A 57671-nucleotide genomic window follows, 5' to 3' on the forward strand; every position below is an offset into this window, starting at 1 on the left:
GATCAGTTATTAATCATTCTCGGCTGCAAATGAGCGGTAATGGCGGTAACCTGCACGGTCTGCGAGACTTGCCGGGGACCTATGAGAAATCCGGGCTAAGCTATGATCCGGTTGTTTCCATGGCTCAGGCTGCCAGAGATATGGGTTGCCCGTAGTACACCTCATCGGGCGTTTGGTAATCAAGGGTTTGGTGGTATCGGGTCTGATTGTAATGCCGGAAGTACCGGTGGAGCGCCTGCTTCAAGTGTTGACCATCCTCGAAGGCAGTGAGGTAGACGCACTCGTGTTTGACGCTGCGCCAGAGCCGTTCCACGAAGATGTTGTCATGGTAGCAGCCCTTGCCGTCCATGCTGATCCGGATGCCATGCTCTTTGAGAACGCTTGTGAAGGCCTCGCTGGTGAACTGGACGCCCTGATCGGTGTTGAAGATTTCCGGCGTTCCATGGTGCTGTAGAGCCTCCTCCAGGGCATCGACGCAGAAGTCTGTGTCCATGGTGTTGGAGATCCGCCAGGACAGCACCTTGCGGCTGTACCAGTCGATGATGGCAACCAGATACATGAAGCCCCGCGCCAGCGGCACGTAGCTGATGTCAGTTGCCCAAACCTGATTGGGACGATCGATCTTCAAGCCCTTGAGCAGGTACGGGTACACCTTGTGCCCGTCGCCCGGAACACTGGTTCTTGGTCGCGGGTACACGGCCTGAATGCCCATGGTGCGCATCAGCCGCTGCACCCGCTTCCGGTTGATGCGGTAGCCCTGGTGCTGCAAGTGGAACCGCATCTTGCGAGAGCCATAATACGGCGTTTTCAGGTGCTGCTGATCAATCAGGTACATCAGATCCAGATCCTCCTGACATTGCTCACGAGGGACGTAGTACACCGATGAGCGGCTCAGCTTGAGCAGCTCGCACTGGCGCGAAAGACTGACTTGGGGATGACCACGCTCGATCATCGCCAACCGCTGTTGACGGCTTACTGATCGAGCTTGCGCGACAAAAAATCGCGTTCCACCGTCAGTCGACCGATCTCCCGGTAAAGCTCGTCTGTGCTGGGCTCATCGGATTGCTTGCCGGCCTTCCTCTTGCCTTCGAAGAGGTCGGGAGCGTTCTCCAGCAGCTCGCGCTTCCAGGTACTGACCATGGTGGGGTGAATCTGGAAACGGGCGGCAATTTCGGATGTGGTCTGGTCACCCTTGAGGGCGGCCAGAGCAACTTTGGACTTGAATGATGCGCTGTATTGCTTGCGTTTCTTGCTCATGATTCTCCTCCTCGTGGAGATGATGAATCAGAGCTTAGGCACCTGTCCAAAATTTGGGGTCCACTTCACCTGGGATAACAATGTGTACTCAAAAGCTTTGGGCTTGCTAAATCCTTCTTCAGTATTGGCAGTCGCAATTGCCCCCAAGGGGCCGGCAAATATTAACCCTACGAGAACCCGTTCTGACTTACTCTCATTTGGTTCAAGTATAACTTCTCTTATACCTTCTACTTTAGCTATGAAAAGGGGGCTAAAAATTATAGGGTGAGTTCTCTTAACATCCACACTGCTACACGACACAAGAGCAATCATACTCAACAATAAAGCCAGGAACTTCATATTCTATCTCTTTCAATTATTTCCAATACCCCACGAAAAATACTCTTTTCGAAATCATCTTCATCGGCACCGGTAACTTGGGTTCTCAATCTCTTTTTAGAATGAACAAATACGGTTGAGGTGGTGCTATCGTTCTTATTCACCAAAACTCTGCCCACCTCCCCCCAACTAAACGGCGATATAGTTTTTGTAAACGTAATGGAAAATCCATCAGAGGTTTGTCGGGTTTCCTTTATATTAATATTAAGGCTTTGCATGCTGGCAAGAACTGCAGCCTTCACCAACTCATGATCTTCCTCATAAACACGGGACACTCCCGCATCTTTGGGTGCACTTATTACCGAGTTCATGTTTGCACAAGATGCTAACATCTTTGAACATAAGAGCATCGCCATTAAATACACAATCGACTTCATAACGTTTCCTTGGATTTATGCGCATCAAAGATCATACCGATCCGGAATCACAAGCCCACGTTCGGGCATGCGTCAGAGAACCTTAAGGGAGCGGCTGGTCAGATGTCGTCCCACCATTCACTATGATTGGAGGCCCAATCATACTCCAGCCATAATATATTCGGCGACACTTCCGCAACGGAACAGCCTCGCTCCGTGACTTGTCGGACCACTTCGTCCTTGGGATAAATGTTACGCGATTCCCCAGGCGAGCGTGTCCCTGGGAATGGGTAAAAGCACTATCCGGCGTTGGTTTAATCAGCTGACCGAGGAGTGTGACGGTGTCACTCTGGATTTGTATGCCCGACGCGTCGTTGGTTTGGCAATGTCATCCAGCCCCGATGCCGATTTGGTGGTCAAAGCTCTGGATCACGCTTGGGAACAGCGTGGTCAGCCAGAGAAAGTCATGTTCCATTCGGATCAACGAAGTCAGTATGCCAGCCGCAGTTCCGCCAAAGGCCCTAGCGCTATCGAATGATACAAAGCATGAGCCAACTTGGAAAATGCTGGGACAACGCGCCGATGGAGAGGCTGTTCTGGAGCCTGAATGGATACCGGCCCTAGGATATCAAAGGTCTATCCACGATACTTTCATTTCCGTAGTCGTACTCAACCAGTCAAGCGCCGATATGTCCAAGGAGTTTGGGCAGAGGCATGCGAGGAGGCTGGGTACAAAGACCAATATCAAACAAGAGATTTACGTATTAAAGGTTTAACGGATGAATTTGTCTCGCAAGGAGAAAACAACAAGGGTGGTCACGAGACCGAAGCCAAGCGGAAACACTACCGATTGATTCGCCCACCAGAGCGCTCGAAATCGACATTAAAATCACTGAGAGATGCGGACCGAAAATGAAATTGATGTCGTCATTTTGACTCTATCAATAAGTGGATAAGACAGCAAAACGCTAAGCCACTGAAAAAATTACAAAAAATGGAGGCGCGGGTCGGAATCGAACCGGCGTACACGGAGTTGCAGTCCGCTGCATAACCACTCTGCCACCGCGCCGGATAAGCCTTTTTCGGCCTTGCTCTCAGGGGGCGTGAGAGACTTGGAATTGGAGCGGGAAACGAGATTCGAACTCGCGACCCCAACCTTGGCAAGGTTGTGCTCTACCAACTGAGCTATTCCCGCTCTTCGTTTAAGAGGCTTTGCCTCGTCAACGGATGCGTATTCTACGGATTACTTCGCCGGCGTCAACAACTTTTTTCAACCTTTTGTTTTTTAGCGTATTTTGGGTATTTTTTAGCCAAAGAAGACAATTCTTTGCCGCTCCTCTCCCCTGCGATGTCATTCACGCCATAGATCCACCCTGACTCATCCCCGAGAATCGCCGCCTATCGATATTCCGTTTCAATAAAGGCTTGTATTGACCATGCGACACTTCAGTTTTTCGACCCTGGCATTTCTAACACTTTCGCTATTCAGCGTAAGCCCTACCCTTGCCTCTGAGTGGGTCGTCAAGCAGCAGGGCGAAGAACGTTCCGACATTACAACTTACGTTCGTGATGCTGAAAATTCGCCGATTAAGCAGTTCCGTGGTGTGGTGGAAACTCAACACTCCATATTCTCAGCGATGTCCGTCATCAACGACATTTCCGTATGCCAGGAATGGATCTACAACTGCCAGGAGGCTCACTATCATTTCACCGAAGACGGCGAAAAGTTTCTATGGATGATGTTTGATGGCGTATGGCCAGCTTCCGACCGTGACCTGGTGATGAAGTCTGCATTTAAGCAAGAAGAAGTAGACGGGCCCGTCACCGTGCAATCTATTGGCTGGCCAAAAGGTGCACCGGAACAGGAAGACTATGTGCGCATTCCGATGCTGAACAACAGCTTTTACCTTGAGCCGCTGGCTGACGGCTGGACGCGCATCACGTTTACCACCCAGGTTGATCCGGGCGGGTTGGTTCCGGCATGGATTGCAAACATGGTTGCCACCGACGCACCCATCCGAACTCTGGAAGGACTTCAGAAGATGATGAAAAAGGAGCCTTTCAACAATTACGATGAAGAGAACGTGCCAACAGAATTAGTTGAGAAGCACAATTTGCGCTTCTCAACGCTGGGCTCTTAAACGAACTCGCCAACTTACGAGTTATTACCCTTCGCCGGAGTGGCTTCGGCCACTTGGGCGGGGGCATCGCAATTCAGGAAGCTGGAACTCTGCAGCCACTCCTGATCCGGGTAATAGGTAAACACCAACTGCCCACCCTTCAGATTATCCACCACAGAACGAATCACTTTTCGGTCAACCGCCGGGCAACCGTGACTACGGCCAATTCGCCCGTAATCTGCCACCCAATCCGGGCTTACGTAATCGGCACCATGAATCACAATGGCTCTCTGGCGGGCCAGGTCATTCACCCCAGGTTCCAATCCGTCCAGTCGCAACGCATAACCATGAGTGCCACTGTAGCTTTCGTTACCTTTGAACAAGCCAATGCTGGACTGGTGGCTGCCTTCAATGTTCGAGAAGGCGCGGGCTTCCAGGTTTCCGGAATTCTTTCCATGCGCTACCAAATCTCTGAGCAACAAATCGCCCTTGCTTAGATCGAAGATCCACATACGTTCTTCACTGGATGGCAGTGAAAAATCAATCACCGCCAGCCGCTCGGGCATGGCAACACCGTTGTTAACCGCACACTGGGTTGCTTTGTAGGCTGCACCCAACACTTCTGGGTTCAAATTCGGAGCAGCCCCAGACAGTCTATCGAGTAACGTTTGATCAATGGATGAGGCATTTCCTTGAACGGAAAAACAAGCAAGAAATGCCAGGCCCGATAACCATGTAAAAGGGCGTCGTTTGGTGTGCAAAGACATACGCACAAGACCTCAAAAGTAATAATCGTTGACTAGCTGACTAAAAATTGGCCCCATTCTAACAGCGAACTTTTAGACTTTCGTGTTTCCGTACATTTTTTAACCTTTACCCTACAAAGACCTCGAATTTGTCCTGCCTCAGCGGCATGATAGAATCGCTCTAACTCAACGGGGTGCCCTCGCTAAAGGGCTGAGACCACACCCGCGGAACCTGACACGGATAATGCCGACGAAGGAATTGAGTCACACTGAACACCTCAGTGTGTGCCGCGGCATGGTATCTCCCTCTCAAATAAGGATGCCGCACATGCTTTCTCGCTTATCCCTCTTGGTCTTGGCCGTTACCTTGCCTGTGATTGCACACGCGGCCGACCGGCCGGTATTGAACGTATATACCCACCCGTCCTTCGCCGCCGAATGGGGCCCCGGGCCCGGCGTTAAAGAGGCGTTTGAGAAGCAATGTGAGTGCACGCTCAATTACACCGTACTGAACAGCGGTGGTGATATTTTGCAGCGGCTTCGGTTGGAAGGCGCTTCAACCCCGGCCGATGTGGTGCTGGGGCTGGATACAGCCACTATGGAAACCGCGCTTCAAACCGGCCTGATTGCAGAGCACGACCGCTCGTTAGAGGCACTGGATTTACCCATCGACTGGAATGACGCCCATTTCATTCCTTACGACTGGGGCTACTTTGCCTTTGTGTATGACACCGAACAGCTGCCAGAGCCACCCACCAGTTTCGATGATCTGATCAACTCACCCGATGATCTGAAAATCATCATCCAAGACCCCCGAACCAGCACTCCGGGGCTCGGTCTGTTGCTGTGGATGCACTCGGTCTACGGCGAAGAAGCGCCGGCCAAGTGGGCGCAGCTGAATGACAAAATTCTGGCCACCACACAAAGCTGGAGTGACGGCTATTTCTCGCTGTTTATGAATGGCGAAGCGCCAATGATACTTTCCTACAGCACATCTCCTGCCTATCACATGGCCGTTGATAAAACCGACCGCTACCAGGCGGTTCAATTTGAGGAAGGTCACTACCTGCAAGTCGAAGTCGCCGCGCTGGTTAATTCCTCAAAGCAAAAACCGTTGGCCCGGCAATTTTTGGATTTCATGCTCACGCCTGAGTTTCAAACACACATCCCGCTCAAGAACGTCATGTACCCGGCCATTGATCTGGGCGACGATCTACCCGGCGTTTTCAACCGCCTGATTTCGCCGGAACATACTTTCTTCCTGCCCCCAGCGGAGGTTGCCGGGCAACGACGCCAGCTTGTAAACGACTGGCTGGATGCGATGACCCGATAGCGTTATGCGCTCCACGCCCACGAAAGCGCCTCTCAGCCACCCGGGATGGCAACTCATCCCGGGCCAACTCATTGGTTTGGCTTTATTGATACTGGTCGCCCTTGGTCTTGGCAGCATGCTGATAACCGCCGGCGGTCTGGATCTCTCAACGGTGCTTGGCAGCCGTTATTTGCGAGGCGTGGTGTGGTTTACCGTCTGGCAGGCGGTGCTATCCGTTTTATTCAGCCTGGCACTGGCACTTCCTGTTGCACTGGCCTTGGCACGATACCGTCACTTTCCGGGCCGGTCGGGGCTACTTCGAGTGATGGAGCTCAGCTTGGTGCTGCCTACCATTGTCGCGGTTTCAGGGATTATTGGCGTGTATGGCCGGCAAGGCTGGGCCACCGGTTTACTGACCGAATGGTTCCCCGGCCATGGCTGGAATCTGTATGGGATCAACGGCATTCTGCTGGCCCACGTGTTCTTTAACGCGCCTCTTGCCGCGCGTGTGATGCTGCAATCCCTGGAAGCCATTTCACCAGCGCGCCTCCGTATAGCTTCACAACTGGGTCTTCGCGGCTGGTGGCTCTGGCGCTCGGTTGAATGGCCAGCTCTACGCGCCGTTTTTCCGGGGCTAAGCGCCCTGGTCTTCACTTTATGCTTTACCAGTTTTGCCATCATCATGACGCTCGGTGGCGGGCCGGCGGCGACAACTCTGGAAGTAGCGATTTACCAAGCGCTGCGATTTGAATTCGACTTCCCGCAGGCGGCGGTTTTAGCCGTTATTCAATTATTGATTTGCGGCAGCTTATGGTGGCTGGTGTTCCGCCAACACCTGGAATCCTCTCTGCTTCCAAATCGACAGTTTGCCCATACCGTTCCGCTCAAGCCCTGGCGCGCCCAGTCTGCGCTGTCGGGTGCACTGTTACTGATGTTCAGCCTGTTTTTATTGCTGCCCTTATTAGCCATAGGCATTCGCGGATTGCCCGCGCTTTTGGCCCTCGATGCCAGCCCCACTCTCTATGACCGGCTATTACCCGCTACCGGGCGCAGCCTGCTGATTGCGCTGCCCGCGGGGTTTGGCTCAGTCGCCGCGTCATTATTGATTCTGGCCTCTGCCAACAGGGCCAAGAACTCTGTATTGAAGGCCATTCCAACAACCACCGGATACCTGCCATTGATCGTACCGCCGATTGTGCTTGGCACCGGGCTGTTTTTGTTGCTTCGCCCGGGGTTAGGCAACCATGCGCAAGGCTGGGTGCTGGTGGCCTTGATCAACGGTTTGATGGCACTGCCCTTTGTTATCCAGGTATTGCGTGGCCCACTGAGCAGCCTGGATAGCCATTCTCGCCGTGTGGCCGATCAGTTGGGCACATTGGGCTGGTATCGGTGGCGCTGGATCTATTGGCCGTTATTACGCCGGCCGATGGCTCTGGGGCTGGCCTATGGCATTGCGCTTTCAATGGGGGATTTCGGGGTTATTGCCTTGTTTGGAAGCCCCAGCCAGCCAACATTGCCGGTTCTGCTATACCAACAACTGGGCAGCTATCAGGTAGCCGCAGCCGCTGGCACCGGCTTATGGTTGCTGCTGTTGTTGGTGGTCATTTTCGGACTGCTGTCGGCCATTGGCCGTCCACCCGCCCACCAAGCCAGATCCCGCTTGCCTGAAACCACTCTGGAGCCCAAGCATGCTTGATGTCGAACACCTGTGTTTTCGCTACCCGGGGCAATCCGAGGGCTGGGAATACCACTTTTCTCTGGCACCCGGCCGGTGCGTGGCGGTTCATGGCGCCAGCGGAAGTGGCAAGACCACATTGCTGAATCTAATTGCTGGTTTTCTCGCACCGGATTCAGGCCAAATCCTTTGGAACGGCAGGCCGATTCAGCACCTTGAACCTTGGAACCGCCCGGTAACCAGCGTGTTCCAGGAACACAATTTGTTCGAGCATCTGGATGTAGCCACCAATATCGGCCTAGGGCTTCATCCGGGATTGAAACTGACTGCCCATCAGAAGCAAAGCATTAACGAAGGACTCGAACGCACCGGGCTTTCGGGGTTCGGCTCGAGAATGCCGGGCGATCTGTCTGGCGGACAACGCCAGCGAGTGGCTTTGGTGAGAGCGATTCTGCGGCGACAACCTTTATTGCTACTGGACGAACCACTAACCGGCTTGGACAACGAAGCAAAAGACAGCCTTCGAGCCATGCTGAAGGAAGAGAAGGCACGAGGCGTCGCCTTGATTCTCGCCAGCCACGACGAAGATGACCGAAAGTTATTGGCAGACTTCTATTGGAATCTCTAAGCTTGCAGTGAACGGCAGCAAGGACCTAATTTCGTAGTGGCAACTTCTCCCCGGCAATCTTCACGCTCACACCAACCGTCAGCCGGTAACGCAGAACTGAGCGATTCCGGTCTGACCTGCAGCGGCGATTGGATTCTGTCGAATTACACCGAACTGGCCCGATTGGTCGAGACGATACAAACGAGGGATGTTACAAGCGTCCCGCTCGATGTCTCTCATCTCGGCCGGGTGGATACCGCGGGCGCGTCATTACTGGTAAAACTCGTCGGGCCCTTGGCACTTATAGAATCTGTCGAAAGCAGCAATCTAGCCACCGAGCAGCAAGCGTTGATTGCTACAGTTGCGTCAGCGATGAAGGCAGAACCACGCCCAGCGCCGAGAACCAACCCTCTACTGGCATTTCTGGCAAGCACGGGCGAGAAAGTCACCGACGTTTCTCGTCTGGTCTGGCTATTGGCCGGCTTCATCGGTCAAACATTGGCGGCGTTGTTTTACATCCTTCCCCGCCCCACACGCTGGCGCATTACCTCGTTTGTAGCAGCCGTTCACGACACCGGGCTCAACGCCCTGCCTATTGTTGCCTTGCTCACCTTTCTTGTCGGTTCCGTCGTCGCCTTTTTGGGTGCCACCGTGTTGCAGGATTTTGGCGCCACCATATACACCGTGAACCTCGTGGCGTTTTCGTTCCTGCGGGAGTTTGGCGTTCTGCTGGCCGCCATTCTGTTGGCCGGTCGCACCGCCAGCTCTTTTACGGCACACATCGGCGCCATGAAGGTCAACGAAGAGCTGGATGCTATTCGCACTTTGGGTTTAAACCCGGTGGAGTTACTGGTGGTGCCCAGAGTACTGGCCATGATGGTAAGCCTGCCGGTTCTCACATTTGTCGGCATGATTTCGGGCATGATTGGCGGTGCGGTGGTCTGCGCCATTACGCTGGACATTCCACCCAGTCAGTATTTGGCGATTGTTGAGCGGGATATTGGCCTAACGCACTTTCTGGTGGGTATTGGCAAAGCTCCCGTATTCGCCTTCCTGATCGCCGTGATCGGCTGCCTCGAAGGCTTCAAGGTGGCTGGCAGCGCACAGTCCGTCGGTGAGCACACCACGTCCAGTGTTGTGCAGTCGATCTTCATGGTGATTCTGCTCGACTCCATCGCCGCGTTGTTTTTCATGGAAATGGGCTGGTAACGCATGGCCAACTCTCAAGCTCAACGCAAATGTCCGGGCGACGTCATTATTCAGGTACGAGGCTTAAGTACACGCTTTGGCAACCACATTGTGCACGAAGATCTTGATCTGGATTTGTATACCGGTGAGATACTCGGCGTAGTGGGCGGCTCCGGCACCGGAAAATCGGTACTGTTGCGAACCATTGTGGGCTTGAACACCCCAAGTGCGGGGCATATTCGGCTGTTCGATACCGACCTTACCGAACTGCCCGCAGAAGAACGCTCCCGCTATGAACAGCGATTCGGTGTCTTGTTCCAGGGCGGCGCTCTGTTTACTTCTCTGAATCTGGTGCAGAACATATCGGTACCACTGGTCGAACATACGGGGCTTGCTCGCGTTGATGCAGAAGAGATAGCCCGCATGAAACTGGCGTTGACCGGATTACCGCCGGAGGCGGCCTTGAAATACCCGGCCGAACTTTCAGGCGGCATGGTCAAGCGTGCGGCACTGGCCCGTGCGTTGGCGCTGGATCCTGAAATCCTGTTTCTGGACGAGCCAACCGCCGGTCTGGACCCTATCGGTGCGGCAGATTTCGATGAATTGATTGTCACGCTGAGCAAGGCCTTGGGTTTGACGGTTTTTCTGGTCACCCACGACCTCGACACGCTCTATTCCACCTGTGATCGGGTGGCGGTGCTGGCCCAACGTAAGGTATTGGTTGCCGATACCCTTGACCGCGTTGCCCAAACCGATGACGCTTGGATTCAAGAGTATTTCCATGGCCCTCGTGGCCGAGCTGCCATCGCTGCTGGAACAAAAGCCACTTAACAGGAGTTCCGTAAATGGAGCCGAAGGCCCATCACATCATCATAGGATTCTTCACGCTGGTTGCGGTAACGGCAGCGCTGCTGTTTGCGCTGTGGCTCGGAAAATCCTCGGCAGATCGGGAATGGGCCTATTACCAAATCGGCTTTGATCACCCCGTAAGCGGCTTGGCCAAGGGCAACCCGGTTCTGTACAGCGGCATTCAGGTGGGTGACGTTCTGGAACTGACGTTAGCTCCGGACAATCCTGCCCACGTTCGGGTGCTGGTGCGCGTTGAGCAGGACATTCCGGTGCGCACAGACACCAAAGCCGGATTGGTACTGGCCAACATCACCGGCAGCATGAGCATCCAGTTTACCGGGGGCACTCCTCAGAGCGAGAGGCTTCAGGGCGGCCGCAATAACCCACCGTTAATTCATGCAGAACCATCGGCTCTGAACAATCTGATGAATAACGGCGAAGCCATGCTTGCCCAGGCCGAGCAATTGCTGACAAATATGAACCGATTACTGGCTACCGAAAACATCGAAAACGTATCCGCTCTGCTCGACAACGCCCGGGAAGCGAGCGAATCCCTGTTAGCAAACCGCGAAGCACTCATTGCCCTGATGGAGCAATTCAACACCGCCGCTGTGCGCGCCGAGGAAGCAGCCATTAAGGTATCGAACGTGTCTGACAACACTCGGGCGGTGCTCAATGATCGGGTCGTGCCCGTGCTGAATGCCATGGATACCGCCATCGCGACCCTGCAACCATCCTTAGAGCGGGTTAACAGCCTCACCGCCGACAATGAGCATTCGCTGAACGCCGGGCTTCAAGGGCTATCTCAGCTAGGCCCTGCCCTGCGGCAATTGAAATCGACCTTGCGTAACCTGAACAGTTTCACGCGCCGGCTTGAACAAGATCCGGCAAGCACCCTGTGGGGGGGATCGACCATCAAGGAGTTTGAAAAATGAATAGTCGCCTCAAGGCAATGGCCGTCTTGTTGGCCGCACTATCAACCGCCGCCTGCACGGTTCTCCCGAGGCCAGAGCCACCCAGAGCCATGGATTTGGCGGTTGTGAGTGCACCGGTTGATTTCGAAAAACCGCTGCAAAGCAGCCTGCGCATCCATACGCCACTGGCTTCAGACCCGATGGACAGCTCCGCCATTCTGCTTAAGCCAACACCTTACGAGTTTCAGGCCTACCCAAAAGCTCGGTGGCGCGACAGTGCTCCCGTCGTGATTCGCGACTACCTTGCCCGGCATCTTCGCAACAGTCGAGGGTTTCGAAACGTAGTGATCGACACCAGTGCAGCCAACACCGAACACTCCCTGCTCACTGAACTGTCGGCGTTTCAGGTCGTGCAACACGGTAAGAGGCATCAGGTGGTTCTGGAACTGCATGCAGAAGTCATCAGCGAGCAAAGTGGCAGCAGTTTGTGTATTCGCAACTGGTCGATTCAAGAAATGGCCGCCAGCTCCGAACTGGAATCGGCGGTAGAGGCCTTTTCCCGGGCCAGCAATACGCTGGCAACCGAACTGACCGATTGGGCCTGGAGTTGTGTGCAGCGGGCGCAGTGAGCCGCGCCCGAAGAGAGCGGGTTTAGATTTCGCTCCGGTTTTCGTCAGTCACCGTCTCATCCGCCTTCGGAAACAAGTCATCCCAGGCGGCGTGCAAGTACAGATACATCGACCACAACGTTAGCACCGCAGCCAGATACAGCAGCCCAACGGCGATATCGGCCAGCAAATTCCCCGGCGGGAACGCCAGCAAGCCCACGATGGCGGCAATCTGAGCCGTGGTTTTAATCTTGCCAATGTAGGAAACCGCCACACTACCCCGGCTACCAATTTCAGCCATCCATTCGCGCAACGCGGAAATCACAATTTCACGCCCGATAATGATCGTCGCGGGAATGGTCAGCAGAACCGCAGAATACTCTTCGATCAGAACCGCCAGCGCGACTGCCACCATCAATTTGTCTGCGACCGGATCCAAAAACGCACCAAATGGCGTGCTTTGGTTCAGCCGCCGGGCCAGATAACCATCCAACCAATCCGTGATCCCTGCCAGCGCAAAAATCGCCGCACTCGCCATATAACTCCAGCTCGCCGGCAAATAAAACACCACCACGAACACCGGAATCATGACGATGCGGGACAGGGTAATCAGGTTCGGTAAATTCATTGTGTTCCTATTCGTTATGCAATGCTGCGTAAATGGTTTCGGCCAATGCTTTGCTGATGCCTTGAACCTTGGCAATTTCGTCAACTCCGGCTTTTCGGATACCCTGGATTCCACCGAAGTAACGTATCAACTCTCGCCTGCGCTTAGGCCCCACACCCTCAATACCTTCAAGGGTGGACTGTCGGCGTTTTTTGTCGCGCCGCGCCCGGTGGCCGGTAATGGCAAACCGGTGCGATTCATCCCGGATGTGCTGAATCAGGTGCAACGCCGGTGAATCGGCTGGCACTCTGAAGACGGCACCGGTCATGGCGTCGATCAATTGTTCCATGCCAGCCCGACGAGTAACACCCTTTGCCACACCAATTAGTGGAATATCTGAAATCTCAAGCTCGTCAAAGACTTCACGGGCAATGTTCAACTGGCCTTTACCACCATCGATAAAGACTAAATCCGGTTTCTTGCCTTCGCCATTCGCCAGTCTGCGGTAGCGGCGAGTCAGTACCTGGCGCATGGCCGCATAATCATCGCCGGCGGTCACGCCTTCAATATTATACAAGCGATAGTCGCTTTTCAGGGGGCCATTCTCGTCGAAAACCACGCAGGATGCGACGGTATTTTCCCCATGGCTGTGGCTGATATCAAAACACTCCATGCGGCTGGGTGTTTCTGTTAATTCTAATAAGTCACGAAGTGCCAACAACCGACGATACACCGTTTCCTTGCTGGCAAGGTGCGTCAGCAGTGTCTGTTGGGCGTTGGTCATGGCCAGTTCAAGCCAGCGTTTACGCTCACCACGCACATTGCCACGCACTCTTGTGTCACGGTTGGCGGCTTCCGTGAGGGCTGCTGCCAAAAGCTCCTGCCCCTCTACTTTCACCGGAACCAGAATGTCATTCGGGATTTCCCGGCGGGTATTGCCGCCAAAATAATACTGTCCAAGGAACGATGCCAATAACTCGCCTTCCGTCTGCTCCAGGGAAAACTTCGGAAAGTAATCCTTGGTGCCCAGCACCCGACCTCCTCGCACAATGATCACCACGATACACACCACGCCAGCTTCCTGGGCAATGGCGATCACATCGGCATCACCACCCTCGCCGTCCACCGACTGCTGCTCCTGCACATGGCGCAAGTGATTGACCTGATCACGATAAGAGGCGGCTTTCTCGAACTCGAGCTTTGCGGCGGCCTCTTCCATCGCGCTCATCAGATCGCGAATGATCGCCGGATTCTTGCCCTCCAGAAACATGGTGGCGCGACGAATGTCTTGCTGATACTCCTCGGGGCTTATGTACTCCACACAGGGTGCGGTACATCGATTGATTTGATACTGCAGACAAGGCCGATTCCTGTTTCTGAAATAGCTTTCATCACAAGACCTTATCTTGAAAACCTTCTGTAGAATATTAAGACTTTCTTTAACCGCCCCAGAGCTCGGGAAAGGTCCGAACCAGGTTCCGCCACCCTTTTTTGTACGGCCACGACGGAAAGTCAGCGACGGGTAATCGCTGTGCGAAGACAAATAGATATAGGGGTAGGATTTATCGTCCCGAAGCAGAATGTTGTACGGCGGCCTCAGGGATTTGATCAGGTTTTGCTCAAGCAGAAGCGCTTCGGTTTCACTGCCGGTAATGGTTACTTCGATGGAGTGAATCTTGCCGACCAAGGCTTCGGTTTTCGGGGCCAGCCCGGTTTTTCGAAAGTAACTGCTGACGCGATTTTTGAGGTTTCGAGCTTTACCGACGTACAGGATCTCGCCTGCACTATCGTACATACGATAGACACCGGCGCGTTCAGAGAGTTGTTTCAGGAAGTTCTTGCTGTCGAACTCCCCGGGAGTGTGATTGGGTTCAGACGGTGTCGGCATCCAGCAACCCAAGCCGTACTGCCATCAGCGCTAATTCTACGTCGCTGGAAATCTCGAGCTTTTCGAAGATCCGGTAGCGGTAACTGTTCACGGTTTTCGGGCTCAGACAGAGCTTGTCCGAAATATCCTGAACTTTCTGGCACTCCACCACCATCATGGCAATCTGCATTTCACGCTCCGACAAGCGATCGAACTTCGACAGCTCACCATCTTCGTCCCTGTCGCCGCCACCCAGTGAGTTCAGTGCCATCTTCTGGGCGATCTCGGGGCTAATGTAACGCTGGCCGGAATGGGCTTTGCGAATGGCACGCACCATTTCCTGAATGTCTGCGCCCTTGGTGATATAAGCCGCTGCTCCGCTTTGCATCACCCGCGCCGGATACGGGTCGTCTGCGCAGGCAGTCACCACGATAATCCGAATGGAGTCGTCCAGCCGGAGAATTCTCCGTGTGGCTTCAAGCCCGCCAATACCCGGCATCCGGATATCCATCAAAACAATATCCGGCCGCGCGTTGCGTACAAAATCAATTGCATCTTCACCAGAAGAGGCCTGACCAATCACATCAATGTCAGGATTGTCAGCCAACATGCGGGTAATGCCGGAGCGCACCAACTCGTGGTCATCTACAACCAGAACCCTGATCAAAGCTCACCTCACCAACAGAATATAAACAACGCTCAGCAATTGTACCCATTACCGGACTCACCGCATAGGTAACGTGCCCAAAACCTTGTCCTTCATCAACCTCTGCTGCCTTATCGTCCGGAACATCAGGCCGGAGAACCCAGGCTGGCGGTATTTTCGACCGGATCAAACCACACCACCAACTCGCCCTCTTGAATCGCGGCAAGCACCCGGCTGCGCTCTGCTAAGGGGTCCTCTGTGTCGTTCAGCCCGTGATAACGCGTGCAGTACTCTTCCGCCAGCCCTTCAAGCTGGTCTGTGGTCAGCAGGCAGGCATCCACCACAAACTTTTCCTGACGAGGATCCGACTCAGGTCCATTAGCATAATCGCTCATAATCATTCCTTTCCCGCTATCTTCAAAAGCCTCAAGCAATTCATTATCATCGTGCCTTTTACAAAGTTCGGATGCTAATGAACCAGAACGTCTTCAAGCTAACACTCCCTATCCTGTTTGGATACCTACCATTAGGGATGGCCTTCGGTGTGCTGTTTTCCACGCAATTGGATTACGCATGGTGGATAGCGCCGCTTATGGGCCTGGTGATCTATGCCGGTGCCGGGCAAATCTTGGCCGTTAGCCTGTTAGCCGCCAATGCCGGGTTGCTCGAAGTGGCGGTGGCGATGCTGGTTCTTAATGCCCGTCACCTGTTTTACGGCCTGTCACTCCTTGGCCAGTTTCGCGGTGCCGGCTGGCGCAAAGGTTACCTTATCTTCGGGCTTACCGACGAAACCTATTCGCTGCTAACCAGCCGAGCACGTTCCGGCGATTCACGCAGCGAGCAAGAAATCGATTTCCGCATTACCGCCTTCAATCAACTCTACTGGATTGCCGGATGCGCCTTGGGCGCGTTGCTTGGAGAGTGGGTCGCGTTTAACAGCACGGGCATCGAATTTGCCTTGGTCGCTTTATTCATTGTTTTGACCATCGAGCAATTCAAGGCTCTTGGCAACACCTTCCCCATCTGGGCCGGTGCATTCGCGGCAGGCATTGCTATGTTACTGATACCAGCCACCCATCAGTTGATTGCCGCCATTGCCATTGTTACTGCAGTGCTGCTGATTCAATACCGTTACCAGCGCGAGCCTGGTCTTGAGCCGGAGGCCACCCATGACTGAAGGCTATTATCTGGCGGCATTCATCGCCGTCACGGCGTTAGCAACTTTCGCCACGCGCGTAGTGCCCTTTCTGTTTTTCGAACGCCACACCGACCACCCGCTTATTAAACATTTGGGGCGTTTTTTGCCTGCAGCGGTCATGGCCTTGCTGGCGACGGTTTTTCTACAAAGGTCGGGCAATTGGGGTGCCGGGGCATTCGGGTTAGATGCCTTGATCCCCGGTTTGCTGGTGGTGGCGGTTCATCTTTGGCGAGGCAATGCTTTGCTGTCCATCGCGACTGGCACTATTGCCTATATGGCCATTCAGCAAACCGGAATGATGGTGGCGGGTGCCTGATTACACGCCACTCTCCACGTTAGCTACTAATCGGGAGTCTTCCAATGCGGCGGTCCTATGTTTGAGGACACCTTTGTAATCCGGGTCTTCAATCATAGTCAGGAAAGCATCGGTTGAAGGGTATCGAACCAGTAACACTTGGTCCCAAGTCTCTTCAGGAGGCGCAATAAGAGAGCCGACGCTTCGGCCAGACCAGATAACTTCAGCGCCAACCGCTTTGACACACGCAGCGGCTTCTTTCATATAACGTTTATAGGCGTCGCGCCCGGAACACGCTTCACTCGCGTCCTGATATTCCGCCCGGTCACGGAATCTCAGTAAATTGAGCATAACGACAGGTTGATCTTTCGGGGTTTCTTGCAAGATTTTCTTCAAGTCTTCCTGAGTTGGGGCCGCCATTGCGTATCCTTCTTATTCGTTATTGTGAGGAGCTACGTCGGGTAAAACCTTTTCATCCATCGACGACATTCTGAGAATACTTAACCTTGAGCGAATTACTAGCCACATTCAGCGACACACTGGAAACCACCCTGCCCGTCTTTGCCATGGTTTTTCTGGGTATGGGGCTGCGCCGACTCGGCTGGATTGACCAGAATTTCATTGCAACAGCATCGGCGCTAGTGTTCAAGGCTACGCTACCGACGCTTGTTTTTCTCGCCATCATTAAGGCCGACCTAAGCGCTACTCTGAACGCCAACATGATTTTTTTCTACTTGGCGGCCACCCTCGGTAGTTTTCTTGCCGCTTGGCTATGGGCCATTAACCGTGCGCCCAGAGACGACCGCGGAGTTTACGTTCAGGGTGCGTTTCGGGGCAACTGTGGCATTGTCGGATTGGCGCTCGCGGCTAATCTATACGGCGATTACGGCCTCTCGGCCGGGGGCCTGTTACTCGGCCTGGTTATCATTTCGTACAACGTTCTGTCAGTGGTTGTGTTGCTCGCCTACCAACCGGGCAAACAAATGAATGCGGCGACCACGCTACGGGATATTGTCCGAAACCCATTGATCATCGCCGTTGTCGTCGCCGTCCCCTTCGCCGGATTAAAGGTGGCGCTGCCGGACTGGATCATGACCAGCGGTAACTACTTTGCCTCGCTCACCTTGCCTCTCGCTTTGCTTTGCATTGGCGGCGCCGTATCGTTGAAAGCCATTCGCAATGACAGCGGGCCTGCGCTAGGGGCGGCCATGTGGAAGATGGTGACACTGCCAGTTGCCTGCACATTTGCAGCCTGGTTATTGGGATTCGAAGGCCGGGAGTTGGGGCTGATGTTCCTGTTCTTTGCAAGCCCCACCGCAGCGGCCAGCTTTGTCATGGTGAAGGCGCTCGGAGGCAACGACCGTATGGCGGCCAACATCATCGCCCTGACCACTTTGTTGGCGAGCGTGACGGTAACGATGGGCGTGTTCGTTTTACAAATAGCCGGCTTGGGTTGAACTAACCCAGTTTTGAAGACACAAACAAAAAACCCCAGCATTTCTGCTGGGGTTTAATTTGGCGGAGAGGGAGGGATTCGAACCCTCGATACGCTATTAACGTATACACACTTTCCAGGCGTGCGCCTTCAGCCACTCGGCCACCTCTCCAATAAACTGTTTCAAATCAGCGAACTCGCCGCTCATTTGAGGGCGCAAACTTTAATAGTTTTGGCGGCGTTTGGCAACCGTATCTGCACATTTCTCTGAAAATTTATTTCCGGGCCGACGATACCCCCTATTATCCCGCTATTTTCGCTATGCTTAATCACTAACGCCCACCCTTTCCGGAGAAAACACCATGATGATGAAAGCCGAGCAATCCACCCTGTTACTCATCGATGTACAGGAAAAGCTGATGCCGGCGATTAGTCAGGGCGCGGAAGTCATTGATCGTTGTACGACATTGGCAATTATCGCAGGCCTACTTGAAGTGCCCGTGATTGGCACCGAGCAGTTGCCGGAAAAACTGGGCACGAATGTCGAGTCCATTCGTGAGCTGTGCAACACCACTGTTGGCAAAACACATTTCGATGCTTGCCCGGACGGTCTTATTAAGGAGCTTCCAGAAGGCCGCCAGCACATTATTGTCGGAGGGTGTGAAACCCACGTGTGTATGCTGCAAACCGCGTTAAGCTTGCTCGATGCCGGGTACAAAGTCTGGGTAGTGGCAGATGCCACAGGTTCACGCAATGACCTGGATCGTGATGTGGCCCTCGATCGTTTGCATCAAAGCGGCGCACGAATTGTTACCACTGAAATGGTCGCCTTTGAATGGATGGGGCACTGTAAGCACCCCCACTTCCGCGACATTCAAGAGCTGATCAAATAACGTACAGAGAGCTTTGATACCGCCACTAGAATAATCGAACGGCAACCCGGAAGATCAAGCCGCTGCTATTTTTTCCGATACACGATGCCGGGCTGGCACTGCACCATCTCGTACAGCTCCGGCATGCCATTCAGGGACTCCGACGCCCCAAGAATCAAGTAGCCACCGGGGTTCAACGCTCCGTGCAGGCGCGTCAGGATGTCTTTTTTCGATTCTGCAGAAAAATAAATCAACACGTTACGACAAAGAATGATATCGAACTTACCAAACATATAGCGCTCGAGCAGGTTCAGCTCTTTAAACTCCACCATGCGCTTGATTTGATCGTTAATCTGCCAGCCACCGTTCGCAGACGGCCTGAAGTAGCGTTTCTGGCGCTCTGGCGACAACCCACGCCCAATCGCAATCATTTCATATTCGCCCTTACGGGCCACTTCGAGAACACTTTTCGAGATGTCAGTCGCCATGATACGAACGTCTCGAAGTTTACCTGGGCGGGCCTGACGGAACTCGTCTAGCACCATCGAAACCGAGTACGGCTCCTGCCCCGTTGAGCACGCGGCAGACCAGATCCGAAGCGGCTGCAACGATTGCCGCTCCGCAAACTCTGGTAACAGTTTATCCTGCAGAATACGAAACGGATGATTATCCCGGAACCAAAGCGTCTCGTTGGTAGTCATGGCGTCGATCACGATTTCACGCAACCCCATGCGCCCGGAGCGCCGGAGCCTTTCCAAAAGCTCACCAAGCGAGCTCAGCCCGTTATCTTCCAGAATTCTGCGTAATCGACTTTTGACCAGATACTGCTTGTTGTCGCCCAGCAGAATGCCGCAGGCATCCTGCAAGAACGTTTTAAATTCTTCGTATTCCCGGGGCGTTATTTCCGCGTTCATTGCATCTCTATCATGGGTAAAACCATTAAACGGGGCATCAATCCTGACCGACCAATTCCATAACACGCTCAGCCAGCTCATCCGGGCTAAATTTTGCCATAAAGTCATCGGCACCCACTTTCTTCACCATGGCAAGATTGAAAACGCCACTGAGCGATGTATGCAGCATGACAAAAATATCTTTCAACACAGGATCTTCTTTGATTCGAGTGACCAGCGTATAGCCATCCATTTCGGGCATTTCTACATCAGAGATGATCAAAGACAAATGATCTCGAATGGAAGAGCCATCCTGAGTGAGACTTTGCAAATAGTTCAACGCCTGCCTGCCATCATTATGGGTAACCACTTCCATTCCAATGGCGGTCAAGCATCGGCTGATCTGGCGCCGCGCCACAGAGGAATCGTCCACGACCAATACGGGCAGATGACGCTTGGCACCAGCCGAACTGCGGCTCACTATCTCTTCGTTAACGTCTTCACGAAGCGGAGAAACTTCTGAAAGAATCTTCTCTACATCTATGATTTCTACTAGTTTTTCGTCAACTTTAGTGACTGCGGTCAGGTAGACATCTTTGCCCGCCCCTTTCGGCGGCGGCATAATGTCTTCCCAGTTCATGTTCAGAATCCGCTCCACACCAGACACCAAAAAGCCCTGGGTCTTTCGGTTGTACTCGGTGATGATGACGAAGCTGGTCGCGAGCTCCTCCTGGGGGACACCGGGCAATCCAATTGCCATGCTCATATCAACAATTGGAATGGTTTCTCCCCGTATATGGGAAACTCCACGCACAACCGCGCGACTGTTAGGAATGGACGACAGCTTCGGGCACTGCAATACTTCTTTTACTTTGAAAACGTTAATGCCATACACCTGTCGGCCGCGAAGCCGAAACAGCAAAAGCTCGAGTCGATTTTGGCCGACCAGCTGGGTGCGCTGATTAACGCTTTGCAGTACCCCTGTCATGTCGTTCTACTCCTGAAGTGCCTGCTCGGCACTGATTTTGCTTGATAGCACCAAGGCCATGATTTCAGATTTAGCATAACGGCCAAAAGCCCATATTCTTAACTTTTTTTATGGGCGACAGTCTTACCGACAGCATAGGACAAAGCACCTCAAATGCGTACCCTCATTTTATTTACGCTGGCGCTAATTTTCAGTTTGCCGGCACGTGCCGAGCCAGCCACGACCGCCGATGATATTCGCGAAATGGCAGAGCGTTTCCTACAAACATGGGCGGACGACCAAAGGGAACGCAACCGACGCATTGAATACCAAATCGGTAACGTGGACAGGCGATTAAAACTGGCGCCATGCGAGGGTGAACCCAAGCTGGAGTTCGCAAGCGACCCTCTGCGAACACCCAGCCCGTCAATGCTTATCAGTTGTGCGGGCAAACGTCCTTGGCGAATGTACGTAACGGCCTCTGTCGAAGCCTACGGCCCGGCCATCGTTGCCGCGCGCCCACTGACCCGGGGGGAGCGGTTATCCAGCGCGGCATTAACCACGAGCGAAGTTCAGCTGAACGCCAGCCGCCGAGGCACGCTCACCGACATGAGCAATATTCAGGGCATGATGGTTCGACGCCCTGTGAAAACAGGCACCGTGCTGACACCAGACTTGCTGGAAGCTCCAGATGCCATTGAGCGAGGCGACCATGTTATTATTTTAGCCCGAACCGGTTCTTTTTCGGTGAGTTCCCGCGGTAAGGCTCTTGGCAACGCGAGTATCGGAGAGCAGGTATTGGTTGAAAACCTTCGTTCCGAGAGAACCGTCAAAGCAACGGTGGTCGCCCCGGGACGCGTCGAGATTCCTATGCAATAACACTCGGGGAATCCGGGCGGAAAATTTTTTCCTTAATAGACTAAAGTCCGGCAACAGTTTGCCGTTAACCAGATATAAACCCGATTCCGCCACTGTCAGATGTGGCCCCAGGCAAGTAGGTAACTTTATGTCAGTTGACTTAAATGGAATTGGCCCAGGCCAGGTCAACACCACCAGAACCCAGGCCGACAAATCGTCGAGCAGCGCGCCGTCACCAGCAGCCGATCAGGCAAAAGCGCAAAGTCCGGCCGCCCGCGGCGAAAACGTGAGTCTCAGCAATCAGGCAAAAAACCTGAAACAGCTTGAGGAAAAGCTCGGCGATTACCCGGAAATGGACGACGATCGTATTGCGGAAATCCGTTCTGCACTGGATAACGGCACCTACAAAATCGACGCAGAAAAACTGGCCCAGAAAATGCTTGAGATGGATGAAAGCATTTTTGGGTGAGTAGAGTATGGCCGCTATCGATGAGTTGAAGACCCTTCTTAGTGAAGACATCCGCCAGCTGGAAGTTCTGGCGGATCTTCTCCTTCGGGAGAAAGAGGCACTGGCCTCGGCAGACATCAGCCCGCTCCAAACGCTCACGGAAGAAAAGAATCAGATTCTTGGAACGATCCGTGAAAGGGCTCGGCAGAAAATTCACCTTCTCGTCGATATGGGTTTCCGCCCTGACGCCGGCGAGCCCTCACGCTTTATTCGCGCAGCTGAAATGGACGACTTGTACCATCTCTGGAAAACCGCCGATCAAAAGCTTAGGGAATGCCAATCACTGAATCAGAACAACGGAAGAGTGGTCGGGCACCTGCAGAAACGACTCGCGCGGGTAACCGACATCTTCCGGGGCGCTTCCAGTCAGCAAAAGCTGTATGGGGCTCAAGGCCAGCAAACCAATGTTTCAAGCAGCACTGTTTTTGCCAGCGCCTGATGCTTACTAGCAAACAAAAATGCCCGGTTATCAACCGGGCATTTTTGTTTTGGTCGCCATTAACCTGTTAGCGAGTATAAATGGTCATGCTCGAAGCAGGATGAAAACGAATATCCTGAATACTCACACTGCCCATCGATGCACCATTGCCGCCCGCCACCCGGATATTGTCCATTCGTATTTCTTCAATACGTTCAGGCAATGCCAAGGTGATCGCACCGTCATCCCGGATTGAATACCGTTCTTCACCTTCTCGGTATTTGACGCCCGAGATGGTTAGATCTGAATCAAGGAAGCTTAATACCGGCACGAACACGTTTGCCGCCAGCCGCACACCTTCAACGGCATCCAGCCCCGCTTCATCGGCACTGCCACCATCCGCATCCGCGGCGTTCGCCGGCATGGCAGCTACTTTTTCAATACGGTCCAGCAACCCGATATTGCGTTGCCCTGATACTGCCGCCATTTCATCGTCCGTCAAAGGCGCGAATCCGTGACCTTCGTACAACTGCCCTGCACTGGCTAACACGCCTGCTTCGTCACTGTCTGTCGTTGTAGACGCAAATGACACTAAGGGCTGAAAAGGCAATGCCACCATCGTTACCAGCGCGGCCGTATTGCGGTATCGAATTTGGTGCTTCAACACCCGAATCAAATCTTTTTCCGTGATGCGGCCAGAGGCAACCAAAACCTCGCCAAGACGCTGCCCGGATGTGCGCTGAAGGGTCAGTGCATCTTCAAGATCCGCCTCAGTTAAATACCCGCGATTGATCAGCAACCGACCAAGCCGTGATTTTTCTTCAAATCCTTTTTGGATTTTCACTCGTGTTCTCCTGTGTTCGCCATGAACACCGTACAACCAGGCCCGGCATTGTGATTTAGTGCAACCTTTAGCAAGCGTAGCCGAGGACGGCCCGGCTTGCTGTTTGCTTTTGCTCTTATCGGCGTAAGGATCTGTTAATATCGTTAGTTGCTTTGTAGCAAACATGATTATGTCAGCTATTCCGACACTCACTGAAACAAAGGGCAGCCTTTAAATGACAAACTTCGTAAAACAACAATTTCTTGTGATTTATGCCGCATTGTTAATTATGTCGGCGTTAGTGTTCTCCGGCGCTGCACATGCCGATGCCAACCAAGATTTGCCTAAAGTACGCTTCGTCACGTCCGAAGGTGCATTTGAACTTCTTTTACGCCCCGACGTTGCACCAAAAACAGTCGAAAACTTCCTCGGCTATGTCGAAGACGGATTCTACGACAACACCATTTTTCATCGCGTGATTGCCGGCTTCATGATCCAGGGCGGCGGATTTACCGCAGATATGAGCCGAAAACCCACGAAAGCTCCCATCGTGAACGAAGGCAGCCAAACCCTCCCCAACCTGCGCGGCACCATTGCCATGGCCCGCACCAACAATCCGGACTCCGCCACCTCACAGTTCTTTATCAATGTCGTCGATAACGACTTTCTTAACGCGGGCGTGCGCGGAGCTGGCTACGCGGTTTTCGGGAAGGTGACCGAGGGCATGGGTGTGGTCGATAAAATTGCCTCTGTGCAGACAGGGCGCCAACAAGGTATGGGTGATGTTCCTTTGTCACCCGTGACGATAAAAAGTGTGACCAAGGTTTCTACCGAAGACTAATGGCTAGATTTGAAGCCCTCAAACCGCCGGCCACAGAGCCGGCGGAATTAATTTGGCAAGACGGCATTCCTGAATCCACCCGCTTCGGCGATGTGTACTTCAATCGTGGCGATGGCCTGTCTGAAACACGGCATGTATTTATAGAGCCGAATAATCTGTCTGAGCGTTTCAGGGAACTGCCGAGCCATGGCCACTTTGTGATTGGGGAAACCGGGTTCGGTTCTGGCCTTAGTTTTCTGACAAGCTGGGCAGAATGGAAAGTTGTCGCAGATACCCACAATCACTCGGTGCTGCACTTTGTTTCATTTGAACGCTATCCACTGACTCGCGACGAGCTAGAACGGGCTCTGTTGCGCTGGCCTGAACTCGCTCCGCTTGCGGAAGAATTAATAAGCCAATACCCGCCTCTGATGAAAGGCGTTCACCGCTTGGTGTTCGAGGGCGGACGGGTCAGACTTACTCTTTTTTTCGGAGAGCTCCAAAACGGGCTGAACCAACTACCGTTTACTGCGGATGCCTGGTTTCTAGATGGTTTCGACCCTCAATACAACCCGGACATGTGGTCTGATGAGGTTATTCGGTTAATCCGGAGCCATAGCGTGCCGGGGACAACCTTCTCGACATTTACCGCCGTTGGCCGAGTTCGGCGCGCCCTTGAGGCCGCAGGGTTCGAGGTCGAAAAACGCCCGGGCTTCGGTCGTAAACGTGAAATGCTCGCTGGCACCATAAGTATTGAGGCCGAGCTATCCCCCGCGGAGACCATCCACAGTGATCCAGTGGCCATCATTGGCGCGGGTATTGCCGGAACACTATTAGCGCGAAACCTGGCTGAACGAGGCATTCCCGTATTACTGATCGACAAAGCCGCCAATCCTGGCTCCGCGGCATCCGGTAACGCTCAGGGCGCACTCTATGCAAAGCTCGGGATCGAGTACAACGCGCAAGCTGAATTGGCAGCAACCGCCCTGAGTTTCAGTCAACGTTATTATCGCCCTTGGAAAGGTGTTTTTTGGCACCCCACAGGCTTGTTACAGCTGGCTACGACTGAAAAAGAGGCAGAACGCCAACGTAAATTTTGCGAACAAAATCAGTATCCCACAGAGTTTCTGACGCCTGTGAGCGCTGCTCAAGCTGCGGACCTTGCTGGCATCGATATCCCAATGAACGGGCTATGGTTTCCAAAATCAGGCTGGCTTGAACCCGCCAAAGCCTGCGAGCGACTTTCCGGACACCCGCTGATCACCACCCTGTTTAACGTTGAGGTTCAGAATATCGAGCGACTCGAAACGGGCTGGTCACTCCAGAGCGCGGATGGTCAAAGCCTACGAGTCTCAAGGTTGGTCATCGCTTGTGGTCACCAAACTGCGGAGATTGCACCTGTGACAGGCAAACTGCGGTTGAAGCCGATTCGTGGTCAAGTGACCTATTTACCAGAGGCCACCGTTAACCCGCCCGCCACCGTCATCTGTGGCTCCAAATACTTAAATCCGGTCGGCCAAGGGCATGCAACCATAGGCGCCACATTCGACATCAGGAACGACAACCCTAACGTTACCGCCGAAGGCCATCAGCAGAATCTGGACGAACTCTTACGTATGTTGCCCGACCTTCCGGTCACGCAAGTGCCTGCAGTTGAAACCCTGCAGGGTCGCGTCGCGTTTCGATGCACGACCCATGACTATCAACCGGTCGCTGGGGAACTGCTCACGGAATCCGGCGACAAAGTAGAAGACGCGTACCTGTTTACCGGTCTCGGTAGTAAAGGGCTGGTATGGGGGCCTTTGCTTGCGGAGTATCTTGCGGACAAATTGACGGGGCAGCCGGCTTGTCTGCCAACTCATCTCACCCGGCGCATTGATACACTTCGCCTTTATCCAAAGCGAGAGCTTTAGCGGCGAACCAATAGCGCTGAAGTTTTCAGGGAAAATGCCGATAAACGTTTAATAAGGCGCACACGGATACGGTGCAGCGGTCACTAAAGGTGTAGTTATGTCGATTCATGTCAGTGAACCCGGCCGTCCCATCGGCACTCGACTTCCGGAGATCTTCCGGAATCGTACTGTGGGTGACGTTACCGAGCTTGAGGCTTCCAGCGCGCTTTCGAACACCCACAACGAAGCTACCGACGCGGAATTCCAACAGGCTGCGAACAGTGGCCGACACCGGGCATTGCAGCAATACGGAGCGGTTGCGGCTGGAGAGCGCAAGGAAGAGCGGGTGTATCTTCCTGTTTCAGAGATTGCATCACCGGCCCAGTATATGGTTCCGGCGACAGCGACCATGAGCCAGGCGTTTGCCGTCATGGAAGATAATGCCGTACACCATCTAGTGGTGTTATCGGACGATAATATCGCGGGGCTCATCGACTTCAGATGGCTGCTTACCTGGATACACGAAAATCCCAAGGAAGCGGACACTCAAAGCCTGTTAAACGTCGAGTTACCTGCGTTTCTGACGGCCTTTCCCGAAACCGATGCCCACCAACTTGCCCGATTGATGCTTGCCCACCGCCTGAATGCGGCGCTAATCGTTGATGCCAATAGTGGCCGCCCGTCCGGCATTGTCACTAGCACCGATTATTTAAAGCTTTACGCCAGTGCAAGCCAACAAGAGGGAGCCGTTTAGGCTCCCCCTGATTACCTGCTAGGGTGCAACGGGCGTCAGCAACCGGCCTTCAGGGCTGAACACAAGAAGCTGTCGCTCACCGGCTACATCGACCAGAGACATCACTTCATCATCGCGATAATTCACCATATCCAGGAACGACATATCTCTCGGGATCTGAGTGTTCCAATTACGGTACGCCAGGCTATCTTCTGAGCTTCGGCGAGCGAGAATACCATCGTTACTGGTTGCCACGGCCCCATCTTCATCCAACTGCCCATCGGTATTGCCCGCCAGCACAATATCACCATCAAATAGCAGGCTTTGTGTGAGCGTTTCTGACGAGGCGTCGGCATAATCATTGACCTGATAAACAAACCGGGGCTCCCCATTTCCCGTCAGCCCCCAAACGAAACCGGCCTGACTGTTTTGATTGCGACTGCGGGTCAGCTCGTTGTCTTCGTCTTCCACTTCTGTGACTGCGTAGCTAATCCCACCTGAATCACCCACCAGCCAGAGCAACCCCGAAGCGTAAATCCCATGGCGTAAAATCTCTGAGGCATCCGCACCAACCTGCACCACGTTAAGCTTGGTGTTTGCGCGGCCGGTGGCAAAGAAAGGCCCGGTTGTACTGGTTCCGTTCAAGGTCATTGGTGCCTGACCAAACAGAACCGGCGCTGAAGCGCTCAAATCGCCTGCCGCCAATTGGTCATCAGCACCGGAACCAACGATCCGCACCGCTTGCTCTTTGGGCGCGCCGGCGTCATCTTCAATTTCGACCAAAAACACATCAGTGCCACCGGTATTATTCTGGTCACTCCAGCTTCCCGCGGTATTCCCTGCCAGAACCACAAGGGGCTTTGATCGATCGGCGCTCAAGCCGACCCATCGTACAAAATCGTCTTCACTTGAACCCGTTTCATAGGCAGTGCCCCAAACCGGTAGATAGTCTGAACCATCGAACCGGTATAAGTTTGCAAATACGTCTTGGCCGCCTTTGCTTCCGGGTGCCGAGTAACCCACCGCCAACTCCTGATATGTCACTCTCGGGGTTGCGGTACTATCAACTCGTTCAGCAACGCTAATATGAATGTCTGTATTAGTCACTGCCGCAGCAACCGTCACGGTGTCCAGCAACATTCCAGCCTGATCGTAGATGCGAACTTCCGCATCTGTATCGGTGTACCCCGCTACAAACAATCGACTGGCATGACCTAGCGCTATATCAGTTGGCGTAAAGTCGGTAAAAGTTTGCGCTGTGATCAGGCGATTCAAATTTACCCGAAGCAGGCTGTCGCTGACCGCTCTCGCATAGCCTTGGCGCCCTGCCTGATAGGCATCATCTACCGCCAGGTTTAGAAACAGGTCATCATAGCCGTCGTCTGCTGACAGACTGTATGCCTTGCCACGAATACCAAATTCGATCTCGTCCTGCTCCTCGGGAAAGACAAGCTCAGTCACTGGCGACCCATCGACATCGACAATTTCAAAATGGGTATCCTTTTGGGCCCCTGAGCCTTTACTCTGTTCGGCAAAACGAACCATCACCGGGCCGTCCCGCTCACCGGTCAATAGCGCCTTATAGATCGTGGGTGCCGCGTTATCATCAGCGTTGATCGCGTCCTTTGCTCCGCCCTTCATCGTTTGTACAGTCACCACGGGCTCGTTATCAAGAATGGTGATTCCCGCACGAGTGCCCGTATTCTTCGCCCCTAGCGAAGCAATGCCTTCACGCACTTCGGTCAAACGAATGAAAGCCAACTCACTAGGTTCAGGAATGCGGTCGTCCACTACCTCCAAAGGGATGTAGCATTCGGTGATACCGGGCTCGAAGGTAAGTACGCCTCGGTCGTAAACATTGGCGTTGTTCTGTTGGTAAGTAATGTAGGTAAGCGGCTTACCTTCTTTGTCCACCGCTTTATCGGATGCAGAGCCGAGCACGACAATGTCCTGGCCGACAATCGCCCGTCCGGTATTGGAGGTGCCGTATTCGCATTTTTGATGCGGCGCGCTAACACCTGCATCGCAGTTTTCCGGATCGAAGTCGCTATCCAGCTCAAAGGCAACGTGGATGCGAGTAACCGAAGGCTTTTCCAGAGTTACCTTGGCGTAGGTGCGGTAGGTCGTACTGTCGACTGGAACGGTTTCCTCGAAAGCTCCATCATCTTGGTACGTATTCAAGTCGAAAGAGTGCTTTCCGGGGGTGCTTAAGTCCGGCACGGCGCAGGCGCTGGTATTCGGCTTCTGTGCGACGTTGGCGGCCTCCCCCTCTGTGAATTCATCCACTTCAATCGACATCACGTTGGGCTTTACTTCAATATCGAATGGCTGGAAGCCGGCCATTTTGCCGTCAGTCGTGACGATTTCGATATTGGTGGTTTTGCCGAGATCCGCATCACCGCGGTTTCCCCCGGAAAGACCGGGTACGCCACGCATAATAATGCCTTGCCTAGCTTTGTTTGAGGTGTCTTCCAGAGCAAGCCAGGAGGGGGCATTCACCAGCGAGTAATCGAGGATGTCCTCACCGCCATAAGCACCCCAATTGTAGTAATACTCAACACCAAGATAGGCCGTCGGCGCCGGGGAACCGAGTAAGGTAGGCTGGTCGGGATCTTTTTCGGTTTTGCAGCCAGCAGCAACCAAGGCGATAAGTGCAACGCCGGCCAAGCGGCCAGCCAGACAGGTACGGGAAGACAAATCGGCACGCATGCAAAAATCCGTTTCTTGACGTTGTTGTTAGGACGGTGGCCGGGTTTGCGCTCATAGAGCCCGCTTACACACCGTTACAGATCAACGTCATGGTAGCCAATTTGCCCAAGGCAGGACCTGCGCGAGTTCTCAGATTCACCCGGCAGGCAAGTGATCAGATTTCAACGCCATGTTCGTTCAAAAAGGCCAGAAGCGCCTCTTCATCAAGCACCTTTACGCCGAGCTGTTCGGCTTTGGCGAGTTTTGAACCGGCCGCTTCACCGGCGACCACACACGCGGTTTTTTTGGAGACACTACCCGCCACTTTTGCGCCCAAGCCTTCCAGCTTGCCTTTCGCCTGATCTCGTGTCATCTGTGACAAAGTACCCGTCAGGACCCAGGTTTCACCCGCCAACGGCTGCTCATCGGCGGAGGCCAGCTGCTCTTCTTGCCAGACCACCCCCGCTTCTTTGAGCGCTTCAAGTGTTTCCTGGTTGTGAGGCTGATCGAAAAAGCTGCGAATATGGCCGGCCACTATCGGACCGACATCCGGCACCTGCTGGAGCGCCTCTTCAGTCGCTTCAGAAATGGCTTCCAATGTCCCGAAGTAGGCCGCTAACGATTTGGCTGTGGCCTCACCGACTTCCCGAATACCCAGCGCATACAGGAACTTCCACAATACCGGGTTACGCGAACGGTCAATCGCGGCAACAAGGTTACTGGCCGATTTATCGCCCATGCGCTCGAGACTGGATATCTGAAACTTGGTTAGGCGATAAAGATCAGCAACGGTGGCGACCATACCCTCGTCAACCAACACCTCAATCAACCGGTCACCCAAGCCTTCGATATCCAGTGCTTTGCGGGAAGCGTAGTGGCGGATGGCCTCTTTACGCTGAGCAGGGCAATAGAGCCCTCCGGAACAGCGCGCCACGGCCTCCCCTTCAATTTGAACAATGTCCGAATCGCACACCGGGCAGTGTGCCGGCATCACGACTCTTTCAGCGTTTTCGGGGCGCTTCTCGGGCACGACTTTAACAACTTGCGGAATAACATCTCCGGCCCGGCGGATAAATACCGTGTCACCAATGTGCACATCGAGCCGCCGTACTTCATCCATGTTGTGAAGCGTGGCATTAGAAACCGTCACACCGCCTACGAAGACAGGCTTCAAGCGCGCAACCGGGGTGACTGCACCCGTGCGCCCCACTTGAAATTCAACGCCTTCAATAATCGTGAGCTCTTCCTGAGCCGGAAATTTCTGGGCAATGGCCCACCTGGGGGCACGGGACACAAAGCCGAGCTGCTTTTGCAGATCCAGCCGGTTCACTTTGAACACAATGCCGTCAATCTCGTAGGGTAAGCTAGCCCGCTTGTTCATCAAGTCGTTGTATGCTTCAAGGCAAGCCGTTGCCCCGATCGCCAAACGCATCTCAGGGTTGATTCGAAAACCCCAGTCTTTCACCAACTGCAAGCTATCCCAGTGCGTAGCCGGTAGCTCGGCCTCATCCAAAACCGCCATGCTGTATGCACACATTTCTAATGGCCGCTTGGCGGTGACCGTCGATTTCTTTTGCCGCAAGCTGCCGGCTGCTGCGTTACGAGGGTTTACGAAGGTTTTCTCGCCTTGCTCCGCCAGCCCCTTGTTGAGCTTTTCAAATCCGGCTTTAGGCATATAAACCTCACCCCTCACCTCCACGAGATCAGGGTAATCCTTTCCACGCAACTGAAGAGGGACCGACGGGATGGTTCGAATGTTGGCGGTGATGTCTTCGCCGGTCGTTCCATCTCCTCGCGTTGCTGCGCGAGTAAGCAAGCCTTTCTCGTAATGCAGACTTACAGCCAGCCCGTCGAGCTTGGGCTCACACACGTATTCAATGGGCTCTTCAGCCTCGAGCCGGTCTCGCACCCGACGGTCGAACTCCTGTAACTCTTCCTCACTGAAGGCATTGTCCAGCGAAAGCATCGGTACACGATGGACAACCTCGGCAAAACTGGTATCGGCCGCACTGCCGACTCTACGCGTGGGTGAATCGTCCGAGGCGAGCTTGGGGTGCTCGATTTCTAATGCCTGTAGCTCCCGAAATAAGCGGTCGTATTCCGCATCAGGGATTTGGGGATCATCCAGCACGTAGTACTGGTAGTTGTGATCGTGGAGCGCAGCGCGTAGCTCTTCTACGCGCTGCAGCACTTCTGAAGGGATCTGTGTCATCAGGTGGGTGTCCTGGTTAAGCGTTACACCCGGTGGAAACGCTGTTTACGTTCGAATTCACGGATGCGCTGCCGACAATGCTCAATGGTCTGTGGCGTCATCACACTGCGGCGTTCGTCTTTAAGTTCGCCACCCATGTTGCGAACGACACACTGGGCAGTTTCGAGCATAAATTCAAAAGCTTGCAGCGCATTGGTTGGGCCAGGCAAACTCATGAAAAAACTGATGCCCGGGGTGCTGAGTGCAGGCATTTCTTCCGGCCGGAAGGTGCCCGGCTCTACCGCGCTGGCAACACTGAACTGGACTGGCGTAGTGGTATCACTACCTTCGTGACGGTGATAGATGTCCAGATCACCGAATTCCAAACCACACGCTTCGAATAATTTCTTCAGGATCACACCTTCAAACGGCTTGTCTTGCGGTGAAAGCACGTTGATCACCAAAACTTCCTTCGCTTCCGGTCGGTTTGCGCCGGCCAAAGGTCGGTTGGCATCGCGCTGAGCGACCTGTCGGTTTGCAGTATCTTCCTGAACGTCAGTAACCGTCACTTCATCATCTTGAGTGGTTTCCGCAGCATACGAAGCCACTTCGTCTTCTGAAGGTGTAGCACCCACATCCGCAACATCGACAGGTTCTGTTTCGTTCAGACGAGAGGGTTGTTTCGGCTCTTCCGGGGTATAAGCATCTTCACGTTCAGCACCCCATCCAGACTCAGGTGCGAAATCGTTATCATCATCTGCGGAACTCAACGGCTCCGAATGATCCGATTTCAGATAGCCCTGCTCTTCCAGCGTTCCTCGGGAGACAATGCGCGCACCACCGTTAGGCAACTCAGGATTAAAGTCCGAGTCTAGGGGCGAGTCGTCCAGCTCATCCAAGCCCATTCCGGATGATATCGCGATGGATTCTTTCCGGGCACGGTGCATTCTTCGGATACCGTCAACGACGATTCCGATAATAACCAGGGTACCTATGGCAATTAACCATTCCCTAAGTGACATAATTCTGCTGTCCTGTTGGCAATTTGCAACGTTGTTACTCTAAGAAAAGCCCGTAGCGAATACAACGCACACTGGGCCCAGATGGCCGTATTGTCATGGTTGGTGACTTTTCCACCAACCCTAGGCTTCAGCCAAAGCCGCCGCCTCGTCTACATCCACAGTTACCAGCCGGGAACAGCCGGGTTCGTGCATGGTAACCCCCATGAGCTGATCGGCCATTTCCATGGCAATCTTGTTATGGGTAATGTAGATAAATTGTACCTGTTTGGACATTTCTTTCACCAGATTTGCGTAACGCCCTACGTTGGCATCATCCAAAGGTGCATCCACTTCGTCCAGCATACAAAACGGCGCAGGGTTTAACTGGAAGATCGAGAATACCAGCGCAATGGCCGTCAGCGCCTTTTCACCACCCGACAGCAAGTGAATGGTGCTGTTCTTCTTACCGGGCGGCCGCGCCATGATGGCAACGCCGGTTTCCAGAAGATCATCGCTGGTCAGCTCCAGATAGGCGCTACCACCGCCAAATACCTTCGGGAACAACGCCTGCAAACCGCCATTAACCTGATCAAAGGTTTCCCTGAAGCGTTGCCGGGTTTCCCTGTCTATCTTGCGAATGGCGTTATCCAGGGTTTCCAACGCTTCCATCAGGTCATCGTTTTGCTCGTCCAGATAGTTTTTACGCTCACTCTGGACCTGATACTCCTCAATGGCCGCCAGGTTAATGGCACCCAAACGCTGAATGCGGTTACCGATCTTGGTCAGTTCTTCCGCCCAAACCTTTTCATCAGCGTCTTCCGGCAACTCGCCAAGCACTTCCTGCAACTTCACACCCAGCTCTGTGAGCTGTTCGATGTGGTTGCCCGAACGGATTTCAAGTGCTTGAGACTCCATTTTAAGCTTCTCGAGATTTGCTCGCACGTCTTGAACAACGTGATCTGTGCGGCTTCGGCCCTGCTCTCGGTCCCGAACTTCTTTGTCGATATCTTCCAAGGCGTCTCTGGCAGCGCTCAGCTTTTCTTCTTCCGCCAAGCGTCTTTCCAGCAACCCTTCCAATTGCAGCTTGAGACCCTCAATGGGCTCCTCTGAACCTTCCCGGGTTTCCCGTAACACCTCGAGACGCTCTTCAAGGCGTTCTTTTTGCAGCTGCATCCGGTCAATGGTTTGCTTCAGCGCATCACGCTGGCTATGCAGGGTTTGCAGCTGAAGCTGCAACTGGTGAGCATGATCGCGGTCGTGGCGAGCATCTTGGCGCAATCGATCAAGGTTTTCGCGAAGCGTATCCCGCTGTTCGAGCAAGCGCTCCTTCTCTTCATCGCTGTCTTCGCTCGAAGCCAATGCCATATCCCATTCTTCTTTGGCTTCCTGAAGCTGAATCTGCTGTTCTTCCAAATGGCCGCTCACGTCTTCAATATCATCGTGAATGCGTGCAATCCGGGCGTCAATCTGTTCAGCCCTCGCCCTAAGACCACTTACCTGTGAGGACAAGCCTGACAATTCCCGCTGAACCTCACTTAAACGGCCCTGGGCATCTTCCCGAGCGGTTTCAGCGCGTTCGCCCTTCTCTTGCAGCTGCTCCAGTTGAGCATTTGCCAACTCCAGCTTCTGCTCGGCTTCAGCCAATTGGAGCTGAAGTTCATCTACCTTTTTCTGCCGTTCAATAACGCCAATCTGACCGGCGTCTGAATCAGGCATCAACACCCAATCCCGGCCGACCCAGACGCCCTCGGGCGTGATCACACTTTGGTTGACATCCAGACGCGCGCGGCGAGCCAATGCATCGGCAGTGGAGTTCGCCGTATCGATATGGCTGACCAAATTCTCAATAGCCCCAAGCCCGCTGACCTTTGAAGCCAGCCCGGACGCTGCAGCGTTACCCGGCGTTTGCCGAGCCACGACCGCTACCCCTTTGGGCGCATGGGCCATCACATCGTCAAGGTTCTCAAGCCCTGGTAAAGCCAGGCCTTGAGTAAAGCGGCCAATGACCTGCTCTACCGCAAATTCCCAGCCACTTTCAATATTGAGCTGAGCGGCCACGCGAGGGGCATCTGAAAAACCTTGTTCGGCAAGCCATGCTTGCAGGGCATCATCCTGACCGCCCAATTGTTCATGCAAGAGAGCTTGCTGGGATTCAAGCGATGCACGAAGACTTTGCACTTGCTGACGGTGGCTCGATGCCTGTTCTTCAGCTTCTTTCAGGCGTTGGCGGGCCTGATAAACATCGTCCTGCAGCATCTCGATTTGCTCAGACGCTTCTTCCCTTTGAAGCTCCAAGGTTTCCTGCTGCTCGAGTAATTCTTCGAGTGCAGACCGATCCAGCTGGCTCTCCAGGATGGCCTGCTCGTCTTTCAATTTTTGATGGCGGTTTTTCAGCTGGGCAATAGCGTCGTCCAACGAGCGAATCCGCGATTGGGCCAGCTCCGCCTGACGGCGCGCATCGGATGAGCGCGTGCTGAACTCATCCCAGCGATGCTGCCAATCTGCCATGGCTTCTTCAGCCAGTTGCAGTTTCTCGCTCGACTCTTCAGAGCGCATAGCCAGCGCTTCTTGCTCGGGCTCAATCATGCTGAGCTCTTCAAGAATGCTCGCGAGCTTATCTTCATCCTGTTCGAGTTCGCGCTGAATTTCGCGCTGATTAGACACCGCCTGATCCAGCTCTATGGATGCTTGGCGGCTCCGATCTCGGTGATGTTCAAGACTTTGTTCGATGCGGGCGATGTCGGCACCGGCCTCGTAGTATTTAGCCTGCGCGCGATTAAAATGCTCAGTGCGCTCGTGATGGGCCTCACGCAGGGATTCCAGCGAAGTTTCGAGATTAACCCGTTCTGTTAGTAGCTTTTCTAACTCTAACTCGGTATCTCGAATCTTCTCTCGCCAGGTTTGCAAATCGTTGTCGAGAGCCTTCCAACGCAGAACGGTTAACTCGGCCTTCTTTTGCCGTTCTTCGAGTTTATACGCCTTATACTTCTCAGCCGCAGCCGCTTGACGCTCCAAGTGCTGCAACTGGCGGCCCAACTCTTCCCTCAAATCCGTTAAACGCTCAAGGTTTTCCTGGGTTCGTTTAATCCGGTTTTCGGTCTCTCGGCGACGCTCTTTGTATTTGGAAATGCCCGCGGCTTCCTCAATGTAAACCCGCAGCTCTTCAGGCTTGGCTTCGATCAGGCGGGAAATCATGCCCTGTTCGATGATCGCGTAGCTGCGAGGCCCAAGCCCGGTTCCCAGGAAAAGGTCAGTTATATCGCGGCGACGGCACTTGGAACCGTTGAGAAAATATTCAGACTGACCTTCGCGGGAAACCCGGCGTTTCACCGAAATCTCATTGAATTTAACGAACTCGCCGGGCGCTTTTCCGGCATCGTTATCAAAAACAAGTTCGATGGATGCCTGACCCACGGGCTTGCGTGCGGTAGAACCGTTGAAAATGACATCTGACATAGATTCTCCGCGCAAGTACTTGGCGGAGCTTTCGCCCATTACCCAGCGCACAGCATCAATAATGTTCGACTTACCACAACCGTTCGGACCAACCACCGCGGTAAGATTGGTTGGAAACGGCACAGTTGTGGGATCGACAAACGATTTGAAGCCGGCCAGTTTAATGGACTTAAGCCTCATATCAGGCGTTCTCCTCCATGAGAATAGTCAGAATCTGTTTTCGTTGGTGTTCGCCGTATTGCTCAATAACCTGCTGAAGCCCGGCGGCATCTGCCTGCATGGCGGCATCGGCCAGCTTCTGAAATAAAGGTGCGGTTTCTGTCGTTTCACTCGGCCGGTTCTCAAGCACCATGTAATAGGTTCGGCTAATGGCTGGTCGGAAATTTTCGAGGGTTTCCTGCAAGAACGGATTTTCGACCATGCCACAAGCATTTCGGACGATGTCGAAACCCGCCTCGATAACACCCTCTGGGTCATTACCCAAGGGAGTCAAAGCGCCCAGTAGCGAGCCATGGTTACGGAACTGCTCCGCCAGGCCACTGAGTTCATGCCCGGACCAGCGCTCAAGCACTTTTCGCCCGAGCATACACAAAAGATCAATATAAATATCATACAGAGCATTCACCGAGCTGATGGTCATCTCTGAAACCACCGCCCCCCTTCTCGGGTATATCTCCACTAGATGACGACGCTCGAGAATCAGCAAGGCCTCGCGTACAGAACCGCGGCTAACATTTAGGTCACCGGCTACTTTAAGCTCCTGGATGCGCTCACCGGGTTTAAGGCTTCGGACGACAATACGCTGACCTATGTGCTGGGCTATTTGCTCAGACAGACTCTCTGGGGCCTCGAATCTCATGCTAAAACTGCTCACCTGTAACGTTTGCTTTCAAGCGCGGAAGTTTATCACAGGCTTTCAAGCGCCCCACACCCTTGTCGGACATTTTGATTTCAAGGGCATCCAAATCGGCAAAATTCTGCCGAAACATTGACACAAACATCGCCTCAGCCCGTCGCTACGGCAAAATCCGTTTGTATCTGTCTGGTTTCACTGCACAAATCCAAAGTGGCATTAAAAATGCTTAGGTGCTGTTAACTTTATTTTCCGGAACGAGCGAGCGCCCGTGAAGAACCTGACATCCATTCAGTCCTCAAAATCCAAACCTGCCAAACTGGCAGCTCTGAGACAGGCATATCAGGCATGGAGCCAAGAGCCGGACCCCCTTGCGCGGCTGACAAAAAGACTCTCGACAACGCTCTCGCTTGAGAACCAACTGGAGATAATCGCTGAGGAAATCTCTGCATCGATTCCCTTCGATTCGATGCAATACCGTCATCGAATTGCTCGCCAGGATTTTGTGTTTTCTACCGGTGTCGGCGGCCCGCATCGTTGCGAGTACCGTTTGTCTCTGGAAGGCAATCATTACGGCATACTGACTTTCCATCGGCGCCATAAATTCAGCGATGACGAACTGTCCGGCTTTGAGATGATGCTGTCAGCTATCATCTGTCCGTTACGCAATGCCTGCCAATTCATTGCCATTGAGCAGGCAGCATTGACTGACTCGCTGACCGGCATTGGAAACAAACGTGCTCTGCAAGAAGAGCTTACTCGGGCCAGCTCACTTTCCGACCGGCTTGATGCACCCTGCACATTGATTTTATGCGATCTGGATCATTTCAAACGTATTAATGACAATCATGGTCACGTGGTGGGTGACCACATATTGTCGAAAGCCGCAGAAAAGATAGAGCGAGCGATACGAAATTCGGATTCCGTGTACCGCTTTGGCGGGGAAGAATTTGCGGTATTGTTGCCGCACACGGATATACAGGAAGCAAAAACGGTTGCGGAGCGGATCCGCGGGGCGCTGGAAAGCATCCGAGTGGACGGCGGCGAAACGCCGATTACGGTAACCGGCAGTTGTGGCATCGCAGCTCATCTAGCTAACGAACAAACCGAACAATGGCTGGTACGCGCCGATGAGGCTCTGTATCAAGCGAAGGCCTGCGGCCGCAATTGCAGCCGCGTATTTGCCTCTATCCCATGATACTGCCAGGGTTAGTTACCCCGGTTGTTTCGCGCTGGACGTGAGGCCCCAGCGGTTTTCTTTTTCGTGTCCCGCTTGGCTTTTGGCTGGCCTGCGTCGCTAACCTGCCAACTGCCACGCTTGGATTTTTGCACGGATCGACCGGGGCTCTTGCGCATTTTTCGGTCATGCTCAGCCTGCTCACCCGGCGTTTTCTGGGGCACCGGAACCGATTGCAATTCCACAGTCCGGCTGAGTAAATCGACCGCTTTCTGATCCAACTCTTCCCACTTACCCAAGGACAAACGGCTCGGCAAGAAGATGGGGCCATAGCGAACCCGCTTCAGCCTGCTCACACGGACACCTTGGGATTCCCAAAGACGACGCACTTCGCGGTTACGCCCCTCGAGCAAAGTGACATGGAACCATTTGTTCATGCCGCTGCCGCCGGCTTCCGAAATATCGGAGAATTGGGCCATGCCATCTTCCAGCAATACACCATCCAGCAAACGCTGGATCATGGCTTCATCCACTTCACCAAAGACCCGCACCGCGTATTCCCGGTCGATCTGGCGAGAAGGATGCATCAACCGGTTTGCCAACTCACCATCGGTGGTGAACAACACCAAACCGGTGGTGTTCAAATCCAAACGCCCGATCGAGATCCAGCGCTGATCTTTTAAACGCGGCAAACGGTCAAAGACCGTAGGCCGGCCTTCCGGATCTTTTCGGGTGGTTACTTCACCTTCTGGCTTGTTGTAAATCAGAACCCGGCGAACAACCTGGCCGGCTGAAGAAACATCCAGTTTTTTTCCGTCCAGCTCGAAGGTGTCTTCTATCGTCGCCTTCTGGCCGGGCACCGCTGGCTGGCCGTTAACCAACAAGCGGCCTGTGTCCATCCAACCTTCAATTTCCCGGCGTGAACCGACTCCAGCACGGGCCAAAAGCTTCTGAATGCGCTCGGGGCCTTCGGTCAATGATTTATCACCCGCTGCGGCTCTCTTGCCTGCACGTGGTTTTCCGGGGCTAGGTGCCGCCATGTATTCTTTCCTTAATAAATATCTGACACCGTCACGGTGTCAGTGAATTGTCTGTTCTGAGGGCGGTTCGCCTGAATTGTGCTCATCGACCACCTCACTTTCTTTCGAGGGGATTTCAAGCTCGGTCTCGCCCTGCATATTCTTTTCAATTTCACGGCCGATTTCTTCCAAATCCCGCACTTCTGACAAAGCGGGCAACTCGTCGAGACCGGTAAGATTGAAATAATCTAGAAACTGTTTGGTGGTGGCATACATGGCCGGCCTACCCGGCACATCGCGATGCCCCACAACACGAACCCACTCTCGCTCAAGCAAGGTTCGAATGATATTGCTGCTTACCGTAACACCTCGAATTTCTTCAATCTCGCCACGAGTGATCGGTTGCCGGTAAGCAATCAACGCCAGTGTCTCCAGCAGCGCCCGAGAGTAACGCTGTGGTTTCTCTTCAAACAGCCTGCCAACCCAAGGCGCAAATTCTGCCCTGACCTGCAATCGGTAGCCGCTGGCAACTTGCTTTAGCTCAAACCCCCGGCCTTCGCAATCGGTTTCCAGCTGCACCACGGCCTGCTCCATCGCGTGCCGCGTTGGCCGTTCACTTTCGAGAAACAGATCTCGAAGTTGTTCAATCGAGAGCGGCTTGCCTGACGCCAACAACGCCGCCTCTACGATTGCCTGAATTCTGACTTTTTCGTCTTCGTTCATGGTCGTTGCTTACCCTTCAACTAACGGCTCGGGCTCTGACATGAATCGGCCCGAGCACCTCGGCTTGCACCAGCTCGATCAATTGTTCTTTCACCAATTCAAGCGTCGCCAGAAAACTCACCACAACACCGAGGCGCCCTTCTTCAACCGAAAACAAACTTTCGAACGTAACAAATCGGTCGCCCTGAAGCATCGAAAGGATATGGGACATACGTTCTCGGGTAGACAACCGCTCTTTCTCAACGTGGTGGCTAGTGAACAAATCTGCACGCTTCAGAACCCCCTGAAGCGCCAGAATCAGCTCTCGCATATCCACATCGGGATGCGGCTGGCTCGAAGGCAATTTAGGCAAAGCGGCCGAACCGATAAAGGTGTCACGCTCCACGCGCGGCATCTGATCGATGTCTTCAGCGGCCTTTTTGAAGCGCTCATATTGCTGTAACCGCCTGATAAGCTCGGCCCTGGGGTCCAGCTCGTCGTCATCGTCACTTTCCTGACGTGGCAACAGCATTCGGGACTTAATCTCGGCGAGCGTGGCGGCCATAACGAGGTATTCTGCCGCCAGCTCGAAGCGCATCGACTCAACCGCCCCGATGTACTCCATGTACTGTCGGGTGATTTCGCTGACGTCGATATCCAGAATATTCATGTTCTGGCGCCGGATCAGGTACAGCAATAAATCCAGAGGCCCTTCGAAGGCCTCAAGAAACACTGCCAAGGCATCAGGCGGTATGTAGAGATCTTTCGGAACATCGACTATAGGTTTGCCCGACACCAAGGCGAGGGGCACCTGCTCCATCTCACTGGATGAAGCGTCGACTGGCTCTTTGATCTCGTCCGTCATACCACCGTGGCCTGTCTCAATGATTAGCCGCGCCCGACTTAGCGATAACCAAGCCCCATCGCTTCCCGAACTTCTTCAAGGGTATCCCTTGCCGCATCCCTTGCGTGCTCTCGTCCTTCCTGCAGGATGGAGTACACCAAATCCGGGTTGTCTTCGTATTCTTTGGCTCTTTCGTGCAGGGGCTTCTGCTCTTCCACGATGGCTTCAATCAGAGGCGTCTTACATTCCAGGCAGCCAATGCCAGCACTGCGACAGCCGTCCTGAACCCAGGCACAGGTTGCCTCGTCAGAGTAAACTTTGTGCATTCCCCAAACCGGGCATTTCTCTGGTTCGCCCGGGTCAGTTCGGCGTACACGTTGCGGGTCGGTCTGCATGGTGCGGACTTTCTGGGCAACGCTATCCCGATCTTCTCGCAGCCCAATGTAGTTATTGTAGGACTTGGACATCTTCTGGCCGTCCAGTCCTGGCATTTTAGATTCCGGAGTTAACAACGGCTGCGGCTCCGGCAGGATCACTTTGCCGCCGCCTTCGATGTAACCGTACAGGCGCTCACGGTCACCCAGCGAAATATTCTGCTGCTCTTTCAGTAAAGCACGCGCGATTTCCAGCGCCTCGGTGCTGCCCTCTTCCTGATAACGTTTTTTCAGTGAGCGGTACAATTTGGCGTTTTTCTTACCCATTTTCACGATGGCCGCTTCAGCGAGGTCTTCAAACCCGGGCTCTCGACCATAGATGTGATTGAAGCGACGAGCGATCTCGCGGGTGATTTCCACGTGTGAAACCTGATCGGCACCGACCGGAACCTTGCCAGCGCGATACAGCAAAATATCGGCACTTTGAAGCAACGGGTAACCTAGGAAACCGTAGGTCGCGAGGTCTTTTTCACGCAACTTTTCCTGCTGGTCTTTATAGGTCGGAATTCGTTCGAGCCAGCCCAGCGGGGTAATCATGGAAAGCAGCAAATGCAGCTCTGCGTGTTCCGGAACCTGAGACTGGATGAACATCGTGGACGAGCCCGGGTTTACACCAGCGGCCAACCAATCCACAACCATGTCCCAAACACTCTGTTCAATACCGGACGGATCGTCGTATTGCGTGGTTAACGCATGCCAATCGGCAACGAAGAAGAAGCACTCGAATTCGTGCTGGAGCTTAACCCAGTTTTTCAGCACACCGTGGTAGTGGCCGAGGTGAAGCTTGCCGGTCGGACGCATGCCGGACAAAATTCTTTGCTGGGAATCGACGGAACTCAAAGCACAAACTCCTTCTTTCTATTTATAGAGCGCCTGAATGAGCGTGAGGTCACGGGGTTAGTCATCAGGCTGACCGGGCATTATAGTCTTAACACCCGCCTGCGTTAAACAAACAGGCTTAAAACAATCTCCCTCAAATGAAAAACCCCCGGCATTCTTTCGAATCCGGGGGTTTTTCACAGGTCGTAAAAAGGCTTACCAGCCAGTTACTTCCTGCAGAGCTTTGCCGATTTCAGCAAGGCTGCGCACGGTTTTAACACCGGCGTCGTTCAGAGCTGCGAATTTCTCATCCGCGGTGCCCTTACCACCTGAAATGATGGCACCTGCGTGGCCCATACGCTTGCCTGGAGGCGCAGTTACGCCGGCAATGTAGGAAACAACAGGCTTAGTGACGTTGTCTTTGATGAAGGCTGCCGCTTCTTCTTCGGCAGTACCACCGATTTCACCGATCATCACGATAGCCTCGGTCTGCGGATCTTCCTGCAGCAGCTTGAGAATGTCGATGAAGTTAGAACCCGGAATCGGGTCACCACCGATGCCTACGCAAGTAGACTGGCCGTAGCCGAAGTCTGTGGTCTGCTTGACCGCTTCGTAAGTTAGGGTGCCAGAGCGAGATACGATACCGACTTTACCAGGCTTGTGAATGTGGCCCGGCATGATGCCGATCTTGCTTTCGCCCGGTGTGATAACGCCTGGGCAGTTAGGCCCGATCATGCGAACGCCTTTACGATCAACGTATTCTTTGGCGTATAGCATATCGATGGTCGGGATACCTTCGGTGATGCACACGATCAGCTCGAGGCCGGCGTCTGCCGCTTCGATGATGGCATCTTTACAGAACGGAGCTGGTACGTAGATCACGGTAGCCTGAGCACCGGTCTGTTCTACCGCTTCACGTACGGTGTTGAATACCGGCAGACCCAGGTGAGTAGTGCCGCCCTTCCCCGGGCTTACGCCACCAACCATTTTGGTGCCGTATTCGATAGCCTGCTCAGAGTGGAAAGTACCCTGTGCGCCGGTAAAGCCCTGGCAGATAACCTTGGTGTCTTTATTAATCAGGATGCTCATTATTTACCCCCTGCGGCTTTAACGACTTGCTCTGCAGCATCAGCAAGGCTGCTAGCGGCGATGATGTTCAAGCCACTGTCAGCCAGAACTTTGGAACCCAGCTCGGCGTTGTTACCTTCAAGGCGAACAACCACGGGAACTTTAACGCCCACTTCTTTCACTGCACCGATGATGCCTTCGGCAATCATGTCGCAACGAACGATACCACCGAAGATGTTAACCAGAACGGCCTGTACAGCGTCGTCAGACAGGATGATCTTGAACGCTTCAGAAACACGCTCTTTGGTCGCACCGCCACCAACGTCCAGGAAGTTGGCCGGCTTACCGCCAGACAGCTTGATGATATCCATGGTACCCATGGCCAGGCCTGCGCCGTTAACCATGCAACCGATGTTGCCTTCAAGCGCAACGTAGTTCAGTTCCCAAGCAGCGGCTTCCGCTTCGCGGGCGTCTTCCTGAGAAGGATCGCGCATTTCCTGCAGCTTCTTCTGACGGTACAACGCGTTGCCATCGGCACCAATCTTGGCGTCCAGGCAGTGCAGATCACCGGCCGGAGTAATAACCAGCGGGTTAATTTCCATCAGTGCCAGGTCGTAGTCTTCGAACAGCTTTGCCAGCCCCATGAAGATTTTGGTGAACTGACCAATCTGCTTACCTTCAAGACCCAACTGGAATGCCAGGTCACGACCCTGGTATGGCTGAGGGCCAACCAGCGGATCGATCTCAGCGCGCAGAATCTTTTCCGGTGTCTCTTCAGCAACCGTTTCGATCTCAACACCACCTTCAGTGGACGCCATGAATACGATACGGCGAGTACCACGGTCTACAACCGCACCCAGGTAGAGTTCCTGGTCGATGTCGGTCAATGACTCAACAAGAATCTTGCTTACTGGCTGACCGTTTTCGTCGGTCTGGAAAGTGACCAGATTCTTGCCCAACCACTGCTCGGCAAACGCACGGATTTCGTCTGTGCTCTTAACCAGCTTTACACCGCCAGCCTTACCACGGCCACCAGCGTGAACCTGTGCTTTGACAACCCAGCTGTTGCCGCCAATTTTTTCGGCCGCTGCAACTGCTTCTTCTGGGGTATCACAGGCGATGCCTTGTGAGACAGGCAGGCCATATTCAGCGAATAGCTGCTTGCCCTGATATTCATGCAAATTCATAGTTAATGTCCCGCTATTTGATGGAGGATAACCACGTACGGAGAAGAACCCGCCGCTCCCCAAATTGGGAAGTCTTAAACGCGAATTCGGTTTGATGAGCAGGGGATCACCTCAGCTCACCATGTCCGCAACCAGAAATCGGTTGTTGTTATAGCGAAGGGGCGCTCTTCCGGGCGCCCCTTCGCTTCTGGTCTGCGTTACTTCTTTTTGCGACGGTTGGCGACGTGAATCGCTCCGCCCGCAACGGCCAGAGCCGCTTCATGCACAGACTCGGACAGAGTCGGGTGCGCAAAGCACGTCAAAGCCAGATCTTCAGCAGTAGAACCGAACTCCATGGCGATCACGCCCTGAGCAACGATTTCTGATGCCTGAGGCCCGACCACGTGGAAGCCAAGAATTCGATCGGTCTTCGCATCGGCAATGATCTTCACCATGCCGCCAGTAGCGTTAGCTGCCATAGCGCGACCGTTCGCTGCAAACGGGAAAGTGCCGACATTGTAGTCTTCGCCTTCGGCTTTCAGCTGCTCTTCCGTTTTACCAACCCAAGCGACTTCCGGGGCCGTGTAAATAACGTTGGGGATGCAATCGTAATTGACTTGAGGCTTATGGCCAGCGATACGCTCGGCAACCATAACACCTTCTTCAGAAGCCTTGTGCGCCAGCATTGGACCACGAACAATGTCGCCAACGGCCCATACACCCGGAGCTTCGGTTTTACACTTGTCATCGACGAAAATGAATCCGCGCTCGTCAAGGTTCACACCAGAGTCTTCTGCCAACAACCCGTCGGTATAAGGACGACGGCCAACGGCTACGATCAGCTTGTCGAACTTCGCCTCCTGTTTACCTTTGGAATCTTCGTAGCTCACGTTTACCAGCTTGCGCTTCACTTCAGCACCGGTCATACGAGCACCAGTGATGATGTTCAGGCCTTGCTTTTTGAACTGCTTCAGAGCGTCTTTGGCAATCTGCTGATCAACCACAGGCAGGAAGCTATCTTGCGCTTCGAGAATGGTGACTTCTGCGCCCAAGCGAGCCCATACGCTACCCAGCTCAAGCCCGATAACACCCGCGCCAATTACGCCCAAGCGCTTAGGAACTTCGGTGAACTCAAGCGCACCTTCGGAATCCACGATGTATTCACCGTCAAACGGTGCAGGTGGAATCTCTACCGGCTTAGAACCACTCGCCAAGATGACGTTCTCGGCTTCGTAGGTCTTGGTCTTCCCGTCTTTATCGGTAACTTCTACCTTACGACCATTAAGCAATTTGCCGTGACCGTGAATCGACGTTACGCCATTAGCCTTGAACAAGCCTGCGATGCCACCGGTCAGCTGCTTAACAATACCCGCCTTACGCTCCATCATTTTGGCGACATCGATATCGACGCTCTTAGCCAAAATACCCATGGACTCGTAATCGTGGCTGGCTTCCTCAAACTTGTGAGTCACTTCCAGCAGCGCTTTAGAAGGGATACAACCTACGTTCAAGCAGGTTCCGCCCAGAACCTGGCTTTTGCCGTCTTCGGCAGTCCAGGATTCAACACACGCCGTTTTCAGACCCAGCTGAGCAGCCTTGATAGCCGCCACGTAGCCGCCGGGGCCGGCACCAATGACAATCACATCGTACTTATCGGACATAATTTTTCCTGTTCTCAGATTCGTTGAGTATCAGCTTACACGTCCAGCAGGATACGCGCCGGGTCTTCAAGCATTTCCTTGATGGCTACCAGGAACTGAACAGCGTCTTTGCCGTCGATCATACGGTGATCGTATGACAGTGCCAGGTACATCATGGGCAGGATCTCAACCTTGCCGTTCACCGCCATTGGGCGCTCCTGGATCTTGTGCATACCCAGAATCGCTGTCTGTGGCGGGTTCAGGATCGGCGTAGAAATCAACGATCCGAAAATACCACCGTTGGTAATGGTAAAGGTACCACCGGTCATGTCTTCAATACCCAGCTTGCCGCCCTTAGCCTTGGTACCGTATTCAACGATCTTCTTCTCGATATCGGCCAGACCCAGTGCGTCAACGTCACGGATAACCGGCACAACCAGGCCACGCTCGGTAGAGACAGCAACACCGATGTCCTGGTAGCCGTGGTAAACCATGTCGTTGCCGTCGATGGATGCGTTAACAGCCGGGAAGCGCTTGAGTGCTTCGGTTGCAGCTTTGGCAAAGAACGACATGAAACCAAGCTTGATGTCGTGACGCTTAACAAAGCTCTCCTGATACTGCTTACGCAGCTCCATGATCGGTGCCATGTTCACTTCGTTGAACGTGGTCAACATAGCAGCTGTCTGCTGAGCTTCAACCAGACGCTTCGCGATGCTGGCACGCAGACGCGTCATCGGCACACGCTTTTGTGGACGCTCACCCGGTGCAACATTTACTTCCGGTGCCGCCGCAGGCTTAGCCACTGCAGAACCCGAAGATTTCTTGCTCTCGATGAAGTTCTGAACATCTTCCTTGGTGACACGACCGTCTTTACCAGTGCCTTTGACGGCTGCAGGATCAACGTCGTTTTCTTCCGCCAACTTACGCGCTGCCGGGCTCAGGATCGCGTCACCGGATTCAGTTGCATCTTCGCTCGCATCGGACTTATCTTCGTCCTTGCTGCTATCCGCCTTGCTTTCTGCCGGCTTGGACTCACCCGCCGCGCCTTCTTTAAACTTACCGATCACTTCGCCGCTTTCGCAGGTATCGCCTTCGGCTTTTACGATCTCTTCAATGACGCCATCAGCCGGCGCAACCACTTCGAGCACAACTTTGTCGGTTTCAATATCGACAATCAGCTCGTCACGTGAACAGGCTTCGCCTGGCTGCTTGTGCCAAGTCGCGACGGTGCCTTCGGCAACCGACTCAGGGAAAACTGGGGCTTTAATCTCTATTGTCATTACAATTCCTTAGCTCGGTAGCTCGTCAGATTTCGAACGCGTCGTTAACCAATTGTTTCTGCTCTTCAATGTGTACAGACATATGTCCACACGCAGGAGCAGCAGAAGGCTCACGACCGGCATACTGAAGGTAGAGTTTTGGGTTCAGACGTTGCAGTGCATTACGCATATGGTGCTGACTTGGGTACCAAGCACCCTGGTTCATTGGTTCTTCTTGACACCAAACCACAGTCTTCAGCTTAGGATACTGACCCAGAATTTCATCAAGGTCGTCAGCCGGGAACGGGTATAGCTGTTCAATACGAACCAGCGCGACATCATCACGCTCATCTGCTTTCTTCTTATCCAGCAGATCGTAATACACCTTACCGCTGCACATGATCAGGCGCGTTACCTTCTTCGGATCCGGCAGATCCTTTTCAGGCAACACGGTCTGGAATGTGCCAGACGTCAAATCGTCCAAGCTTGAAATAGCTTCTTTGTGGCGCAGCAGGCTCTTCGGCGTGATCGCAATCAACGGCTTCCGCAACGGACGCTTCACCTGGCGTCGCAGCATGTGGAATACCTGAGATGGCGTTGTCGGCACACACACCTGAATGTTGTGCTGAGCAGACAACTGAAGGAAACGCTCCAAACGGGCTGAACTGTGTTCCGGCCCCTGCCCCTCATAACCATGAGGCAGAAGGAGTGTCAGACCACACAAACGGCCCCACTTGTGCTCGCCACTGGTCAGGAATTGGTCGATAACCACCTGAGCACCGTTGGCGAAGTCACCAAACTGCGCTTCCCAAATAATCAATGCGTCTGGCTGGGTGGTTGCGTAGCCATACTCGAACGCCATAACGGCTTCTTCAGACAGCAGCGAGTCATAGATATCGAAACTCGGCTGGTCTTCCGACAACGCCTGAAGCGAGATGTGCGAAGAGCCATCTTTCTGGTTATGGAGCACGGCATGACGGTGGGAGAAAGTACCGCGTCCAACGTCTTGACCCGTCAGGCGGACCTGGTGCCCTTCGTTGAGCAGTGTCGCGTAGGACATCATCTCACCGTAGCCCCAGTTCAGAGGCAACGCGCCTGCTGTCATTTTCTCGCGGTCATTAACAATCTTGGCCACCTGTCGCTGCACGCTGAAACCTTCCGGAACCTGCGTCAATTTGGCGCCCAACTTCTTGATCGTTTTGGCCGCTACGCTGGTTTTGCACTTGGCCGTCCACTCGTGCCCCAGATAGGGAGTCCAGTCCACATACAGGTCTTTGTTAGGCTCTTTAACCAGCGACTTGACCACGTGCTCGCCATTGTCGAGCGCATCCCGGTAATCCAGCTCCATCTGTTTGACTTCATCCTCGCTGAGGATGCCGTCCTGCATCAGCTGATCGGCGTAGATGTTTCGCGTGGTTTTCAGCTTACGAATCTTTTCGTACATCAACGGCTGAGTAGCCGCAGGCTCGTCCGCTTCGTTGTGGCCGCGACGACGGTAGCAAACCAGATCGATGACGACATCACGCTTGAACTCGTTGCGGTAATCAACGGCCAGGTGGGTCGCGAACATCACCGCTTCGGGATCGTCTGCGTTAACGTGAAGAATAGGTGCCTGGACCATCTTGGCCACGTCAGTACAGTATTCCGTAGAACGGGCATCTTCCTGCCTGCTCGTGGTGAAACCAACCTGGTTGTTAATCACGATGTGAATGGTACCACCCACTCCGAAGCCCCGTGTCTGGGACATCTGGAAGGTTTCCATCACCACGCCCTGGCCCGCGAAGGCCGCATCACCGTGCATCACAATCGGCAACACTTTGGTGCCGTCTGTGTCATTACGGCGATCCTGGCGAGCTCGAACGGAGCCCACGACAACCGGAGCAACGATTTCCAGGTGCGACGGGTTAAACGCCATCGCCAAGTGAACTTCGCCACCCGGTGTCATAACGTTTGAGGAGAAGCCCTGGTGATATTTCACGTCACCCGAACCGGAATCCGCGAGCTTTTTGCCCTCGAACTCGTCGAACAATTCTTTGGGGTTCTTACCGAGCGTGTTGACCAACACGTTCAAACGGCCACGGTGCGCCATGCCCAAGACGATTTCTTTGGCACCGTACGAGCCGGCACGCTGAATCAATTCGTCAAGGCAAGGAATCAGGCTCTCACCGCCTTCAAGGCCGAAACGCTTAACACCCGGGTAACGGGAGCCCAAATACTTCTCGAGGCCTTCAGCAGCCGTCAGGCGCTCCAGAAGATGCTTGCGGGTTTCAGCCTCGTACTGAGGACGGGAACGTACCGGCTCCATGCGCTGCTGGAACCAACGCTTGATGCGCGTGTCAACCACGTGCATGTATTCAGCGCCGATACTTTGGCAATAGGTTTGACGAAGCCCGTCAACGATGTCTCTAAGCTTCATTGTCTCAGAACCGAAGCTCAGCGAGCCGGTCTGAAACTCTAAATCCAGATCGGATTCATGCAACTCATGAAACGCCGGATCAAGATCTTCTACAGGTTCACGCTGCCAGACACCCAGTGGGTCAAGCTTGGATTCCTGATGACCGCGGAAACGGTATGCGTTGATCAGCTGAAGAACACGGATCTGCTTTTTGTCAGCATCGGATGTGGCGCTGGCCGGAACGCCGCCACTGGCCAAAAAGCGCTGGTTTCGCGAGATGTGTTCAAACTGTTCACGGATCGTCGAGTGAATAACGTCACGGCCTTGATTGCCATCGACGCTCGGGAGCTTATCGAAGTAGCTCCGCCACTCTTCAGGAATAGCATTGGGATCTGTCAGGTAGGTTTCAAAAAGCTGTTCAACATAGGCTAGATTCCCACCCTGCAAGTGGGACGTCTGCCATAACTGCTCCATGATGCTTTCGTGCATTTTGAATAGCTCACCTTGGCTGGTGCGGGGGAGCGGGTATGGTCGGCCAGTGGTATTTTCCAGTCAATACGGGTTATTACGGCATGACACCGGATACCACAACCATTACGGATGATTCCGTCCCCTGTGATTTTTTGTACTCAGCGACACTGCAAGGAAACCAGAGAGCGGGAACCAGGCAGCGGAGTCAGTTTGCATCCTGGTAAGACTTTTGACTATAAGCCTTTGGTTGAAGGCCCCGCATAAGCGAGGCCTTCAGGAGTGCTAACTGGCGTCGGATAACCAGTATAGCTATTTCTTCGTGATTTGCCGGTCAGGTAGCCCTTTGCAGCAACAAATTCCGAATGTGGCCGATTGCCTTGGTCGGGTTCAGACCTTTCGGGCAAACGCTGACGCAGTTCATGATACCCCTGCAACGGAATACGCTGAACGGATCATCCAGTTCGGCCAAACGCTCAGCCTGAGCCGTGTCGCGACTGTCCGCCAAGAAGCGGTATGCCTGCAACAGACCTGATGGACCGATGAACTTGTCCGGATTCCACCAGAACGACGGACACGCAGTGGAACAGCACGCACAGAGAATACACTCGTACAAACCGTCCAGCTTTTCACGCTCCTCCGGAGACTGCAGGCGCTCAATGGCCGGTGCCGGATTGTCGTTTACCAAGTACGGCATAACCTTTTCGTACTGCTTGTAGAAAAGGCCCATGTCGACAACCAGATCACGAATAACAGGCAGGCCAGGCAAAGGGCGCAGAACCAGCTTGTTGTTCTTGACCACGTCGGAAACCGGCGTGATACAAGCCAAACCGTTCTTGCCGTTCATGTTCATGCCGTCAGAACCACACACACCTTCACGGCAGGAACGACGGTAACTCATGGAAGGATCTTTTTCCTTCACAAGGTTCAGAACGTCCAGAACCATAAGGTCTTTGCCTGCAGGAATCTCAACTTCGACATCCTGCATGTAAGGGGCGTTATCAGCTTCTGGATTGTAGCGATACAGACTTACCAACATATTCAGAATCTCCCCTTAGTAGGTCCGGACTTTCGGCTCGAAGGTCGGAACAGTCTTCGGCGCAAAGTTGACGTCACGCTTGCCCACACGCTTCTCGAGCGGGAAGTACATAGAATGCTTCAGCCAGTTCTCGTCGTCACGCTCGGTAAAGTCGTTACGGGCATGCGCTCCACGACTTTCTTTACGCTCGTTTGCGGAAATAGCCGTAGCCAGCGCAACTTCGTACAGGTTATCGAGCTCAAGAGCCTCAATGCGCGCGGTGTTGAACGCCTTACTGGTATCGGCCAGCTTAGTCTTGCGAACACGCTCACCGATTGCCTCAAGCTTCTTCAGACCTTCTTCCATGCTCTTACCGTCACGGAACACACCGAAGTACAGCTGCATGCAGTTCTGCAGGTCTTTACGAACCGCAGCTACATCTTCACCTTCCGATGCACTGTTCAGACGATCCAGACGCGCCATCGCACGCTTGATATCTTCATCGCTGGCGCTATCGACTTCGAAGCCACCACGAATCTGCTCTTCAATGTGCAGGCCAGCCGCACGACCAAAGACAACCAGGTCAAGCAGCGAGTTGCCGCCCAAACGGTTAGCACCGTGTACGGATACACAAGCCGCTTCACCGCAAGCGAACAGGCCCGGGATTGGCTGATCGTTGCCGTTTTCGTCCTGAGACAGAGCCTGGCCGCCAACGTTCGTCGGGATACCGCCCATCATGTAGTGACAGGTCGGAACAACCGGAACCGGCTCTTTTACAGGGTCAACGTGAGCAAAGGTACGAGACAGCTCACAAATACCCGGCAAACGCAGGTTCAGAGTTTCTTCACCCAGGTGATCCAGCTTCAGCAGTACGTGATCCTTCTCAGGGCCACAACCACGTCCTTCCAGAATTTCAAGAACCATGGAGCGCGCAACAACGTCACGACCCGCCAGGTCTTTCGCGTTCGGAGCATAACGCTCCATGAAACGCTCACCTTCGGAGTTGATCAGATAACCGCCCTCACCCCGGCAACCCTCTGTCACCAGAGTACCAGCACCGTAGATACCGGTTGGGTGGAACTGCCACATTTCCATGTCCTGAACCGGGAAACCGGCACGCAGGGCCATACCAATACCGTCACCGGTGTTGATCAGCGCGTTGGTTGTGGACGCATAAATACGACCAGCACCACCAGTAGCCAGAACCGTTGCCTTGGACTTGATGTAGGCAACTTCACCGGTTTCGATTTCGATAGCCACAACACCAACAACTTCGTTCTTGGCGTTCTTGACCAAATCTACGGCGTACCATTCGTTAAGGAAGCTGGTGCCACCTTTCAGGTTCGCCTGGTAAAGAGTGTGCAGAAGCGCATGACCGGTACGGTCAGCTGCGGCACAGGTACGAGCAGCCTGAGTCGGGTTATCAGGACCTTTGGACTGACCACCGAAAGGACGCTGGTAAATACGACCCTGCTCAGTACGGGAGAACGGCAGGCCCATGTGCTCAAGCTCGAATACCGCCTGAGGACCTACGGAACACATGTACTCGATTGCGTCTTGGTCGCCAATGTAATCAGAACCTTTGACGGTGTCGTACATGTGCCAGCGCCAATCATCGTTGGGGTCGGCACTTGCGATCGCACAGGTAATACCGCCCTGGGCGGAAACAGTGTGCGAACGGGTAGGAAATACTTTCGTGATACACGCGGTGTTAAGGCCCGACTCTGTCAGCTGGAGAGCGGCTCGCATACCAGCCCCACCACCACCGATAACAATCGCGTCATAAGACATGGTTTTGATGTTAGCCATCGATTAAAGCCCCCAAAGAATCTGAATGCCCCACACGACATACACAAACATCACAATGATGCAGGCTGCCTGCAGCAAAAAGCGCGGAAGTGCCGACTGGATGTAGTCTGTGGAAACAGTCCACAAACCAACCCACGCGTGCCCGGCAATAGACAGCAGCGCCAGCAGGCTAAAGATCTTGAACCAACCCTGATTGAACAGCGCAGCCCAAGCCTGGTAATCAACGTCAGTCGTGATAAAGAAACCCAACAGGAACAGGGTATAAAGCGCCAGCACGTAGGCTGTTGCACGCTGAATGATCCAATCCTGAATCCCGTTACGACCGATATTCGTTACACTGTTCATGCCCATACCCAGACTCCTGCCAGAATAATCAGAACAATGGAAACCACTAGCGTGATTTTCGCGGCAAGGCGACCGCTCTCAAGCTCTTCGCCGATACCAGCGTCCATCAGCAGGTGCTTAATACCCGCAACGAGGTGGTACAGCAGAGCAGACAGGATGCCCCAGGTAATCAGCTTTGCCAGGAAGCTGTCCAGCAGTTCATTAACGCGATTGAAGCCATCTTCTCCGGACAAGGAGAGATCCAAACCGTACATCAGGAAAGCAACACCCACAAAGATGATGATGCCGCTAATGCGATGCAGGATCGATGTAATGGCTGGCAGCGGAAAATGGAACTTGCCGAGATCGAGATTTACTGGTCGTTTGCTATTCACAGCGCTCTCACACTCTCTTTTGGTTCCGCAAAACCGAAATTCCGGCAGCGGATGGTTAGTATGTTGGGACCGGAGAATCGATACGAAACCGATAACCGATTGGTTCAGGAGGGCGGATGACAACCCGATAGCTTGCTATGCTCTAGCCTGCAGGCAGGCGCATCCCCGATTCCGGGCTACGGATTATAAGGAGACACCTCGGTAATTACAAACCTGCAACCACTCTGAAAGCCTTGTCAGCCGCACAGTAGCTTCACCCATTCAGCTTATTGACAAACAATTCAGGAAGCGCAAAGCACCGGAATCTGGCCCTTCAGAGCCTAATTTTGTCGATGTAAATCCGTGTTTTCATCACCAATAGATTGACAAAAAAAGCTGACACCCTATATTTTGCCGCCAGTTTTGCGATAATACGCGCCTTCTCGCGCATCGATAAATGCAAAGAGCTGCTAAACCTAATAGAACAGGAGAGCACCATGACCGACAGGAAAGCCACGCTCTCGGTGGGAGATAAGTCCATTGAGCTTCCGATTTATTCCGGCACCGTCGGCCCTGACGTTATTGACGTACGCGGGCTAGTCCAGGAAGGCGTTTTTACATACGATCCAGGCTTTGTTTCTACCGCAGCCTGTGAATCCGCTATCACTTATATCGATGGCGCTAACGGCGTACTGCTTCACCGGGGCTACCCGATTGACCAGCTTGCCGAAAAGTCTGATTTCCTTGAAGTGTGCTACCTCCTTCTGAATGGCGAATTGCCGAGCGAAGAAGAGAACAAGCGCTTCCACAACACCATCAAAAACCACACCATGCTGCACGACCAGATGCGCAATTTCTTCAACGGCTTCCGCCGTGACGCGCATCCGATGGCCATCATGTGTGGCGTTGTTGGAGCTTTGTCTGCGTTCTACCACGATCAAATGGATGTTGGCGATCCCAAGCAACGCGAGATCACCGGCCACCGCTTGATCGCGAAGATGCCAACCATCGCAGCCTGGTGCTACAAGTACTCTGTAGGCCAGCCGTTCATGTACCCGCGCAACGACATGTCCTACGCAGAGAACTTCCTGCAGATGATGTTCGGCACTCCGTGCGAAGAGTACAAGCCGAACCCGGTTCTCGCGAACGCGATGGACAAGATCTTCATCCTGCACGCAGATCACGAGCAAAACGCTTCTACCTCCACCGTACGCTTGGCCGGCTCCACAGGCGCCAACCCATACGCTTGTATCGCCTCTGGCATTGCAGCACTTTGGGGCCCGGCACACGGCGGCGCGAACGAAGCCGTTCTGGACATGCTGGCTGAAATCGGTGATGAATCCAACATCGAAAAGTTCATCGCGAAAGCGAAGGACAAAGACGACCCGTTCCGCCTGATGGGCTTCGGCCACCGGGTTTACAAGAACTTCGATCCACGCGCCAAGGTTATGGCTCAGACCGCTCACGAAGTACTGAGCGAGCTCGGCCTGGAAAACGATCCTCTGCTGAAGATCGCCCAGCGTCTGGAAAAAATCGCCTTGGAAGACGAATACTTCGTGAAGCGTCAGCTTTACCCGAACGTCGACTTCTATTCCGGCATCATTCTGAAGGCTATCGGTATTCCAACCTCCATGTTTACCGTTATCTTCGCAATGTCCCGCACGATTGGCTGGTTCTCACACTGGAACGAAATGGTCAGCGGCGCCAATCGCATCGGCCGTCCGCGCCAGCTGTACACCGGCTCTCCGAAGCGCGACTACCCAGCCAAGTAATTGTTTGGATAATATTGAAAAATACACAAAGGCCGCTGATTTCAGCGGCCTTTGTGTTTATAAGGAAAAAAGGAGTTCACAATGACAACAACAGCCGCATTTATTGGTTTGGGCGTTATGGGCTACCCCATGGCCGGTCATCTGGCCAAAGCCGGCATATCGGTTCAAGTATGGAATCGTTCAGCTGAAAAAGCTGAAAAGTGGGCCTCCGAATACCCAGGGAAGGCCTGCCAGACAATCTCGGAAGCCGTCCAAAATGCCGATTTCGTGATGACTTGCGTGGGCGCCGACAAAGATCTTCTGGCTGTGTACGAAGGCCCGGATGGCATTATTGAAAACGCCCCCGAATCCGCGACATTGGTTGATCACACAACCGCCTCAGCCGGCATTGCGGAGCATCTTTTCGCAGCCGCCTCAAAAGCCGGCCAAGGTTTTATCGACGCACCGGTCTCCGGGGGCCAACAAGGCGCCGAAAACGGGCAACTGACCATCATGTGCGGCGGCGATCAGGCTGCTTATGATAAAGCGGCGCCGATCATGTCCCACTATGCCCGAGCACTCAACCTAATGGGCCCCTCCGGCAGCGGCCAGAAAACCAAAATGGTTAATCAAATTGCCATTGCCGGCCTGGTCCAGGGCCTTTCGGAAGCACTGCACTTCGCCGAGCAAGCGAACCTCGACATCCTGAAGGTAGTGGAGGTGATATCGAAAGGAGCCGCCCAGTCCTGGCAGATGGAAAACCGCTCAGCCACCATGGCGGAAGGAAAATTTGATTACGGCTTTGCCGTGGACTGGATGCGAAAGGATTTGGGCATTTGCTTGCAGGAAGCCAGCAGGAACGGCGCAACCTTGCCAGTAACCGCTTTAGTGGATCAGTTTTACGGGGATGTGCAGAAGATGGGCGGGAATCGCTGGGACACGTCTTCACTGATTCAAAGGCTACGCAAGACGTAAGCTAGACCACGATAGAACACTAGCGGCCTAACCCCCAAGGGAAGCGCCCTCATATCCGGCGCCTCCCTTAGGGCTCTCTGCCAAAAGCTATTTTTTCTTTTTATCCCTCGGCACCCAACGCCCGTTCTCGTACCAGGCAGACCAGCCCGTCGCTTTGCCGTCTTTTTCCGTCATAACGTACTGCTCTTTGGTCTTCCGACTGTAACGAATAACGGTTGGATTGCCTTCCGGGTCTTTCTCCGGAGCATCCATCAAATAGTCGTGCTTCGGGTCAATTTCCTTGCGATGCGGTTTGATTTCCATGACCAAAGGCGGCCGGGTTTCCCGGTTTTTCGGGAACTTGCTTGCAGCCAGGAAGAGACCTGAGGCCCCATCACGCAGGACATAGGTATCGTCAACCTTCTGGCACTGCAACTCCGGCATCGGCACCGGATCCATCTTGGGTGGCGCAGGCTCTCCGTTCTTCAACAACTTACGTGTGTTCTTGCAGTCATCGCTCGTGCAACCAAAGTACTTACCAAAGCGCCCGGTCTTGAGCTGCATCTCGGAACCACACTTATCGCACTCAAGCGTAGGTCCGTCGTAACCCTTGATCCGGAATGTGCCCTGCTCCACTTCATAGCCGGAGCAGTCAGGATTATTACCACACACATGCAGCTTGCGGGCCTCGTCAACCAGATAACTGTCCATGGCCGTACCGCACTGACCACACCGACGCTTCATTCTCAGAAGACGGGTTTCACCTTCGCCTTCCACATCTTCGTCGGCACTGACAACCTCATCACCAGACACGAGATTGATCGTGGTCTTGCAACGCTCCTTAGGCGGCAGCGCATACCCTGAGCACCCTAGGAAGACACCTGTGCTCGCAACCCGAATCTGCATATTCCGGCCGCAGGACGGGCACGGTATGTCGGTTTCAGTTGGCGTATTGGCTCGCATCCCACCGTCCGACTGACTGGCGCTGTCGAGCTGCTTTCGGAACTTGGCGTAGAAATCGTTCAACACCTTCTTCCAGTTCACATCACCGTCGGCAATATGATCCAGCTCATCTTCCAGACGCGCGGTGAAATCATAGTCCATCAAGTTCGGGAAAGATTCCGCCAACCGTTCGGTCACAATCTCGCCCATTTTCTCGGCGTAGAAACGGCGGTTTTGCAACCGCACATAACCGCGATCCTGAATGGTGGAAATGATCGACGCATAGGTGGACGGGCGCCCAATGCCCTGCTTTTCCAACTCTTTAACCAAGCTCGCTTCGGTGTAGCGCGGCGATGGCTTGGTGAAATGCTGAGTTGGATCCAGTTTTTTCAGATCGAGAGGCTCATCAACCTTGATGTCAGGCAACGCCACATCATCATCTTTCTTGGAGGATTGAGGTGCCGCCTTCAAAAAACC

General features: G+C 53.7%; 53 protein-coding genes, 3 tRNA genes, 1 pseudogene and 1 riboswitch (1 of these 58 running past the window's edge). Of the genes and pseudogenes, 22 read left to right on the forward strand and 35 right to left on the reverse strand.

Annotated elements, in window-relative coordinates; translation table 11 throughout:
- Window positions 1–124: 124 nt before the first annotated feature.
- From DOQ08_RS13480 to DOQ08_RS13490, 3 genes are all read right to left on the reverse strand, one after another.
- Window positions 125–1257, reverse strand: a protein-coding gene (locus DOQ08_RS13480) for an IS3 family transposase (RefSeq protein WP_114335518.1) whose coding sequence is annotated in 2 segments (ribosomal slippage) — window positions 125–987 and window positions 987–1257 — 1134 coding nt in all. Because the reading frame shifts where the segments join, the coding sequence is not laid out codon by codon here.
- 27 nt (window positions 1258–1284) lie between these two features.
- On the reverse strand, window positions 1285–1596 hold the full coding sequence (locus DOQ08_RS13485) for a hypothetical protein (RefSeq protein WP_114335519.1): 312 nt from the start codon (window positions 1594–1596) through the stop codon (window positions 1285–1287).
- A complete protein-coding gene (locus DOQ08_RS13490) occupies window positions 1593–2012 on the reverse strand; it encodes a hypothetical protein (RefSeq protein ID WP_114335520.1) in 420 nt (139 codons plus the stop codon). Before DOQ08_RS13490 ends, DOQ08_RS13485 begins: the two co-directional genes overlap by 4 nt.
- Before the next feature lie 322 nt (window positions 2013–2334).
- On the opposite strand from DOQ08_RS13490, the pseudogene DOQ08_RS13495 reads away from it, so the two are divergent.
- A pseudogene (locus tag DOQ08_RS13495) lies at window positions 2335–2620 on the forward strand (DDE-type integrase/transposase/recombinase); the annotation flags it as partial.
- 366 nt (window positions 2621–2986) lie between these two features.
- On the opposite strand, the gene DOQ08_RS13505 reads toward DOQ08_RS13495, so the two are convergent.
- Both DOQ08_RS13505 and DOQ08_RS13510 read right to left on the reverse strand, forming a co-directional pair.
- Window positions 2987–3060: transfer RNA gene (locus DOQ08_RS13505), tRNA-Cys, on the reverse strand.
- Between the two features lie 50 nt (window positions 3061–3110).
- Window positions 3111–3186 (reverse strand) — tRNA-Gly (locus tag DOQ08_RS13510).
- A 241-nt stretch (window positions 3187–3427) separates the two neighbouring features.
- Here DOQ08_RS13510 and DOQ08_RS13515 point away from each other — a divergent pair.
- A complete protein-coding gene (locus tag DOQ08_RS13515; RefSeq protein ID WP_114335522.1) occupies window positions 3428–4132 on the forward strand; it encodes an START domain-containing protein in 705 nt (234 codons plus the stop codon).
- A gap of 14 nt (window positions 4133–4146) precedes the next feature.
- Here DOQ08_RS13515 and DOQ08_RS13520 read toward each other — a convergent pair whose 3' ends face one another.
- Complete coding sequence (locus DOQ08_RS13520) at window positions 4147–4878, reverse strand: murein L,D-transpeptidase catalytic domain family protein (protein ID WP_114335523.1); 732 nt, start codon at window positions 4876–4878, stop codon at window positions 4147–4149.
- 159 nt (window positions 4879–5037) lie between these two features.
- Window positions 5038–5133, forward strand: a riboswitch (TPP riboswitch).
- A 52-nt stretch (window positions 5134–5185) separates the two neighbouring features.
- Between DOQ08_RS13520 and thiB the strand changes: the two genes are divergently transcribed.
- Genes thiB through DOQ08_RS13555 form a run of 7 tightly spaced genes read left to right on the forward strand, consistent with a single transcriptional unit; the run spans window position 5186 to window position 12031 of the window.
- Complete coding sequence (gene thiB, locus DOQ08_RS13525) at window positions 5186–6190, forward strand: thiamine ABC transporter substrate binding subunit (RefSeq protein ID WP_114335524.1); 1005 nt, start codon at window positions 5186–5188, stop codon at window positions 6188–6190.
- 4 nt (window positions 6191–6194) lie between these two features.
- Window positions 6195–7865, forward strand: coding sequence for an ABC transporter permease subunit (locus tag DOQ08_RS13530; protein WP_114335525.1), 1671 nt, complete (start codon window positions 6195–6197; stop codon window positions 7863–7865).
- Window positions 7858–8472 (forward strand): thiamine ABC transporter ATP-binding protein, encoded by a 615-nt coding sequence (locus DOQ08_RS13535; RefSeq protein ID WP_114335526.1) that lies wholly within the window; start codon window positions 7858–7860, stop codon window positions 8470–8472. Before DOQ08_RS13530 ends, DOQ08_RS13535 begins: the two co-directional genes overlap by 8 nt.
- A gap of 36 nt (window positions 8473–8508) precedes the next feature.
- Complete coding sequence (locus tag DOQ08_RS13540) at window positions 8509–9660, forward strand: MlaE family ABC transporter permease (RefSeq protein WP_114335527.1); 1152 nt, start codon at window positions 8509–8511, stop codon at window positions 9658–9660.
- A gap of 3 nt (window positions 9661–9663) precedes the next feature.
- The gene (locus DOQ08_RS13545) at window positions 9664–10470 is read left to right on the forward strand and encodes an ABC transporter ATP-binding protein (protein WP_114335528.1); all 807 of its coding nucleotides are present in this window, start codon (window positions 9664–9666) and stop codon (window positions 10468–10470) included.
- Window positions 10471–10484: 14 nt separating this feature from the next.
- Window positions 10485–11423, forward strand: a complete 939-nt coding sequence (locus tag DOQ08_RS13550) for an MlaD family protein (RefSeq protein WP_114335529.1) — start codon at window positions 10485–10487, stop codon at window positions 11421–11423.
- Window positions 11420–12031 (forward strand): ABC-type transport auxiliary lipoprotein family protein, encoded by a 612-nt coding sequence (locus DOQ08_RS13555; RefSeq protein WP_114335530.1) that lies wholly within the window; start codon window positions 11420–11422, stop codon window positions 12029–12031. The genes DOQ08_RS13550 and DOQ08_RS13555 overlap by 4 nt, the downstream gene beginning before the upstream one ends.
- A gap of 22 nt (window positions 12032–12053) precedes the next feature.
- On the opposite strand, the gene pgsA is transcribed toward DOQ08_RS13555, so the two are convergent.
- The 4 genes from pgsA to DOQ08_RS13575 form a co-directional block, all read right to left on the reverse strand.
- Complete coding sequence (gene pgsA / locus DOQ08_RS13560; protein ID WP_114335531.1) at window positions 12054–12638, reverse strand: CDP-diacylglycerol--glycerol-3-phosphate 3-phosphatidyltransferase; 585 nt, start codon at window positions 12636–12638, stop codon at window positions 12054–12056.
- A gap of 7 nt (window positions 12639–12645) precedes the next feature.
- Entirely contained in the window at window positions 12646–14505 is a 1860-nt protein-coding gene (uvrC, locus tag DOQ08_RS13565) for an excinuclease ABC subunit UvrC (RefSeq protein WP_114335532.1), read from the reverse strand.
- Window positions 14489–15151, reverse strand: a complete 663-nt coding sequence (gene uvrY, locus DOQ08_RS13570) for a UvrY/SirA/GacA family response regulator transcription factor (protein WP_114335533.1) — start codon at window positions 15149–15151, stop codon at window positions 14489–14491. Before uvrY ends, uvrC begins: the two co-directional genes overlap by 17 nt.
- Window positions 15152–15276: 125 nt before the next feature.
- A complete protein-coding gene (locus DOQ08_RS13575) occupies window positions 15277–15525 on the reverse strand; it encodes a hypothetical protein (protein WP_114335534.1) in 249 nt (82 codons plus the stop codon).
- 77 nt (window positions 15526–15602) lie between these two features.
- On the opposite strand from DOQ08_RS13575, the gene DOQ08_RS13580 reads away from it, so the two are divergent.
- Together DOQ08_RS13580 and DOQ08_RS13585 are read left to right on the forward strand one after the other, a co-directional pair.
- Window positions 15603–16307 (forward strand): AzlC family ABC transporter permease, encoded by a 705-nt coding sequence (locus tag DOQ08_RS13580; RefSeq protein ID WP_114335535.1) that lies wholly within the window; start codon window positions 15603–15605, stop codon window positions 16305–16307.
- Window positions 16300–16644 carry a branched-chain amino acid transporter permease gene (locus tag DOQ08_RS13585; RefSeq protein ID WP_114335536.1) on the forward strand — a complete coding sequence of 115 codons (345 nt, stop codon included), beginning with the start codon at window positions 16300–16302 and terminating at the stop codon, window positions 16642–16644. The genes DOQ08_RS13580 and DOQ08_RS13585 overlap by 8 nt, the downstream gene beginning before the upstream one ends.
- Here the strand turns inward: DOQ08_RS13585 and DOQ08_RS13590 are convergent, their stop codons facing one another.
- Window positions 16645–17043 (reverse strand): DUF1330 domain-containing protein, encoded by a 399-nt coding sequence (locus DOQ08_RS13590; RefSeq protein ID WP_114335537.1) that lies wholly within the window; start codon window positions 17041–17043, stop codon window positions 16645–16647.
- A gap of 86 nt (window positions 17044–17129) precedes the next feature.
- Here DOQ08_RS13590 and DOQ08_RS13595 point away from each other — a divergent pair, with 86 nt between their 5' ends.
- Entirely contained in the window at window positions 17130–18080 is a 951-nt protein-coding gene (locus tag DOQ08_RS13595; protein ID WP_165823672.1) for an AEC family transporter, read from the forward strand.
- Window positions 18081–18139: 59 nt separating this feature from the next.
- Here the strand turns inward: DOQ08_RS13595 and DOQ08_RS13600 are convergent.
- Window positions 18140–18230, reverse strand: a tRNA-Ser gene (locus DOQ08_RS13600).
- 190 nt (window positions 18231–18420) lie between these two features.
- Here DOQ08_RS13600 and DOQ08_RS13605 point away from each other — a divergent pair.
- On the forward strand, window positions 18421–18951 hold the full coding sequence (locus DOQ08_RS13605) for an isochorismatase family protein (RefSeq protein ID WP_114335539.1): 531 nt from the start codon (window positions 18421–18423) through the stop codon (window positions 18949–18951).
- 65 nt (window positions 18952–19016) lie between these two features.
- Here the strand turns inward: DOQ08_RS13605 and DOQ08_RS13610 are convergent, their stop codons facing one another.
- Both DOQ08_RS13610 and DOQ08_RS13615 read right to left on the reverse strand, forming a co-directional pair.
- Window positions 19017–19844, reverse strand: a complete 828-nt coding sequence (locus tag DOQ08_RS13610) for a CheR family methyltransferase (RefSeq protein ID WP_114335540.1) — start codon at window positions 19842–19844, stop codon at window positions 19017–19019.
- A 37-nt stretch (window positions 19845–19881) separates the two neighbouring features.
- Complete coding sequence (locus DOQ08_RS13615; RefSeq protein ID WP_114335541.1) at window positions 19882–20811, reverse strand: chemotaxis protein CheV; 930 nt, start codon at window positions 20809–20811, stop codon at window positions 19882–19884.
- 153 nt (window positions 20812–20964) lie between these two features.
- Between DOQ08_RS13615 and flgA the strand changes: the two genes are divergently transcribed.
- The 3 genes from flgA (at window position 20965) to DOQ08_RS13630 (ending at window position 22595) form a co-directional block, all read left to right on the forward strand.
- A complete protein-coding gene (gene flgA, locus DOQ08_RS13620) occupies window positions 20965–21669 on the forward strand; it encodes a flagellar basal body P-ring formation chaperone FlgA (protein ID WP_114335542.1) in 705 nt (234 codons plus the stop codon).
- Between the two features lie 127 nt (window positions 21670–21796).
- Window positions 21797–22117 carry a flagellar biosynthesis anti-sigma factor FlgM gene (gene flgM / locus DOQ08_RS13625; RefSeq protein WP_114335543.1) on the forward strand — a complete coding sequence of 107 codons (321 nt, stop codon included), beginning with the start codon at window positions 21797–21799 and terminating at the stop codon, window positions 22115–22117.
- A gap of 7 nt (window positions 22118–22124) precedes the next feature.
- Window positions 22125–22595 (forward strand): flagella synthesis protein FlgN, encoded by a 471-nt coding sequence (locus DOQ08_RS13630; protein WP_114335544.1) that lies wholly within the window; start codon window positions 22125–22127, stop codon window positions 22593–22595.
- A gap of 67 nt (window positions 22596–22662) precedes the next feature.
- On the opposite strand, the gene DOQ08_RS13635 is transcribed toward DOQ08_RS13630, so the two are convergent.
- The gene (locus DOQ08_RS13635; RefSeq protein ID WP_114335545.1) at window positions 22663–23418 is read right to left on the reverse strand and encodes a pilus assembly protein PilB; all 756 of its coding nucleotides are present in this window, start codon (window positions 23416–23418) and stop codon (window positions 22663–22665) included.
- 214 nt (window positions 23419–23632) lie between these two features.
- Between DOQ08_RS13635 and DOQ08_RS13640 the strand changes: the two genes are divergently transcribed.
- The 3 genes from DOQ08_RS13640 (at window position 23633) to DOQ08_RS13650 (ending at window position 26863) form a co-directional block, all read left to right on the forward strand.
- On the forward strand, window positions 23633–24238 hold the full coding sequence (locus tag DOQ08_RS13640; RefSeq protein WP_114335546.1) for a peptidylprolyl isomerase: 606 nt from the start codon (window positions 23633–23635) through the stop codon (window positions 24236–24238).
- Window positions 24238–26130: a bifunctional tRNA (5-methylaminomethyl-2-thiouridine)(34)-methyltransferase MnmD/FAD-dependent 5-carboxymethylaminomethyl-2-thiouridine(34) oxidoreductase MnmC gene (mnmC, locus tag DOQ08_RS13645; RefSeq protein ID WP_114335547.1), complete on the forward strand. Its 1893-nt coding sequence runs from the start codon at window positions 24238–24240 to the stop codon at window positions 26128–26130. The genes DOQ08_RS13640 and mnmC overlap by 1 nt, the downstream gene beginning before the upstream one ends.
- A 97-nt stretch (window positions 26131–26227) precedes the next feature.
- Window positions 26228–26863: a CBS domain-containing protein gene (locus DOQ08_RS13650; protein ID WP_114335548.1), complete on the forward strand. Its 636-nt coding sequence runs from the start codon at window positions 26228–26230 to the stop codon at window positions 26861–26863.
- A gap of 18 nt (window positions 26864–26881) precedes the next feature.
- Here DOQ08_RS13650 and DOQ08_RS13655 read toward each other — a convergent pair whose 3' ends face one another.
- The 6 genes from DOQ08_RS13655 to DOQ08_RS16155 form a co-directional block, all read right to left on the reverse strand.
- The gene (locus DOQ08_RS13655; protein WP_114335549.1) at window positions 26882–29551 is read right to left on the reverse strand and encodes a hypothetical protein; all 2670 of its coding nucleotides are present in this window, start codon (window positions 29549–29551) and stop codon (window positions 26882–26884) included.
- A gap of 154 nt (window positions 29552–29705) precedes the next feature.
- On the reverse strand, window positions 29706–31742 hold the full coding sequence (ligA, locus tag DOQ08_RS13660; RefSeq protein WP_114335550.1) for an NAD-dependent DNA ligase LigA: 2037 nt from the start codon (window positions 31740–31742) through the stop codon (window positions 29706–29708).
- Between the two features lie 23 nt (window positions 31743–31765).
- Window positions 31766–32743: a cell division protein ZipA gene (gene zipA / locus DOQ08_RS13665; protein WP_114335551.1), complete on the reverse strand. Its 978-nt coding sequence runs from the start codon at window positions 32741–32743 to the stop codon at window positions 31766–31768.
- Window positions 32744–32863: 120 nt separating this feature from the next.
- Window positions 32864–36358 carry a chromosome segregation protein SMC gene (smc, locus tag DOQ08_RS13670; protein WP_114335552.1) on the reverse strand — a complete coding sequence of 1165 codons (3495 nt, stop codon included), beginning with the start codon at window positions 36356–36358 and terminating at the stop codon, window positions 32864–32866.
- Between the two features lies 1 nt (window position 36359).
- Entirely contained in the window at window positions 36360–37037 is a 678-nt protein-coding gene (locus DOQ08_RS13675; RefSeq protein ID WP_114335553.1) for a GntR family transcriptional regulator, read from the reverse strand.
- Window position 37038: 1 nt separating this feature from the next.
- Complete coding sequence (locus tag DOQ08_RS16155; RefSeq protein WP_264756368.1) at window positions 37039–37173, reverse strand: hypothetical protein; 135 nt, start codon at window positions 37171–37173, stop codon at window positions 37039–37041.
- Window positions 37174–37302: 129 nt separating this feature from the next.
- Between DOQ08_RS16155 and DOQ08_RS13680 the strand changes: the two genes are divergently transcribed.
- A complete protein-coding gene (locus DOQ08_RS13680) occupies window positions 37303–38229 on the forward strand; it encodes a GGDEF domain-containing protein (RefSeq protein WP_114335554.1) in 927 nt (308 codons plus the stop codon).
- Window positions 38230–38240: 11 nt separating this feature from the next.
- Here DOQ08_RS13680 and rluB read toward each other — a convergent pair whose 3' ends face one another.
- The 13 genes from rluB to sdhC form a co-directional block, all read right to left on the reverse strand.
- A complete protein-coding gene (rluB, locus tag DOQ08_RS13685; RefSeq protein ID WP_114335555.1) occupies window positions 38241–39248 on the reverse strand; it encodes a 23S rRNA pseudouridine(2605) synthase RluB in 1008 nt (335 codons plus the stop codon).
- 39 nt (window positions 39249–39287) lie between these two features.
- Window positions 39288–39950, reverse strand: coding sequence for an SMC-Scp complex subunit ScpB (gene scpB / locus DOQ08_RS13690; protein WP_114335556.1), 663 nt, complete (start codon window positions 39948–39950; stop codon window positions 39288–39290).
- A gap of 16 nt (window positions 39951–39966) precedes the next feature.
- The gene (locus DOQ08_RS13695; RefSeq protein WP_114335557.1) at window positions 39967–40794 is read right to left on the reverse strand and encodes a segregation and condensation protein A; all 828 of its coding nucleotides are present in this window, start codon (window positions 40792–40794) and stop codon (window positions 39967–39969) included.
- Window positions 40795–40832: 38 nt separating this feature from the next.
- On the reverse strand, window positions 40833–42047 hold the full coding sequence (locus DOQ08_RS13700; RefSeq protein ID WP_206074873.1) for a tryptophan--tRNA ligase: 1215 nt from the start codon (window positions 42045–42047) through the stop codon (window positions 40833–40835).
- 195 nt (window positions 42048–42242) lie between these two features.
- Window positions 42243–43115: a succinate--CoA ligase subunit alpha gene (gene sucD / locus DOQ08_RS13705; protein WP_114335558.1), complete on the reverse strand. Its 873-nt coding sequence runs from the start codon at window positions 43113–43115 to the stop codon at window positions 42243–42245.
- Window positions 43115–44281 (reverse strand): ADP-forming succinate--CoA ligase subunit beta, encoded by a 1167-nt coding sequence (sucC, locus tag DOQ08_RS13710; RefSeq protein ID WP_114335559.1) that lies wholly within the window; start codon window positions 44279–44281, stop codon window positions 43115–43117. The genes sucD and sucC overlap by 1 nt, the downstream gene beginning before the upstream one ends.
- 197 nt (window positions 44282–44478) lie before the next feature.
- Entirely contained in the window at window positions 44479–45921 is a 1443-nt protein-coding gene (gene lpdA, locus DOQ08_RS13715) for a dihydrolipoyl dehydrogenase (RefSeq protein WP_114335560.1), read from the reverse strand.
- Between the two features lie 35 nt (window positions 45922–45956).
- Window positions 45957–47180 (reverse strand): 2-oxoglutarate dehydrogenase complex dihydrolipoyllysine-residue succinyltransferase, encoded by a 1224-nt coding sequence (gene odhB / locus DOQ08_RS13720; protein WP_114335561.1) that lies wholly within the window; start codon window positions 47178–47180, stop codon window positions 45957–45959.
- Between the two features lie 25 nt (window positions 47181–47205).
- Window positions 47206–50043 (reverse strand): 2-oxoglutarate dehydrogenase E1 component, encoded by a 2838-nt coding sequence (locus DOQ08_RS13725; protein WP_114335562.1) that lies wholly within the window; start codon window positions 50041–50043, stop codon window positions 47206–47208.
- A 313-nt stretch (window positions 50044–50356) separates the two neighbouring features.
- Entirely contained in the window at window positions 50357–51061 is a 705-nt protein-coding gene (locus DOQ08_RS13730; protein ID WP_114335563.1) for a succinate dehydrogenase iron-sulfur subunit, read from the reverse strand.
- Between the two features lie 15 nt (window positions 51062–51076).
- The gene (gene sdhA / locus DOQ08_RS13735) at window positions 51077–52849 is read right to left on the reverse strand and encodes a succinate dehydrogenase flavoprotein subunit (RefSeq protein WP_114335564.1); all 1773 of its coding nucleotides are present in this window, start codon (window positions 52847–52849) and stop codon (window positions 51077–51079) included.
- Window positions 52850–52852: 3 nt separating this feature from the next.
- Window positions 52853–53194, reverse strand: coding sequence for a succinate dehydrogenase, hydrophobic membrane anchor protein (gene sdhD / locus DOQ08_RS13740; protein WP_114335755.1), 342 nt, complete (start codon window positions 53192–53194; stop codon window positions 52853–52855).
- Window positions 53191–53568 carry a succinate dehydrogenase, cytochrome b556 subunit gene (gene sdhC, locus DOQ08_RS13745; RefSeq protein ID WP_114335565.1) on the reverse strand — a complete coding sequence of 126 codons (378 nt, stop codon included), beginning with the start codon at window positions 53566–53568 and terminating at the stop codon, window positions 53191–53193. The genes sdhD and sdhC overlap by 4 nt, the downstream gene beginning before the upstream one ends.
- Before the next feature lie 476 nt (window positions 53569–54044).
- Between sdhC and gltA the strand changes: the two genes are divergently transcribed.
- Both gltA and DOQ08_RS13755 read left to right on the forward strand, forming a co-directional pair.
- Window positions 54045–55319: a citrate synthase gene (gene gltA / locus DOQ08_RS13750; RefSeq protein ID WP_114335566.1), complete on the forward strand. Its 1275-nt coding sequence runs from the start codon at window positions 54045–54047 to the stop codon at window positions 55317–55319.
- 81 nt (window positions 55320–55400) lie between these two features.
- Window positions 55401–56273, forward strand: a complete 873-nt coding sequence (locus DOQ08_RS13755) for an NAD(P)-dependent oxidoreductase (protein ID WP_114335567.1) — start codon at window positions 55401–55403, stop codon at window positions 56271–56273.
- Window positions 56274–56360: 87 nt separating this feature from the next.
- Here the strand turns inward: DOQ08_RS13755 and topA are convergent, their stop codons facing one another.
- Window positions 56361–57671, reverse strand: the 3' end of a protein-coding gene (gene topA, locus DOQ08_RS13760; RefSeq protein ID WP_114335568.1) for a type I DNA topoisomerase. The gene runs 1332 nt beyond the window's last position; only the last 1311 of its 2643 coding nucleotides appear in the window; its start codon lies beyond the right edge, outside the window; its stop codon occupies window positions 56361–56363.

Origin of the sequence: Marinobacter litoralis, assembly GCF_003336705.1 — a bacterium.
In the GTDB taxonomy this organism is placed as follows: Bacteria; Pseudomonadota; Gammaproteobacteria; order Pseudomonadales; family Oleiphilaceae; genus Marinobacter; species Marinobacter litoralis.

Bases quoted from the DNA above. Each gene is read 5' to 3' on its own strand.
- DOQ08_RS13585 (WP_114335536.1), top strand. From the start codon at position 16,300: ATGACTGAAGGCTATTATCTGGCGGCATTCATCGCCGTCACGGCGTTA.
- sucC (WP_114335559.1), bottom strand. From the start codon at position 44,281: ATGAATTTGCATGAATATCAGGGCAAGCAGCTATTCGCTGAATATGGC.
- DOQ08_RS13530 (WP_114335525.1), top strand. From the start codon at position 6,195: ATGCGCTCCACGCCCACGAAAGCGCCTCTCAGCCACCCGGGATGGCAA.
- DOQ08_RS13675 (WP_114335553.1), bottom strand. From the start codon at position 37,037: ATGAGATTCGAGGCCCCAGAGAGTCTGTCTGAGCAAATAGCCCAGCAC.
- DOQ08_RS13695 (WP_114335557.1), bottom strand. From the start codon at position 40,794: ATGACGGACGAGATCAAAGAGCCAGTCGACGCTTCATCCAGTGAGATG.
- DOQ08_RS13725 (WP_114335562.1), bottom strand. From the start codon at position 50,043: ATGCACGAAAGCATCATGGAGCAGTTATGGCAGACGTCCCACTTGCAG.
- DOQ08_RS13590 (WP_114335537.1), bottom strand. From the start codon at position 17,043: ATGGCGGCCCCAACTCAGGAAGACTTGAAGAAAATCTTGCAAGAAACC.
- sdhD (WP_114335755.1), bottom strand. From the start codon at position 53,194: ATGAACAGTGTAACGAATATCGGTCGTAACGGGATTCAGGATTGGATC.
- DOQ08_RS13640 (WP_114335546.1), top strand. From the start codon at position 23,633: ATGACAAACTTCGTAAAACAACAATTTCTTGTGATTTATGCCGCATTG.
- DOQ08_RS13515 (WP_114335522.1), top strand. From the start codon at position 3,428: ATGCGACACTTCAGTTTTTCGACCCTGGCATTTCTAACACTTTCGCTA.
- DOQ08_RS13610 (WP_114335540.1), bottom strand. From the start codon at position 19,844: ATGAACGCGGAAATAACGCCCCGGGAATACGAAGAATTTAAAACGTTC.
- sucD (WP_114335558.1), bottom strand. From the start codon at position 43,115: ATGAGCATCCTGATTAATAAAGACACCAAGGTTATCTGCCAGGGCTTT.
- flgA (WP_114335542.1), top strand. From the start codon at position 20,965: ATGCGTACCCTCATTTTATTTACGCTGGCGCTAATTTTCAGTTTGCCG.
- DOQ08_RS13555 (WP_114335530.1), top strand. From the start codon at position 11,420: ATGAATAGTCGCCTCAAGGCAATGGCCGTCTTGTTGGCCGCACTATCA.
- rluB (WP_114335555.1), bottom strand. From the start codon at position 39,248: ATGGCGGCACCTAGCCCCGGAAAACCACGTGCAGGCAAGAGAGCCGCA.
- DOQ08_RS13545 (WP_114335528.1), top strand. From the start codon at position 9,664: ATGGCCAACTCTCAAGCTCAACGCAAATGTCCGGGCGACGTCATTATT.
- DOQ08_RS13575 (WP_114335534.1), bottom strand. From the start codon at position 15,525: ATGAGCGATTATGCTAATGGACCTGAGTCGGATCCTCGTCAGGAAAAG.
- scpB (WP_114335556.1), bottom strand. From the start codon at position 39,950: ATGAACGAAGACGAAAAAGTCAGAATTCAGGCAATCGTAGAGGCGGCG.
- zipA (WP_114335551.1), bottom strand. From the start codon at position 32,743: ATGTCACTTAGGGAATGGTTAATTGCCATAGGTACCCTGGTTATTATC.
- thiB (WP_114335524.1), top strand. From the start codon at position 5,186: ATGCTTTCTCGCTTATCCCTCTTGGTCTTGGCCGTTACCTTGCCTGTG.
- smc (WP_114335552.1), bottom strand. From the start codon at position 36,358: ATGAGGCTTAAGTCCATTAAACTGGCCGGCTTCAAATCGTTTGTCGAT.
- mnmC (WP_114335547.1), top strand. From the start codon at position 24,238: ATGGCTAGATTTGAAGCCCTCAAACCGCCGGCCACAGAGCCGGCGGAA.
- uvrC (WP_114335532.1), bottom strand. From the start codon at position 14,505: ATGCCGACACCGTCTGAACCCAATCACACTCCCGGGGAGTTCGACAGC.
- DOQ08_RS13655 (WP_114335549.1), bottom strand. From the start codon at position 29,551: ATGCGTGCCGATTTGTCTTCCCGTACCTGTCTGGCTGGCCGCTTGGCC.
- DOQ08_RS13605 (WP_114335539.1), top strand. From the start codon at position 18,421: ATGATGATGAAAGCCGAGCAATCCACCCTGTTACTCATCGATGTACAG.
- DOQ08_RS13520 (WP_114335523.1), bottom strand. From the start codon at position 4,878: ATGTCTTTGCACACCAAACGACGCCCTTTTACATGGTTATCGGGCCTG.
- ligA (WP_114335550.1), bottom strand. From the start codon at position 31,742: ATGACACAGATCCCTTCAGAAGTGCTGCAGCGCGTAGAAGAGCTACGC.
- DOQ08_RS13755 (WP_114335567.1), top strand. From the start codon at position 55,401: ATGACAACAACAGCCGCATTTATTGGTTTGGGCGTTATGGGCTACCCC.
- odhB (WP_114335561.1), bottom strand. From the start codon at position 47,180: ATGACAATAGAGATTAAAGCCCCAGTTTTCCCTGAGTCGGTTGCCGAA.
- DOQ08_RS13580 (WP_114335535.1), top strand. From the start codon at position 15,603: ATGAACCAGAACGTCTTCAAGCTAACACTCCCTATCCTGTTTGGATAC.
- DOQ08_RS13485 (WP_114335519.1), bottom strand. From the start codon at position 1,596: ATGAAGTTCCTGGCTTTATTGTTGAGTATGATTGCTCTTGTGTCGTGT.
- gltA (WP_114335566.1), top strand. From the start codon at position 54,045: ATGACCGACAGGAAAGCCACGCTCTCGGTGGGAGATAAGTCCATTGAG.
- DOQ08_RS13730 (WP_114335563.1), bottom strand. From the start codon at position 51,061: ATGTTGGTAAGTCTGTATCGCTACAATCCAGAAGCTGATAACGCCCCT.
- lpdA (WP_114335560.1), bottom strand. From the start codon at position 45,921: ATGTCCGATAAGTACGATGTGATTGTCATTGGTGCCGGCCCCGGCGGC.
- DOQ08_RS13490 (WP_114335520.1), bottom strand. From the start codon at position 2,012: ATGAAGTCGATTGTGTATTTAATGGCGATGCTCTTATGTTCAAAGATG.
- flgM (WP_114335543.1), top strand. From the start codon at position 21,797: ATGTCAGTTGACTTAAATGGAATTGGCCCAGGCCAGGTCAACACCACC.
- DOQ08_RS13550 (WP_114335529.1), top strand. From the start codon at position 10,485: ATGGAGCCGAAGGCCCATCACATCATCATAGGATTCTTCACGCTGGTT.
- pgsA (WP_114335531.1), bottom strand. From the start codon at position 12,638: ATGAATTTACCGAACCTGATTACCCTGTCCCGCATCGTCATGATTCCG.
- DOQ08_RS13615 (WP_114335541.1), bottom strand. From the start codon at position 20,811: ATGACAGGGGTACTGCAAAGCGTTAATCAGCGCACCCAGCTGGTCGGC.
- DOQ08_RS13535 (WP_114335526.1), top strand. From the start codon at position 7,858: ATGCTTGATGTCGAACACCTGTGTTTTCGCTACCCGGGGCAATCCGAG.
- DOQ08_RS13630 (WP_114335544.1), top strand. From the start codon at position 22,125: ATGGCCGCTATCGATGAGTTGAAGACCCTTCTTAGTGAAGACATCCGC.
- sdhA (WP_114335564.1), bottom strand. From the start codon at position 52,849: ATGGCTAACATCAAAACCATGTCTTATGACGCGATTGTTATCGGTGGT.
- DOQ08_RS13650 (WP_114335548.1), top strand. From the start codon at position 26,228: ATGTCGATTCATGTCAGTGAACCCGGCCGTCCCATCGGCACTCGACTT.